At 61.3% G+C, this 57165-nt stretch carries 51 protein-coding genes, 1 tRNA gene and 2 pseudogenes (1 of these 54 only partly in view); 28 read left to right on the top strand and 26 right to left on the bottom strand.

Annotated elements, in window-relative coordinates:
• On the bottom strand, positions 1-1342 hold the 5' portion of the coding sequence (locus BTW07_RS11385) for a BCCT family transporter (protein ID WP_075570299.1). It extends 290 nt beyond the left edge of the window; the window shows 1342 of its 1632 coding nt (coding positions 1-1342); it begins with the start codon at positions 1340-1342; its stop codon lies off the left edge, out of view.
• Between the two features lie 610 nt (positions 1343-1952).
• Here BTW07_RS11385 and BTW07_RS11380 point away from each other — a divergent pair.
• The 15 genes and pseudogenes from BTW07_RS11380 to BTW07_RS11310 all read left to right on the top strand — a co-directional run bounded on the left by BTW07_RS11380 (position 1953) and on the right by BTW07_RS11310 (position 16615).
• The gene (locus BTW07_RS11380) at positions 1953-3764 is read left to right on the top strand and encodes an acyl-CoA dehydrogenase C-terminal domain-containing protein (RefSeq protein ID WP_075570298.1); all 1812 of its coding nucleotides are present in this window, start codon (positions 1953-1955) and stop codon (positions 3762-3764) included.
• Positions 3765-4126: 362 nt separating this feature from the next.
• A complete protein-coding gene (urtA, locus tag BTW07_RS11375) occupies positions 4127-5446 on the top strand; it encodes an urea ABC transporter substrate-binding protein (protein ID WP_075570297.1) in 1320 nt (439 codons plus the stop codon).
• A gap of 91 nt (positions 5447-5537) precedes the next feature.
• Positions 5538-7196, top strand: a complete 1659-nt coding sequence (gene urtB / locus BTW07_RS11370; protein WP_075570296.1) for an urea ABC transporter permease subunit UrtB — start codon at positions 5538-5540, stop codon at positions 7194-7196.
• Positions 7193-8311 (top strand): urea ABC transporter permease subunit UrtC, encoded by a 1119-nt coding sequence (urtC, locus tag BTW07_RS11365; RefSeq protein WP_075570295.1) that lies wholly within the window; start codon positions 7193-7195, stop codon positions 8309-8311. The genes urtB and urtC overlap by 4 nt, the downstream gene beginning before the upstream one ends.
• Positions 8308-9168 (top strand): urea ABC transporter ATP-binding protein UrtD, encoded by an 861-nt coding sequence (urtD, locus tag BTW07_RS11360; protein ID WP_075570294.1) that lies wholly within the window; start codon positions 8308-8310, stop codon positions 9166-9168. Before urtC ends, urtD begins: the two co-directional genes overlap by 4 nt.
• Positions 9168-9878: an urea ABC transporter ATP-binding subunit UrtE gene (gene urtE / locus BTW07_RS11355; RefSeq protein ID WP_075570293.1), complete on the top strand. Its 711-nt coding sequence runs from the start codon at positions 9168-9170 to the stop codon at positions 9876-9878. The genes urtD and urtE overlap by 1 nt, the downstream gene beginning before the upstream one ends.
• Positions 9875-10798, top strand: a complete 924-nt coding sequence (locus BTW07_RS11350; protein ID WP_075570292.1) for an urease accessory protein UreD — start codon at positions 9875-9877, stop codon at positions 10796-10798. Before urtE ends, BTW07_RS11350 begins: the two co-directional genes overlap by 4 nt.
• Before the next feature lie 120 nt (positions 10799-10918).
• On the top strand, positions 10919-11221 hold the full coding sequence (locus tag BTW07_RS11345) for an urease subunit gamma (protein WP_075570291.1): 303 nt from the start codon (positions 10919-10921) through the stop codon (positions 11219-11221).
• A gap of 9 nt (positions 11222-11230) precedes the next feature.
• A pseudogene (locus BTW07_RS11340) lies at positions 11231-11533 on the top strand (urease subunit beta); the annotation flags it as partial.
• Positions 11534-11670: 137 nt separating this feature from the next.
• Positions 11671-13377 (top strand): urease subunit alpha, encoded by a 1707-nt coding sequence (gene ureC / locus BTW07_RS11335; protein WP_075570289.1) that lies wholly within the window; start codon positions 11671-11673, stop codon positions 13375-13377.
• A gap of 91 nt (positions 13378-13468) precedes the next feature.
• Entirely contained in the window at positions 13469-14023 is a 555-nt protein-coding gene (ureE, locus tag BTW07_RS11330) for an urease accessory protein UreE (protein WP_075570288.1), read from the top strand.
• 39 nt (positions 14024-14062) lie between these two features.
• Positions 14063-14713 carry an urease accessory protein UreF gene (locus BTW07_RS11325; protein WP_083941788.1) on the top strand — a complete coding sequence of 217 codons (651 nt, stop codon included), beginning with the start codon at positions 14063-14065 and terminating at the stop codon, positions 14711-14713.
• Between the two features lie 26 nt (positions 14714-14739).
• Positions 14740-15402 (top strand): urease accessory protein UreG, encoded by a 663-nt coding sequence (gene ureG / locus BTW07_RS11320; protein ID WP_075570286.1) that lies wholly within the window; start codon positions 14740-14742, stop codon positions 15400-15402.
• Positions 15403-15433: 31 nt separating this feature from the next.
• A complete protein-coding gene (locus BTW07_RS11315; RefSeq protein ID WP_075570285.1) occupies positions 15434-16039 on the top strand; it encodes a HupE/UreJ family protein in 606 nt (201 codons plus the stop codon).
• A 138-nt stretch (positions 16040-16177) separates the two neighbouring features.
• Entirely contained in the window at positions 16178-16615 is a 438-nt protein-coding gene (locus BTW07_RS11310; RefSeq protein WP_075570284.1) for a hypothetical protein, read from the top strand.
• 111 nt (positions 16616-16726) lie between these two features.
• Here the strand turns inward: BTW07_RS11310 and BTW07_RS11305 are convergent, their stop codons facing one another.
• The gene (locus tag BTW07_RS11305) at positions 16727-17551 is read right to left on the bottom strand and encodes a DUF1206 domain-containing protein (protein WP_075570283.1); all 825 of its coding nucleotides are present in this window, start codon (positions 17549-17551) and stop codon (positions 16727-16729) included.
• 301 nt (positions 17552-17852) lie between these two features.
• Between BTW07_RS11305 and BTW07_RS11300 the strand changes: the two genes are divergently transcribed.
• Both BTW07_RS11300 and BTW07_RS11295 read left to right on the top strand, forming a co-directional pair.
• Complete coding sequence (locus BTW07_RS11300; protein ID WP_075570282.1) at positions 17853-18083, top strand: hypothetical protein; 231 nt, start codon at positions 17853-17855, stop codon at positions 18081-18083.
• Positions 18073-19548, top strand: a complete 1476-nt coding sequence (locus BTW07_RS11295; RefSeq protein ID WP_075570281.1) for a sodium:solute symporter family protein — start codon at positions 18073-18075, stop codon at positions 19546-19548. Before BTW07_RS11300 ends, BTW07_RS11295 begins: the two co-directional genes overlap by 11 nt.
• A 22-nt stretch (positions 19549-19570) precedes the next feature.
• Here the strand turns inward: BTW07_RS11295 and BTW07_RS11290 are convergent, their stop codons facing one another.
• From BTW07_RS11290 to BTW07_RS11280, 3 genes are all read right to left on the bottom strand, one after another.
• The gene (locus tag BTW07_RS11290; protein WP_075570280.1) at positions 19571-20317 is read right to left on the bottom strand and encodes an amino acid ABC transporter ATP-binding protein; all 747 of its coding nucleotides are present in this window, start codon (positions 20315-20317) and stop codon (positions 19571-19573) included.
• A complete protein-coding gene (locus tag BTW07_RS11285) occupies positions 20314-20988 on the bottom strand; it encodes an amino acid ABC transporter permease (RefSeq protein ID WP_075570279.1) in 675 nt (224 codons plus the stop codon). The genes BTW07_RS11290 and BTW07_RS11285 overlap by 4 nt, the downstream gene beginning before the upstream one ends.
• Before the next feature lie 90 nt (positions 20989-21078).
• Positions 21079-21777: an amino acid ABC transporter substrate-binding protein gene (locus tag BTW07_RS11280; protein ID WP_232823784.1), complete on the bottom strand. Its 699-nt coding sequence runs from the start codon at positions 21775-21777 to the stop codon at positions 21079-21081.
• A 1012-nt stretch (positions 21778-22789) separates the two neighbouring features.
• On the opposite strand from BTW07_RS11280, the gene BTW07_RS11275 reads away from it, so the two are divergent.
• Positions 22790-23488 (top strand): hypothetical protein, encoded by a 699-nt coding sequence (locus tag BTW07_RS11275; RefSeq protein ID WP_075570277.1) that lies wholly within the window; start codon positions 22790-22792, stop codon positions 23486-23488.
• A 233-nt stretch (positions 23489-23721) separates the two neighbouring features.
• Here BTW07_RS11275 and BTW07_RS11270 read toward each other — a convergent pair.
• A tRNA-Leu gene (locus BTW07_RS11270) sits at positions 23722-23806 on the bottom strand.
• A 153-nt stretch (positions 23807-23959) separates the two neighbouring features.
• Between BTW07_RS11270 and BTW07_RS20175 the strand changes: the two are divergent.
• The 6 genes and pseudogenes from BTW07_RS20175 to BTW07_RS11245 all read left to right on the top strand — a co-directional run.
• Positions 23960-24196, top strand: a pseudogene (locus BTW07_RS20175) (double zinc ribbon domain-containing protein); the annotation flags it as partial.
• Positions 24197-24262: 66 nt separating this feature from the next.
• Positions 24263-24715, top strand: a complete 453-nt coding sequence (locus tag BTW07_RS11265; RefSeq protein WP_244158363.1) for a ComF family protein — start codon at positions 24263-24265, stop codon at positions 24713-24715.
• 40 nt (positions 24716-24755) lie between these two features.
• Positions 24756-25742: a serine/threonine protein kinase gene (locus BTW07_RS11260; RefSeq protein WP_075570276.1), complete on the top strand. Its 987-nt coding sequence runs from the start codon at positions 24756-24758 to the stop codon at positions 25740-25742.
• A gap of 290 nt (positions 25743-26032) precedes the next feature.
• Entirely contained in the window at positions 26033-26590 is a 558-nt protein-coding gene (gene folE / locus BTW07_RS11255; RefSeq protein WP_075570471.1) for a GTP cyclohydrolase I FolE, read from the top strand.
• 148 nt (positions 26591-26738) lie between these two features.
• Positions 26739-27188: a hypothetical protein gene (locus BTW07_RS11250; protein ID WP_075570275.1), complete on the top strand. Its 450-nt coding sequence runs from the start codon at positions 26739-26741 to the stop codon at positions 27186-27188.
• A gap of 269 nt (positions 27189-27457) precedes the next feature.
• Positions 27458-28957, top strand: coding sequence for an NAD-dependent succinate-semialdehyde dehydrogenase (locus tag BTW07_RS11245; RefSeq protein WP_075570274.1), 1500 nt, complete (start codon positions 27458-27460; stop codon positions 28955-28957).
• Positions 28958-29047: 90 nt separating this feature from the next.
• On the opposite strand, the gene purH is transcribed toward BTW07_RS11245, so the two are convergent.
• The 8 genes from purH to dsbD form a co-directional block, all read right to left on the bottom strand.
• Positions 29048-30664: a bifunctional phosphoribosylaminoimidazolecarboxamide formyltransferase/IMP cyclohydrolase gene (gene purH / locus BTW07_RS11240; protein ID WP_075570273.1), complete on the bottom strand. Its 1617-nt coding sequence runs from the start codon at positions 30662-30664 to the stop codon at positions 29048-29050.
• A gap of 121 nt (positions 30665-30785) precedes the next feature.
• The gene (fis, locus tag BTW07_RS11235) at positions 30786-31094 is read right to left on the bottom strand and encodes a DNA-binding transcriptional regulator Fis (RefSeq protein WP_075570272.1); all 309 of its coding nucleotides are present in this window, start codon (positions 31092-31094) and stop codon (positions 30786-30788) included.
• Positions 31091-32122 (bottom strand): tRNA dihydrouridine synthase DusB, encoded by a 1032-nt coding sequence (gene dusB, locus BTW07_RS11230; RefSeq protein WP_075570271.1) that lies wholly within the window; start codon positions 32120-32122, stop codon positions 31091-31093. Before dusB ends, fis begins: the two co-directional genes overlap by 4 nt.
• Positions 32123-32419: 297 nt before the next feature.
• A complete protein-coding gene (gene prmA, locus BTW07_RS11225; RefSeq protein WP_075570270.1) occupies positions 32420-33319 on the bottom strand; it encodes a 50S ribosomal protein L11 methyltransferase in 900 nt (299 codons plus the stop codon).
• 102 nt (positions 33320-33421) lie between these two features.
• A complete protein-coding gene (accC, locus tag BTW07_RS11220; protein ID WP_075570269.1) occupies positions 33422-34765 on the bottom strand; it encodes an acetyl-CoA carboxylase biotin carboxylase subunit in 1344 nt (447 codons plus the stop codon).
• 21 nt (positions 34766-34786) lie between these two features.
• Positions 34787-35248: an acetyl-CoA carboxylase biotin carboxyl carrier protein gene (gene accB / locus BTW07_RS11215; RefSeq protein WP_075570268.1), complete on the bottom strand. Its 462-nt coding sequence runs from the start codon at positions 35246-35248 to the stop codon at positions 34787-34789.
• Between the two features lie 107 nt (positions 35249-35355).
• Positions 35356-35799: a type II 3-dehydroquinate dehydratase gene (gene aroQ / locus BTW07_RS11210; RefSeq protein ID WP_075570267.1), complete on the bottom strand. Its 444-nt coding sequence runs from the start codon at positions 35797-35799 to the stop codon at positions 35356-35358.
• A 183-nt stretch (positions 35800-35982) separates the two neighbouring features.
• Positions 35983-38079, bottom strand: a complete 2097-nt coding sequence (gene dsbD / locus BTW07_RS11205; protein WP_244158355.1) for a protein-disulfide reductase DsbD — start codon at positions 38077-38079, stop codon at positions 35983-35985.
• Between the two features lie 405 nt (positions 38080-38484).
• Between dsbD and BTW07_RS11200 the strand changes: the two genes are divergently transcribed.
• On the top strand, positions 38485-39516 hold the full coding sequence (locus BTW07_RS11200) for a DUF2333 family protein (protein ID WP_075570265.1): 1032 nt from the start codon (positions 38485-38487) through the stop codon (positions 39514-39516).
• Between the two features lie 154 nt (positions 39517-39670).
• Here BTW07_RS11200 and ppa read toward each other — a convergent pair whose 3' ends face one another.
• Positions 39671-40213, bottom strand: coding sequence for an inorganic diphosphatase (ppa, locus tag BTW07_RS11195; RefSeq protein WP_075570264.1), 543 nt, complete (start codon positions 40211-40213; stop codon positions 39671-39673).
• Positions 40214-40406: 193 nt separating this feature from the next.
• Between ppa and BTW07_RS11190 the strand changes: the two genes are divergently transcribed.
• Positions 40407-42125, top strand: a complete 1719-nt coding sequence (locus tag BTW07_RS11190) for a bifunctional protein-serine/threonine kinase/phosphatase (RefSeq protein WP_075570263.1) — start codon at positions 40407-40409, stop codon at positions 42123-42125.
• 109 nt (positions 42126-42234) lie between these two features.
• Here the strand turns inward: BTW07_RS11190 and BTW07_RS11185 are convergent, their stop codons facing one another.
• From BTW07_RS11185 to BTW07_RS11145, 9 genes are all read right to left on the bottom strand, one after another.
• Complete coding sequence (locus tag BTW07_RS11185) at positions 42235-43518, bottom strand: TRAP transporter large permease (protein ID WP_075570262.1); 1284 nt, start codon at positions 43516-43518, stop codon at positions 42235-42237.
• Entirely contained in the window at positions 43515-44156 is a 642-nt protein-coding gene (locus tag BTW07_RS11180) for a TRAP transporter small permease (RefSeq protein WP_075570261.1), read from the bottom strand. Before BTW07_RS11180 ends, BTW07_RS11185 begins: the two co-directional genes overlap by 4 nt.
• Before the next feature lie 11 nt (positions 44157-44167).
• Complete coding sequence (locus BTW07_RS11175) at positions 44168-45145, bottom strand: TRAP transporter substrate-binding protein (RefSeq protein ID WP_208605404.1); 978 nt, start codon at positions 45143-45145, stop codon at positions 44168-44170.
• Positions 45146-45678: 533 nt separating this feature from the next.
• Complete coding sequence (locus tag BTW07_RS11170) at positions 45679-46503, bottom strand: HpcH/HpaI aldolase/citrate lyase family protein (RefSeq protein ID WP_075570259.1); 825 nt, start codon at positions 46501-46503, stop codon at positions 45679-45681.
• A gap of 58 nt (positions 46504-46561) precedes the next feature.
• Positions 46562-47761, bottom strand: a complete 1200-nt coding sequence (locus BTW07_RS11165) for a CaiB/BaiF CoA transferase family protein (RefSeq protein WP_075570258.1) — start codon at positions 47759-47761, stop codon at positions 46562-46564.
• A gap of 49 nt (positions 47762-47810) precedes the next feature.
• Positions 47811-49187, bottom strand: a complete 1377-nt coding sequence (locus tag BTW07_RS11160; protein ID WP_075570257.1) for an MmgE/PrpD family protein — start codon at positions 49185-49187, stop codon at positions 47811-47813.
• Positions 49184-49579, bottom strand: coding sequence for a VOC family protein (locus BTW07_RS11155; protein WP_075570256.1), 396 nt, complete (start codon positions 49577-49579; stop codon positions 49184-49186). The genes BTW07_RS11160 and BTW07_RS11155 overlap by 4 nt, the downstream gene beginning before the upstream one ends.
• A gap of 8 nt (positions 49580-49587) precedes the next feature.
• The gene (locus tag BTW07_RS11150) at positions 49588-50787 is read right to left on the bottom strand and encodes an acyl-CoA dehydrogenase family protein (RefSeq protein ID WP_075570255.1); all 1200 of its coding nucleotides are present in this window, start codon (positions 50785-50787) and stop codon (positions 49588-49590) included.
• Positions 50784-51650, bottom strand: a complete 867-nt coding sequence (locus tag BTW07_RS11145; RefSeq protein ID WP_244158354.1) for an HTD2 family dehydratase — start codon at positions 51648-51650, stop codon at positions 50784-50786. Before BTW07_RS11145 ends, BTW07_RS11150 begins: the two co-directional genes overlap by 4 nt.
• A 385-nt stretch (positions 51651-52035) precedes the next feature.
• On the opposite strand from BTW07_RS11145, the gene BTW07_RS11140 reads away from it, so the two are divergent.
• Together BTW07_RS11140 and BTW07_RS11135 are read left to right on the top strand one after the other, a co-directional pair.
• On the top strand, positions 52036-52968 hold the full coding sequence (locus BTW07_RS11140; RefSeq protein ID WP_075570254.1) for a formylglycine-generating enzyme family protein: 933 nt from the start codon (positions 52036-52038) through the stop codon (positions 52966-52968).
• A 129-nt stretch (positions 52969-53097) separates the two neighbouring features.
• Entirely contained in the window at positions 53098-54054 is a 957-nt protein-coding gene (locus BTW07_RS11135; RefSeq protein WP_158025877.1) for a formylglycine-generating enzyme family protein, read from the top strand.
• A gap of 161 nt (positions 54055-54215) precedes the next feature.
• Here the strand turns inward: BTW07_RS11135 and BTW07_RS11130 are convergent, their stop codons facing one another.
• Positions 54216-56417, bottom strand: a complete 2202-nt coding sequence (locus BTW07_RS11130) for a hypothetical protein (RefSeq protein WP_075570252.1) — start codon at positions 56415-56417, stop codon at positions 54216-54218.
• Positions 56414-57165, bottom strand: a 752-nt coding sequence (locus BTW07_RS11125; protein ID WP_244158353.1) for a DUF2345 domain-containing protein, incomplete at its 5' end; no start/stop codon positions are given. The genes BTW07_RS11130 and BTW07_RS11125, both read right to left, overlap by 4 nt.

Here is a 57165-nt window from a genome sequence, read left to right as displayed (position 1 = left end):
TCGACGTCAGCGGCAGTTCACCCAGCATGGTGAACAGTTGCAGCGGAAGCGCCGCTTCCTTTACGCCCTCGAAACCGTCGTTGACCAGCTGATTGATCGCGGTGTCGCCGAAGGCGGTCATCCACAGTACGGAAACGACGGTCGGTACCAGCAGTACCGCGATCAGGAATTCGCGCACGGTACGGCCACGGCTGACGCGGGCGATGAACATGCCGACGAACGGGGACCAGGAGATCCACCAGGCCCAGTAGAAGGCAGTCCAGCCATGCACGAAGTCGCTGTCTTCACGTCCGAACGGATTGGACAGTGCCGGGAGATTCTTCAGGTAGGACCCCATGTTCTCGACGAAACCGGTCGCGATCAGCAGCGTGGGACCGACAAAGATCACGAACAGCAGCAGCAGGAAGGCGAGCCCCATGTTGATCTGCGACAGACGCTGCACGCCCTTGTCGACACCCAGCATCACCGACATCAGTGCGACCAGCGTGATGCCGATGATCAGCAGCACCATGGTCACATCGGTATTGGGAATGCCGAACAGGAAGTTGAGACCGGCGGAAGCCTGGGAAGCGCCGAAGCCTAGCGACGTCGCCAGCCCGAACAGCGTGGCCAGTACTGCCAGAATGTCGATGATATGGCCCGGCCAGCCCCAGATGCGCTCACCCAGGATCGGGTAGAAGATCGAGCGCATGGTCAGCGGGAGCCCCTTGTTGAAAGAGAACAGCGCCAGCGACAGCGCGACGACCGCGTAGATACCCCAAGGGTGCAGGCCCCAGTGGAAGATCGTCGCTGCCATGGCCAGGGACTGGGAGGCGGCGGGATCACCCGCGGCACCGCCCAACGGGGCCCATGAGTCGCCAGTGACGGACGTGCCGAAATGCGTGATCGGCTCGGAAACGCCGTAGAACATCAGGCCGATGCCCATGCCTGCCGCGAACAACATGGCAAACCACCCGGCATAGCTGAAATCCGGCTTGGCGTGCAGGCCGCCGATTCTCACCTTGCCCAGCGGGGTGAAGATCAGTACCACGGAAAGCAACACGAAGATATTGGCGGCAAACAGGAACAGCCAGCTCAAGTTATCGGTCAGGAAGCTTTTCGCCCCATTGAAGATCGGCCCCATCTGATCCGGCAACGCCAGCGTGATGATGACGAAGAACAGAATCAGCAGGGAGGAGACCGAAAAGACCTTTCCATGCAGATCGACATTGAGACCAAACTTATTGGTCTGGATATTGTCCTGGCCAATCACATAATCGGTATCGATGAGATTGGCGGGACCTTCTGGTGCCGGTATGCCTTCCTGCGGCGCATCCGGCTCTTTATTGGCGTCTTGAGCCACTAGCCGTCTCCATTCTTTGATGTGTCTCTATATTCAGAGCCGCACTCGCTTAGCGAACGACGACGATTCCCTTGCGCTCCCTTGCGTCATTCGAGCGTCGTGCCAGATAGCGCTCGGCCTGCCAGGGAGAGCACTTAGTCTGGCGTATCCGCGGGAACACGCAAGTTTCCCAATTATCCTGAATCAAGTCGGGCCTTCCAACCGTCTGGGGGAGAAACTCCGGGTTTTCGCAGATTTATCTGGCAAAAGGTGGTGTCGACGTCGACTGTTACCGCTCGAATCGGTGACGGTAACGGCTGATCTGCTAGGTGCTGTCTGCAAAGTCGACGAGCAAAGGCAAGACCGGGGTGATTAGCTAAGGCAAAAACCGATCAAAGAGCGGGGTTTACGCGGTGTCAATGAGCATGTTACCCGCTCTGCTCGCCCTTCGGGCCGTCCTTCGAACGTTCTGAACATTGTTCAGTGAGTCGATTTTTAACGCCGCATGGGCGAGCGCAGGCAGTTTTCAGACAGGGCCTAGACCAAGGTCAGAGTGAAGTGGAGCGCCGTTCTCGCCTATAGTCGCAACCAGTATTGAAACGAATGTTTGAAAGGCATCGGGAGAGTTCGAATGGCCGACTATCGTGCACCGCTCAACGACATGCGCTTCATTCGCGATGAGGTGTTCAACGCCGAGCGGGAGTGGCAAGAGATGCCAGCGACCGCCGAGTTGAACGCAGAACTCGCCGATGCCGTGCTGGAAGAGGCAGGGCGTCTCGTCGAGGCGGAACTGTTCCCGCTCAACCAGAGCGGGGACGCCGAGGGGTGTCGTTTCGAGGGCGGCGAGGTGACGACACCGACCGGGTTTCGCGCGGCATTCCAGGAGCTGGCCGGTGGCGGATGGTGTGGTCTGGGGGGCAATCTCGAGCACGGGGGGCAAGGCTTGCCGAAATTGCTGACCCAAGCCTTCGACGAGATGCTCTATGCCAGCAACGCCGGCTTCGCCCTCTACCTGTCGCTCAACAACGGCGCGGGGCTATTGCTCGATGCCTACGCCGACGAAACGACCAAGGCGCTCTATTTGCCGCGCCTTTACGCCGGGGAGTGGCTGGGCACCATGTGTCTGACCGAGCCGCATTGCGGCACCGACCTGGGACTGATCAGAACGCGCGCCGTGCCCGAGGAGAACGGTCGGTACGCCATCACCGGGAGCAAGATCTGGATCACCGGCGGTGAGCATGATCTGACCGAGAATGTCGCCCATCTGGTGCTGGCCAAACTGCCGGATGCACCGGCGGGCGCCAAGGGTATCTCGCTGTTTCTGGTACCCAAGCGGCAAGTGCTCGAGAACGGCTCGCTGGGGGGAGCAAACGGCGTGGTCTGCGGCGGGCTCGAGCACAAGATGGGCATCAAGGGCAGCGCCACCTGCGTGATGCATTTCGAAGCCGCCGAGGGGATCTTGATCGGCGAGCCCCATCAAGGGCTGGCCACCATGTTCACCATGATGAACTACGAGCGACTCTCGATCGGCATACAGGGCCTGGGATTGGGCGACGTCGCCTACCAGAGCGCGATGGCTTTCGCCAGCGAGCGTCGTCAGAGCCGCGCCCCCGGCGGTGCCGTCGAACCTGACCAGGCCGCGGATCCGATTCTGGTGCATCCCGATGTGCGACGCATGGCGCTCAATGTTCGCGCCTGGAATGAAGGCGGGCGGCTGTTCGCGGCTTTCGTGGCACGTGAGCTCGATCGTGCCAAGCATCATCCCGATGCCGGGATGCGGGAAGTGGCGGCGGATATGGTGGCGCTGCTGACGCCGGTGGCCAAGGCTTTCCTGACCGATCGCGGCTTCGCGGCGACGGTGGAATCGCAGCAGATCTATGGTGGCAGTGGATACTGTGTCGAGTGGGGCGCCGAACAGTTCGTGCGTGATGCCCGAATCGCGATGATCTACGAGGGCACCAACGGCATTCAGGCGATGGATCTGGTCGGGCGCAAGCTGGTACGCAACCAGGGCGCCTACGTGGAGCGTCTGGCCGAGCAGATATGCGCCGATCTCGACGACAGCGATGACGGGCACGAGATCGACGCTTCGGCCTTGCGATCTTTCAGAGAAGCCGTCGAGCGCGAGCTGGCACGATTCGAGCGCGTCAGCGAAGCGCTGATCGAGGCTGCCAAGGCGGATCCGGCCGCCGCGGGCGCCGCGGCTCATGATTACCTGCAGTTGCTGGGCTATACGGTTTACAGCTGGATGTGGTGGAAAGCGGCTCGCGCAGCGCAGCGCGGTCTGGCTCGGCAGGGAGCTGCCGGTGAAGATTTCTATCGGACCAAGTTGATCGTGGGGCAACATTTTCTGACGCGCCAGCTGCCGCAGGCCGAGTCGTTGGAACGTCAAATCGCTGCCGGTCCATCAGGATTGATGGCACTGGAGGCATCGCACTTCTGAAACTTCCGAGGGCATCGACAACGATCGGCTCGATGGAACGGTTTCTGCACTCTTATGGAGCGCCCGCTGACAGCGGGCGCTTTTTTATGTCCATGACGGTGCATCGGGTCAGCGATAGGTGAAGGGCCTGCACCACGAAAGAAAATCGGCGGGCGGCAGCCGACGTCTATTTGCACCAATAAAGGCCGTTTAACCCATATTTCCTACGGTTTCCCGGTTTTTGTATACAGGATTGCCGCAGTCACCAATCAAGGCACGGAAAATGCATTGGGTTTATCCGATCAAGTTCCGCGCCTGAGGCGCGGGTGTCCACGATCGTCAGGCCGATCACCAAAGGTCATGACCAGGACCAGGAGAATCCAATGACAACAATATCCCTTCGCAAGTTGATTGCCGGTTCCAGCATCGCGCTGGGGCTGGCCGGTTTCGGTAGTACCGCCCTTGCCCAGGATGCGGCGCAGGATGAAGGCCCGATCCGGGTCGGCATACTGCACTCGCTGTCGGGCACCATGGCGATCAGCGAGTCGACGCTCAAGGACGAAATGCTGATGCTGATCGACAAGCAGAACGCGGCGGGAGGCCTGCTGGGTCGCCAATTGGAGCCGGTGGTGATGGATCCGGCCTCGGACTGGTCGCTCTATGCCGAACAGGCGCGCGACATGTTGACCGGCGACGATCATGTCGACGTGATCTTCGGCAACTGGACTTCCGCATCCCGCAAGGCCGTCTTGCCGGTCGTCGAAGAGCTCGACGGGCTGCTGTTCTATCCGGTCCAGTACGAAGGCGAAGAGTCCTCCGAGAATATCTTCTACACCGGTGCCGCGCCCAATCAGCAGGCGATTCCGGCGGTCGATTACCTGATGAGCCAGGGTGTCGAACGCTGGGCGCTGCTGGGTACCGACTACGTCTACCCACGCACGACCAACAAGATTCTGGAAGCCTATCTCAAGGCGAATGGCGTCGCGGATGACGACATCATGATCAACTACACACCGTTCGGTTTCAGCGACTGGCAGTCGATCGTCTCGCAGGTCAAGGATTTCGGCAGTCAGGGCAAGAAGACCGCGGTGGTATCGACCATCAACGGCGATGCCAACGTGCCGTTCTACAACGAGCTCGCCAATCAGGGCATTTCGGCAGGCGACATTCCCGTCGTGGCGTTCTCGGTGGGTGAGCAGGAGTTGACCGGTATCGACACTGCACCGTTGGTCGGACACATGGCGGCATGGAACTACTTCATGAGCGTCGACAGCGATGCCAACTATGACTTCATCGATGACTGGGTCGCTTATACCGGCAATGACGAAGCGGTGACCAACGATCCGATGGAAGCGCACTACATCGGCTTCAACATGTGGGTGCAGGCGGTCGAGAAAGCCGGGACCACCGACGTCGACGCGGTCAAGGATTCGATCATCGGTGTGACCGTGCCCAATCTGTCCGGCGGTGCCTCGACGATGATGCCCAACCACCACATCACCAAACCGGTGATGATCGGCGAGATCCAGGACGACGGTCAGTTCAGCGTGGTCTGGCGCACGCCGACGACCGTCGCCGGCGACGCCTGGTCGGACTATCTGCCGGATTCCAGGAACCTGATCAGCGACTGGAGAGCCCCGCTACGCTGCGGCAAGCTCGACGTCGAATCGATGACCTGCGAAGACGGCCCGGGGGCCGAATAACGCCAGGCCGCCGGCATTCGGACGGGCGTCGGCGGCAGTGGGCAGAACCTGGGTCTGGCGCCGCATCGGAAGGCGGTGTCGAGGAACGAACATGATCAAGATTGAACACTCGGCAGGCCGTTCGCCAACGCGCCTGCTGGCGCACTCCCTGCTGCTGTGCCTGTTGATGGCATGGGGCTCGTGCCTCAGTCAGACGGCTGCGGCCGCCCTCGGCGAGCCACAGACGGAAGCGCTGTCGAAGGCCGAACCGCAGGCGCTGCTCGAAGCGCTCGATACGGGCAATTTTCGGGCCAAGGGTGACGCTGCTCAGGCCATCGCGGACAGCGATGCCGAGCAGAAAACGCGCTGGCTGCAGGCGCTGCTCGATGGGCGCCTGGGCAAGGAGCGTCGTGGTGAGCGCTTCTACATCATTACCGACGACAGTGGCCGCGAGTGGCCGATCATCGACGCCATCACGTTCGAGGATGCCGGTAGCGGCACCCGGCGCACGGTCGATGTCTTCAGGATCAACAATGACCTGCGGACCCGGATTCGAGGGCTGCTGGCTTCGCTTTCCCTGAGTGCCGGCGACGAAGCGTCCCGGCTTTCAGCGGCCAAGCGGCTGATCGGCGAGATCTCGGCGGAAAACGCCGCCAGCGTGCGCAAGATGCGCGACGACGAGAAAAGTCCCTCGGTTCGCGATCAGCTCGATATCGGTCTGGCGCTCTTCGAGGTGCAGCAGGGCGACGCCAAGGCGCTCGACACGCTACGCGGCAATCTCGATACCCGGGTGCGCAATACGCTGGCGCCGATCGCCGCCGGCGATTCGGCACTCGCTGCCGAGGCCCAGGCGGTCCTCGGTGGCATCGAGAGCAAACGCGCCTGGTACGACCGCGCGCAGACGCTGTTCTTCGGCCTCAGCGCCGGTTCGATTCTGGTACTGGCGGCGATCGGCCTGGCGATCACGTTCGGTGTCATGGGCGTGATCAACATGGCCCACGGCGAGCTGATCATGATCGGCGCCTATACCACCTGGATGATTCAGCAGGCCTTGCCGGGTCAGCCGGGTCTGGCGCTGGCGCTGGCGATTCCCGGCGGCTTTCTGGTCGCCGGCGCGTTCGGGGTGGCGATCGAGCGCACGGTGATCCGCTTTCTCAAGGGGCGCCCGTTGGAGACACTGCTGGCCACCTTCGGCCTCAGTCTCATTCTGCAGCAGCTGGTACGCAGCGTGTTCTCGCCGCTCAACCGCCGCGTGACATCGCCGGACTGGCTGCAAGGGGCATGGCAGATCAACGAGGCGCTGTCGCTGACGCTCAACCGTCTGGCGGTGCTGCTCTTCTGCCTGGTGGTCTTCGCCGGGCTCTGGGCGCTGATGCGCCATACCCGGCTTGGACTGGAAGTGCGTGCGGTGACCCAGAATCGGGCGATGGCGCGCGCCATGGGCGTGCGCGCCACTCGCGTCGATATGCTGACATTCGGTCTGGGGGCGGGGGTCGCCGGCCTTGCCGGCGTCGCCCTATCCCAGCTCACCAACGTCGGTCCCAATCTGGGACAAGGCTATATCGTCGACTCCTTCCTGGTCGTGGTCTTCGGCGGCGTGGGCAATCTATGGGGGACGCTGGTCGCCGGCATGTCGCTCGGCGTCATCAATCAGGTATTGCAGCCTTGGGTGGGCGCGGTGCTGGCCAAGATCATCGTGCTGGTCGGCGTGATCCTGTTCATTCAGAAGCGTCCACAGGGCATCTTCCCACCCAAGGGGCGGACCTCATGACGATGACCGACAACCTGGAGCGGCGCGATCGGTCGCGTCAGGCGTTTCTCTCCCGCTCGACACTGTTCACCAGCGCGGCGTTGATCGGCGCCATGCTGGTGGTGCTGATATTGAACGCGCTGCCGGCTTCGAGCGCGCTGCACGTCAGCGGGGCGACCGTCTCGCTGCTCGGCAAGTATTTCACCTACATGCTGCTGGCCCTGGCGGTGGATCTGATCTGGGGCTATCTCGGCATTCTGAGTCTCGGGCACGGTGCCTTCTTTGCCCTGGGCGGCTACGCCATGGGGCTTTATCTCAATGCCCAGACGTCGCCGTTGGCCGGCTGGCAATCGCTCATGAGTCATTTTCCGGTGGCGGCGCTGGCGGTCCTGCTGGCACCGGGATTGCTGGCGCTGGTGTTCGGCTGGCTGACATTTCGCTCGCGGGTGACCGGGGTCTATTTCTCGATCATTACCCAGGCGCTGACCTTCGCGCTGATGCTGGCGTTCAATCGCAACGAGATGGGCATGGGCGGCAGCACCGGGCTGACTCGCTTCTACGAGCTGCTGGGCTTTTCGCTGGCGAGCGAGGGCATGACCGTGGCGCTATTCCTGGCATCCGGCATCGCCGTACTGCTGGCGTTCTGGCTATGCCGGGCGATCACCGTCTCGCGGCTCGGGCGGGTCAGCATGGCGACGCGCGATGCCGAAGCCCGGGTCCGTTTCATCGGCTATCGGGTCGATCACGTCAAACTGGCACTGTTCGTGGTGTCGGCGATGATCGCCGGCGTCGCGGGTGCGCTTTACGTGCCGCAGGTCGGCATCATCAATCCCAGTACCTTCGCGCCGCTGTTCTCGATCGAGGTGGTGGTGTGGGTGGCGCTCGGCGGGCGGGCCACGCTCTACGGCGCCTTGCTGGGCGCGCTGGCGGTCAATTACCTGAAAACGGTGCTGACCGGGGCGATGCCGGATGCCTGGCTATTCATCCTTGGCGGCCTGTTCGTGCTGGTGACGATGTTGCTGCCGCAGGGCATCGCCGGGGTGATCTCGAAGTGGCGGGGAGAGGGGCATCGAAGAGGGGAGGGAAAGGGGCGCGGGAGTGGCGAAGTGCCAGCACGACAGGAGGTGAGTGCATGAGCCTCATCGATAGCACGCGCGTCGACAGGTTGCGGGAACTCGCGCGACCGGATCGGGTGTTCGATTTCATGGCCCCGGCGCAGTCACCGGTGGATGTTCGTCACGGGCCGATTCTCTACCTGGAGGACGTCAGCGTCAGCTTCGACGGCTTCCGGGCCATCAATCAGCTCGATCTGACCATCGACGACGGCGAACTGCGCTGCATCATCGGCCCCAACGGGGCAGGCAAGACGACGATGATGGACATCATCACCGGCAAGACCCGGCCGGATCACGGTCAGGTCTGGTTCGGCAGCCGCCACAACCTGCTGACGCTGGACGAACCGCAGATCGCCAACCTGGGGGTCGGCCGCAAGTTTCAGAAACCGACGGTGTTCGAAGCGCTCGACGTGACCGAGAATCTGGAACTGGCGATGGCCGGTGACCGGCGAGTCTGGAAGACCTTGCTGGCGAGGCTCGATCGGGAAGGTCAGGCCCGCATCGACGAAGTGCTCGAGACGATCGGCCTGACCGCGGCGCGATACCGCCTGGCCGGGGTGTTGTCGCACGGTCAGAAACAGTGGCTCGAGATCGGCATGTTGCTGATGCAGCGGCCACGACTGCTGCTGGTCGACGAGCCCGTTGCCGGCATGACCGAACCGGAGATGCATCGCACCGCCGACCTGCTGACACGCCTCGCCGGACAGCAATCGGTGGTCGTGGTCGAACACGACATGGGCTTCGTGCGCGCGATCGCCCGGCGGGTCACGGTTCTGCATCAGGGTAGCGTGCTGGCGGAAGGCACGATGGACGAGGTCGCCAGCGACCCGCGGGTGATCGAGGTCTATCTCGGTGGTGGCGACGAGGAGGCGGCCTGATGCTGCGTGTCGACAAGCTCAATCAGTACTACGGAGAGAGCCACATTCTCCGCGACCTGTCGCTCGAGGTCCCAGCGGGTCGCTGCACCTGCGTCATGGGACGTAACGGCGTCGGCAAGACGACGCTGCTCAAGACCATCATGGGTGAGGTCGCCGCCCGTGATGGCGCCATTCACTACGATGGCGAAGACCTGCTCGAGCGGCGACCCGAGGCGCGCGCCGGGCTGGGGATCGGCTACGTGCCGCAGGGCCGTCAGATTTTTGCCACGCTCTCGGTCGAAGAGAACCTGCGCATCGGCCTGCCGTCGCGGCGCGTTCACGGTCCGGAGAAACGGCGTGGCAGGATTCCCGAGCGCATCTACCAGCTGTTTCCGGTGCTCAGGGAGATGCGCTATCGTCGAGGCGGTGACCTTTCCGGCGGTCAGCAGCAGCAGCTGGCCATCGGCCGGGCGCTGGTGCTCGACCCGAGGCTGTTGATTCTGGACGAACCGGGCGAGGGCATTCAGCCCAATATCGTCGCCCAGATCGGCGAAGTGATCCGGCGTCTCAATCGCGAGGATGGCCTGACCGTGTTGCTGGTCGAACAGAAGCTTCCCTTTGCCCGCCAGTATGCCGACGGTTTCATGATCATGGATCGCGGGCAGACGGCGGCCGAAGGCGACATTGGCGAACTGAGTGACGATTTGATCAAGCGACATCTGACAGTATGACGGCGGAGACTGCACGCCATTGGCAAGCCGCTCCGGTGGATTCGGGCCATCGATTCGACGCGACCCGGCGATGGGACGCATCGCTGTCGCTGGAGTTCGCCGCGCGCGCCACGGACGCGGACTCGAGGATGCGTACCCGGCTGACCCGCGCGCGTCATCACGGACCGCTGCGGGTGCAGCGGCCGTTCTATCCGGAGCCGCGCCTGGCCGGCCAGGCCGATCCCTGTCACGTCTACCTGCTCCACCCGCCGGGCGGGCTGGTCAGCGGCGACGCCTTGAAGATCGACGCGACCGTCGCGCCGATGGCGCATGCCGTCTTGACCACGCCGGCGGCAACCAAGCTCTATCGCGCGGACAGTCGCGGCGTGGTCTGGTCGCAGACCAACCGGTTGGAGGTGGAGGATGGCGGAGTGCTGGAGTGGCTGCCGCAGGAGACGATCGCCTTCGACGGTTCGCGAGGCGAGCAACGCACCGATATCGACTTGCACGGAAGCGCCCGCTGCCTGGGGTGGGAAATCATGGCGCTGGGACGCCCGGCCAGCCATCTGCCGTTCGAGAGCGGCCGCATCGAACAGCGCTTTCAGTTGACCCACGACGGACGACCGCTGTGGATCGAGCGGCAACCGCTGGATCCGATGCATCCGCGTTTTACGGGTCGTTGGGGGCAGGGGGGCGCGACGGTGCAGGCGACGCTGTGGGCGGCCGGGCTGAACGACCTGCGGCAAGCCGTGGACAACCTGCGCGACGCGATACCCGCTGCCGGAAACTGGGCTGTCACCCAGCGTCACGGCGTCCTGCTGCTGCGCTATCTGGGCGATTCGCGCAACGAGGCGTGGGCGCTGTGTCGCGCTGCGTGGCAAGCGATCCGGCCGCTGATGATCGCTCGCGACGCTTGCGAGCCCCGAATCTGGCGAACGTGAACCGAGACGGGGACCGGGCGCGTCATGACGGAGCGGGACAACACGTCTTTTTTATCGCTCCCCGAAGCCGCTTTGCGTGATCCACCAAAGCTGGAGCGGGGATACAATCAGGATATCGATATGGAACTGACACCCCGAGACAAAGACAAACTGCTGCTGTTCAGTGCCGCGCAGCTGGCCGAACGGCGCCGTGCGCGCGGGCTGAAGCTTAACTACCCGGAAGCGATGGCGCTGATCAGCTTCGAGATCCTGGAGGGTGCCCGCGATGGGCGCAGTGTGGCGGACCTGATGAGCTTCGGGCGTGAAATCCTGACTCGTGAAGATGTCATGGACGGTGTCGCCGAGATGATTCAGGAAGTGCAGGTCGAGGCCACCTTTCCCGACGGTACCAAACTGGTCACCGTGCATGGTCCTATCGTTTGAGGTTTGCTGATGATTCCCGGTGAAATGCAGATTCAGGACGGCGAGATCGAGCTCAATGCCGGTCTCGAGACGATCACGCTGGATGTCGCCAATACCGGTGACCGGCCGATTCAGGTCGGCTCCCACTATCACTTCGCCGAGACCAACCCGGCGCTGACCTTCGATCGGGATGCGGCTCGGGGATATCGACTCGACGTGCCGGCGGGCTCGGCAATTCGCTTCGAACCGGGCCAGACCCGTGAGGTGACGCTGGTGCCCTACCTCGGCGAGCGTCGTGTCTATGGCTTCCGCGGTGAGGTCATGGGGCCGCTGCTATCCAGTGCGTCGCTTTCTAATGCGCCCGCGCCCGCAGCCGCGCAAACTAACGCGCCCTCAGCCGCGCATACTAACGCGCCCGCAGCCGCGCGAAGAGTGCGCGATGATAATGGCGACGAAGGGGAAACGAACTGATGGTCAAGATCACCCGGCAGGCGTATGCGGACATGTACGGCCCGACCGTCGGCGATCGAGTGCGCCTCGCCGATACCGAACTGTGGATCGAGGTCGAGCGCGATGCCACGGTCTACGGCGACGAGGTCAAGTTCGGCGGTGGCAAGGTGATCCGTGACGGCATGGGTCAGAGTCAGCGCGTGGATGACAGTGTCATGGACACGGTGATCACCAATGCGCTGATTCTCGACTGGTGGGGCGTGATCAAGGCGGACGTGGGTCTGCAGAAAGGGCGGATCGCGGCGATCGGCAAGGCGGGCAATCCGGACGTGCAGCCCGGCGTCGACATCGTCATCGGTCCTGGCACCGAGATCATCGCCGGCGAAGGCAAGATACTGACCGCCGGGGGGATCGATGCGCATATCCATTTCATCTGCCCGCAGCAGGTCGAAGAGGCGTTGATGAGCGGCGTGACGACGATGCTCGGCGGTGGCACCGGCCCCGCCACCGGCACCAACGCCACGACCTGCACGCCGGGCGAGTGGCATCTCGGCAAGATGCTGCAGGCGATCGACACGCTGCCGATGAACATCGGCTTGCTCGGCAAGGGCAACGCCAGTCTGCCTGAAGCGCTGGAAGCGCAGATCGTCGCCGGCGCGATCGGACTCAAACTGCATGAGGACTGGGGCACGACCCCGGCATCGATCGACAACTGCCTGAGCGTGGCAGAAAGATACGATGTCCAGGTCGCGATCCACACCGATACGCTCAACGAATCCGGTTTCGTCGAAGATACGCTGGCGGCATTCAAGGAGCGTGGCATTCACACTTATCATACCGAGGGGGCAGGGGGGGGCCACGCACCGGACATCATTACCGCCTGCTCGAAAGACTACGTGCTGCCGTCGTCGACCAACCCGACCCGCCCTTACACCGTCAATACCATCGACGAGCACCTCGATATGCTGATGGTGTGTCACCATCTCGATCCGAACATTCCGGAAGACGTGGCTTTCGCCGACTCGCGCATTCGGCGCGAGACCATTGCCGCCGAGGATATCCTCCACGACATGGGCGTGATCTCGATGATTTCGTCCGACTCCCAGGCGATGGGCCGGGTCGGCGAGGTGGTCTGTCGCACCTGGCAAACGGCGCACAAGATGAAAGTCCAGCGCGGCCTGTTGCCGGAAGACGAAGCGATGGGCGCGGACAACTTCCGCGCTCGACGTTATATTGCCAAGTACACCATCAATCCGGCGCTGACCCACGGCATCGGTCATGAGGTGGGCTCCGTCGAGGTGGGCAAACTGGCGGATCTGGTGCTGTGGAATCCCGCGTTCTTCGGAGTCAAACCGGCGCTGATCATCAAGGGCGGGATGATTGCGGCCGCGCCGATGGGTGACGCCAATGCCTCGATCCCGACGCCGCAACCGGTCCATTATCGGCCGATGTTCGGTGCATTCGGCAAGGCCGCCAGTGCCACGCGCTTCAGTTTCGTCAGCCAGGCGGCGCTGGATGCCGGCATCAAGGCCCGACTGGGGCTGGAAAGTGAACTCGTCGCCGTCAGACAGGTGCGCGGTGTGCGCAAGAAAGATATGAAGCTCAACGATGCCTGTCCGCATCTGACCGTCGATCCGCAGACGTATGAAGTTCATGCCGACGGGGAACTTCTGACCTGTGAACCGGCGACAGAGTTACCGCTGGCCCAGCGTTATCACCTTTTTTGATTCGACCATTCATCCGCCGGCCGGGCACTTTTTCGGTTATCTATGGGGTCATCCAGAATGTCCGGTGTCGGCCATCACGAGGCAGACAGATATGTGGGAACTGACTGAAAGACTGGAGGCAACGTCCGACGCCGATGCCGTCGATAGCGTGACGTTGCCGTTCGAACTGCGCATGCGTGGGCGACTGAAGACGACGAGCGATGGCGGCCGCGAGATCGGCCTGTTTCTGGACCGAGGCCCAGTGCTGCGCGACGGAGCGCTTTTACGGGCCGAGACGGGCGAGATCGTCGCGGTCCGTGCGGCTGACGAACCGGTCGTGACGGCATCGATCTCGTCCGGTCTGGCGCTGGCCAGGCTCTGCTACCACCTGGGCAACCGTCACGTCCAGCTGGCGATCGGTCACGACGACGAGGGTGGCTGGGTACGGTTTCCGCCGGATCATGTGCTCGAAGCGCTGGCGGCGAGGCTGGGCGCGACGCTCGAACGCCACCGGGCACCGTTCGATCCCGAGCCCGGCGCCTACGCCGAGGGGCTGGGTCACGGCCATGGTCATGGTCACGATCACGGCCCAGCGGAGAGTCACGCCCAGGTTTACGATTTCCAGCGTCACCTGTCCCATCGTCATGGCCACAAGCATGAGCATTGACACGTGCTAGCCGTGCCGACACAGGATCCACTGGCGCTGATGGGGTTGATGCAACTGGTCAGCCCGGCATTGCCGATCGGCGCTTTCGCCTGGTCTCAGGGACTGGAGAGCGCCTTCGAACTGGAGTGGGTGACCGACGAGGAGACTCTGCAAGCTTGGCTGTCCGGCGTTCTGGCGGATGGCCTGACGGTTTGTGAATTGCCGGTCCTGGGCAGGCTTCATGCGGGCTGGGTGAGAGAGGATCGGGACGCGCTACAGCACTGGAACGACTGGCTCCAGGCCAATCGCGAAACTGCCGAGCTGGCGGAAGAAGACCTGCGGCTGGGCCAGGCGCTGGCCCGTCTGCTGGGCGATCTCGAGCTGTCGCCGGCTTCCGGCTGGTTACCGCAGCGACCTGCCTACGTCACGCTGTTTGCGTGGCTGGCCCGCCAGCGGGGTATTGCCGTCGCCGACGCCCAGCTCGGCTTTGCCTGGGCGTGGCTCGAGAATCAGCTCGCGGCCGCCTGCAAGACGCTGCCGCTGGGGCAGACGGCGGCACAGCGGCTGATCGAGCGGCTGCGTCCCGAATTGGTCAGGGCAGTGGCTGCGGCCAACGCTTTGTCGGATACCGAGCTGGGCCCCGTGCTGCCGGGGCTGGCGCTGGCAAGTGCTCTGCATGAGACACAGTATTCGCGGCTGTTTCGCAGCTGAAGGATGGCAAGGAGGAGGTGAGTACGATGAAACACTGTTTACGCGTCGGTGTCGGTGGCCCGGTAGGGTCCGGGAAGACGGCGTTACTCAAGCAGCTCTGTCTGGCGCTGCGCGAACACTACGATATCGCGGTGGTGACCAACGATATCTACACCCGCGAGGATGCCGACTTTCTATTGCGTCACGATGCGCTGGCGGCGGACCGGATCATCGGTGTGGAGACCGGCGGCTGCCCGCATACCGCGATCCGCGAGGACGCCTCGATGAACCTGGCGGCGATCGACGATCTTCATGCCCGTCATCCGGATCTGGAACTGGTGCTGGTGGAATCCGGCGGTGACAATCTGGCGGCCACTTTCAGCCCGGAGCTGTCGGATTTGACGCTCTACGTGATCGACGTGTCCGCCGGCGACAAGATCCCTCGAAAAGGCGGGCCGGGCATCACCAAGTCGGACCTGCTGATCATCAACAAGATCGACATCGCCGACTATGTTCACGCGTCGCTCGAGGTCATGGAGCGTGATGCCAAGAAGATGCGGGGCGAACGCCCCTTCGTGTTTACCAACCTGCACGATGGTGTCGGTGCCGAAACCATCGTTCGCTTCATTCTCGACCGTGGCATGTTGCCGGAGCGACGCGGCGACGCGTGTCGAGCCATCCAGGATCAAGCGCTGTTGACCGCCAACTGATTGGCACCCGCCCCATTCAAGGAGAACCATCATGACCTCGTCCGCTCTTGTTGCTCGTCGCCTGGCCTGGCTGGCTGCGCCCTTGACGCTGCTGGTCGCTTCGGCGGCCATGGCACATCCCGGACCGCTGCCGCATACCCACGGCGGCAGCTTTTTTGCCGGTTTGATGCATCCGCTATCGGGTCTCGATCACCTGCTGGCGATGCTGGCGATCGGGTTGTGGAGCTGTCGTCAGGCTCCGGCGCTGCGCCGTACCATGCCGCTGCTGATCGCGCTGGGCATGGTGGCCGGTGCCGGGCTCGCCTGGGCCGGGGTGCCGCTGCTTGGCGTCGAATTCGGTATCGCCTCCAGCGTTCTGCTGGCGGGGGTGTTGCTGGCCAGTCTGGTCAAATTGCCCAGTGCGCTGGGAGGATCGCTTGTCTTCGCGTTCATTCTGCTGCACGGCCACGCTCATGGCAGCGAGCTCGCACCGGGTGCGTCGGCGGCGCTCTACGCACTCGGTTTCGTCATGGCCAGCGTGGGTATCACGTTGGTGGGCCGTTTGACCGGTAGCTGGCTGATGCAGCGGGACAGCCGTTGGCTGCGCGGTATCGGTGCCGCGATCGCTGCCGCCGGCGGGGCACTGATGCTGAGCTGAGACTGTCGCATGATGGGGTGCTGCATCCGATATCGATACGCTGGCGTAAACACTGAAAGGCGGCCCCGGTCGTCTTGTTAGGGAAGACCTTGGAACGTGACGCCACGTTCGATCATGGATAACTGCAGGAGCTCCATCATGAAAATTTCCACGACTCGCCGTCTGTGTATCGCTACCGGTCTGGCACTGGCAACACTGAGTGGTGTGGCCATGGCGCAAAATGCCATCGACGACAGCGCGCCCAGTAGCAGCACTGATCAGATGGGCATGGCAAGCAAGGACAGCACCAATCGCGATGCGATGGTGAAGGGCATGCCGTCGCCAGCGCATCACTCCTCCCACAACGCGGCAATGGATGATAGTGCGCCCAATAGCACCAGTGACCAGATGGGCATGGCGAGCAAGGACAGTGCCAATCGCGATGCCATGATCCAAGGCAAGCCCGGGCACGGCGGCGCAGCAGCCGTTCAGCCGACGATGGATAATAGCGCGCCCATGAGTGGCAGCGATCAGGAAGGTGCCGCGGGCAAGGACTCCGTCAACAGTGAGCCGCTCAATACGGGGGCGCCTCAGTAAGGCGCCAGCTTGGCGACACCCGTTACCTTGCCTGGGCGGGCAAGTCGATGATTCGAGACCGCTTTCGCGGTCTCTTTTCTATCCGGACCCGTTGCATTTTTCGCGCTGTTGTCACGATCCATTCTTTGGATTCCTGACGCGGCGGTATCCAGCGTTGATGAAGCAGTACCCCCCATAGGCGATAAGGCCGACGGCCACCGCTCCCAGCAGCCAGTCACCGAAAGGTTGATGGGCTAGCAGATTCAGCGCGGCGCTAAGACCCTGGGCATCGCTGGGCGACAGACGCCACGCGGCCAGAGACAACAGCCCTCCGATCAGCAGGAAGGTAATGCCGCGGGCGGCCAGACCGAGGCGCGCGATACCCTCGAGCAAAGGCAGCGGGGGGTTCGGCCGGCTCTGCAGATGCCAGTTCTTGCGATAGGAGCGTTTCCAGGCGCGAATCAATTGATGAATGCCGACCCCGATGAAGATGAGACCGACGACCAACACCAGCCAGCGTCCACCGGGGACGCCCATCAGCCGTTCGGTGCCTTGGGATGATCCGCCGCTCTGAGATTGGGAGAGGCTCTGAAATATCAACGTGGTACATTGCCAGGCGAGCGTGGCATAGAGGCTCCCGCTGATCGCGAACCCGAGCCGCTGCAGCCAGCCCTTCCAGTCGTTGCCTTTGCGTTCGGTATCCCAGACTGCCTGGGCCAGACGCCATAAGACGTAGGCTGTCAGCCCCACGCCCATCAGCGCCAGCAGCACGCGGCCGAACGGCCATAGCGCAATCTTGCGGATGACATCCGACGCACCACTTTCACTGCCGCCGAGACCGATCGTGGTCAACAGCGCCAGCCAGCCGATCGTCAGATAGATGATCCCCTTGGCGACGTAGCCCGCCGATGCCGTATGTTGCAGCCATTCGCGCAGGCTGACGTGTTTTGTTTTCATGCCGTTCCCTGTCATTGATCGGCTACTAGCCTAGAAGAGAAAAACGCTTTGCGATATGACGGGGAGCCATCGGGTCTTGATGCGGTATGATTCCACGGCGCTGTGAGCAGTCAACGCCAGTACCGTCGGGGTTCAAGACCCTCGGCCGGGTGCCGACGCTTTCGAGTCCGGTGGCTAAATTCTTCGTCGCCAGGCTCTTTATGGCTTGTCCTTCACGGCTGGTTCTTCATGGCTGGTTCTTCACGGCGAAATTCAGAAACCGAGAGTTTCAACAGCTAGATTTCAAGGGCTAGGAACATTGATGAAACATTACGTCGTCCGTCCACGGTCGGGTAAGGGCTGGTTACTGACCCTGGCGTTCGTGGTGCTGATCGCCGCAGGAATATGGCCGGTGATCGGCCTGTTCAATCGAGCGCAGCCATGGCTGGGGCTGCCGCCGATCGCCGTATGGACCTATGTGATTGTGCTGGGGTGCTGGCTGGTCATGCTGATCGCCAATCGCTGTATCAAGGTGGCATCGCATGACGACTAGTCTATTGCCGCTGTGGATGACGCTGGGCTATATCGGTATCGCGCTGTTCATCGGTTTACGCGCTCGCGGTGGGCGTCTGATGGACAGTCTGGAGGAGTGGGGGGTGGCCGGGCGAAGCATGGGGCCGGTGACGCTCTATCTGCTGATCGCCGCCGGCAGCATCAGCGCCTACACCTTCATGGGCGCGCCCGGCTGGGCCTACAGCAAGGGCGTCGCCGTCTTCTACGTGGTGATCTATCTCTCCTATCTGGCGCTGGTGGCGTGGTATTGCGGCCCCAAGGTCTGGGCCTTCGGGCAGCGCTTCGGTCACGTTACCCAAGGCGCGGCGATCGCCGATCGCTATCAGAGCCCGCTGCTTGGCGGGCTGGCGGCACTGGTCATGTCGATTGGCTCGCTGGCCTATGCGGTTCTCCAGACCATCGGCTCGGCCTACATTCTGTCGGTGATGAGCGGTGGGCGAATTCCGGTCTGGGTCGGCGTGATCGTGATTCTGGGCGTCATCGCGATCTATCTCTACGTCAGTGGCCAGCGCGCCATCGGACTGACCAATGCCTTTCAGGGCATCCTGATGCTGGTCGTGGCCTGGACCGTGGGGCTGTGGGCGGCGCATCATGCCACCGGCGAACTGGGCTTCGCGGGCGTCTTCGAGCGGCTGGCCAACGAACGGCCCGACTTTCTGACCCTGCCGGGGGCCGATGGCAAGATGAGCTTCGCGTTCTGGACCACGTCGATCGTCGTGTCGATGCTGTCGTTCATGCCGCCGGTCTGGAGCCAGTGGATGAGCGCGCGCTCGGCCGCGACCATCCGGCGCAGTGCCACTTGGCTACCGACTTATTACATCGTCGTGCTGCCGATGGTGGTGGTGGGATTCATCGGCATCACCGCGTTGCCCAACCTGGGCCGGGCCGACACCGTGGCACTCGAATTTGCGCTGCAGAATCTGCCGAGCTGGCTGGTGGGGCTGCTGGGCGCGGGGACACTGGCCGCGGCCATGTCCTCCTGCGAGCCATTTCTACACTCGGTATCGATGGCTTATGCCAAGGACATCGCCCAGCCGCTGTTACGTCTCGACGACGCTACTACCGGTCGCCTCGCTCGCCGCCTGTTGATTCCGGTCATGGCGTTGATCGTGGCGCCGGTGGCGATCAGCGAGCCGAGCAATCTGGTGATGATCCTGCTGGTGGGTCTGGGATTCGCGACCCAGGTGTTGCCCGCGTTCATCGGCATGTTCCTGTGGACCCGTGCGTCCAGATGGGGCGTGCTGGTCGGGATCGTGAGCGGGTTCGGAGTGACCCTGGCGTTTACCCTGATCTGGCCCAACCCGCTAGGGGTTCACGCCGGGTTCTGGGGGTTGATGATCAACCTGCCGCTGTTCGTGATCGTCTCCTGCCTGACACCGCCGGTGCGGGACGATGTGGTGGAGCGCTTCTTTGCCATCAGCGCACCGCGGCGGCACAACGACTGAGTAGACTGGCTGCGCGCGACGGTCAGACGACGTTTGCCGCCAGAATCTTGCGCAGAAACTGCTGCGTTCGTTCATCCTTGGGCTGGCTGAACAGCTCCGCCGGCGGAGCCTGCTCGATGATCCGGCCCTGATCCATGAACACCACCCGATCGGCGACCTCGCGGGCAAACTGCATCTCGTGGGTGACGACGATCATGGTCTGATGCTCGGCCGCGAGCCGTTTCATCAGCCCCAGTACTTCCTCCACCCATTGCGGATCCAGCGCGGACGTCGGCTCATCGAACAGGATGACGTCGGCGTTGGCCGCCATCGCCCGGCCGATACCCACGCGCTGCTGCTGTCCGCCGGAGAGCGAGGCGGGGTAGGCGTCGGCCTTGTCGGCCAGGCCGATCCGCTCGAGGATCTCGCGCGCCTTGGCGTAGGCCTTGGCCTTGGGCATGCCGTCGACCACGATCATGCCCTCGGCGACGTTCTGAAGCGCGGTCTTGTTGGCGAACAACGCATAGTTCTGGAACACGAACGCCGTTCGCCGCCTCAGCGCGAGAATCTGTTCACGAGTCGCACCTGTGACGTCGAAGCCGAGATCGCCGACGGTCAGGTGGCCGGCATCGGGTGTTTCCAGAAAGTTGATGCAGCGCAGCAGTGTCGACTTGCCGGTTCCCGAAGGACCGACGACCACGATGATCTCTCCGCGGTCGAGACTGAGATCGATACCGTCGAAGACGACGTGATCGCCGAATTGCTTGCGGATGCCCTTGAGTTCGATCATCGCTGATAAGCCCGGTTGAGTCGTTGTTCCAGCCATTTCTGTACCCACGAAAGTGCCTCGACCACGATCCAGTAGATTACCGCGACCACCAGAAAGGCCTCGAAGTAGAGAAAGCTGCCGGCAGCTTCTTTCTGGGTCGCGCCCATCAGTTCGGTGACGCCCAGAGTGAAGGCCAGTGACGTCGATTTGATCATGTCGATGAAGTAGTTCATCAGCGTGGGCGTCGCTATACGGGTCGCCTGCGGCAGCACGATACGCCGCATCAGCTGCGCCCGTGTCATGCCGATGGAGAGCGCCGCTTCGGTCTGACTGCGGTCGATACCTACGATGGCGGCGCGGATCGATTCCGCCATGTAAGCGGAAAAATGGAGCGTCAGGCCGAGAATGGTGGCGGTGATGCCGTTGATCGCCACCAGAAAAGTCAGTACCTGCGGTAGCCCGTAGTAGAACAGGAATAACTGGACGAGCAGCGGCGTGCCGCGGAAGAACGAGATGAACAGCAGGGCGAAGGCGTTGAGACCGGGCACCCGGGTCACGCGGATCACCGCCAGCAGACAGGCCAGTACCAGCGCACAGGCCATGCCGGCCGCCGCCATCTCGAGCGTCAGCGGCAGGTAGCCCAGAAGAATGGGCACCAGGCCCAGCATGTAGTCGAAATCGAGTGCGTGCATAGTGCTTGGCGCTCCGCGCTTGGCGACCTCAGATAACGGAAAAGCCCATGGCGCCGGTCAGCGTCATGGGCCGTTGATGCATGATGTCGATCACGGCTGGGTAATATCGGTCCCGAACCACTGCTCGGAAATGTCGCCCAATTTTCCGCTGTCACGCAACTCGGCGAGCGCTTTGTTGACCCGGTCCCTCAGTGCCTTGCCCGCCTCGTCGTCGCGGAACGGATAGGCGTTCTCGATCTTGGAGAATGGCTGGCCTGCCAGTTGCAGCGGCAGCGGCTTGTCCTTGATCACCTGAGTGGCACTGACACGATCCATGACGAAAGCGTCGGCGCGCCCCAGGGCGACATCCTGCTCGATATTGGAGTCGTATGTCTTGATGTTGATCTCATCCGCATACGGCAACTCGTTCAGCAGTTGCTCGTAGTTGGAGCCAAGATTGACCGCGACGGTCTTGCCCTTGAGATCCTCGACGCCGTGGATAGCGTCGTTGCCCTTGCGGGTCACGACCTGGGCACCGTCGTAGACGTACGGCTGGCTGAAGAGATATTTCGACTGCCGCTCCGGTGTGATCGTGATCTGGTTGGCGATGGTATCGATTCTGTCGGAATCCAGCATGCCGGCCAGCCCGGAAAAGCTGGCGGTCACGAATTCGACATCGTCACCGGTGATGTCGCCGATCGCATTCATCAGATCGACTTCGAATCCCTTGAGCTGGTCCTGTTCGACATAAGTGAAGGGGTAGTAGCCGCCCGACATGCCGACTCGGAGCGTATCGGCCTGTGCCGCCATCGCACCCAATGAGGTAGCAAGGCCCAACGCCACTGCCAGTGTGGTGCGTCGCACCGATGAGGTTGAAATCAAACGCTTTGACATGAGAGCGGATCCCCCTGGAAATGAACTGGTGATGTCAATAGACGTAGGATAGCGCAATTTCCACTTTTGGTAATAAGAGAAATAATTTATATGCCCTTTTGTTTGGCGCTATCGACGCCTCCGGTCTGCAGCCCCGGTTTCTGGATGAGCAGGTCGAGGGTAATTTGTACCACTCTTTACCGGCTGTCATGTATTGATCTAACATTTGCCCGATTCTTTCTGTGAAGGCTGCTGCAGGGACGTGACCAAGGGACTTACGTTAGGCGTTGGTTAGTGGCATGGGCCAGGGAACGGGTCGCAAGACTCAGGAGCTCGGAAAGTATCGGCGCGTGACCGCAGAAGTGTCCTGGGCCTCTTCCGCCATTGGCGCAGGGGCCCGGGGCGCAGCGCGGGTAGGTGTCCCGGAAACCGGCGTCCTTCCGCCGGTTTTCTCCTTGCAGCCGGTGATGAATACCTCTTCCAGCTCTTCTGGCTTTGTCGAAGGCATCACGGTTGCAGCTAAGATGCTCAGACGTGCGGGTCTTGCGAAAAGCTTGACTCGTCGACAACTCTTGTATAACTTTGTCTTCGTTAGCTGACTTACCGCACCCACGGATGGGTTCAAGGATATGGAAGGTAAGTCGGATTCGCAGTCAAGGAAGACTGCCAGCCTGTCGGAATCAGGATGACGACGACGAGGCTCAAGCATTACCGCGAATCACGCCACGTCAGGATGACGCCACGGCGGGACAGGAGGTCCAGGTTCAGGCGGTTTATTATAAAGGCGGGCCGCGAGGCCCGCCTTTCGTGTTTCCGAGACCGACCTCATGTCGTCCGGTTCATCGCGGCACATCCTTTCACCGTAACCAAACTGAGTTATATCGGTCGTCATCGTTCTCGCCTACATTAGCCTTCTTCGTAATCCCGTAGGCAGGAGTCGGTCACGACCATGGAATGGTTGTCAGAACACAGCAAGGCGATAACCGCCATCACGAGCATATTGACGCTTTTCGTGTGGTTCTTTTACGCGCAGATTCTCTACCGGAACTTTGCCAGGACACGGCGACCTCGCATCATCATCAATCGCGGCCATGGCAATGATCTGACGTCACTGTGCCTGATCAGCAACATGAGCTCCGAGCCGATCTTCCTGGAACATATCATCGTGACCTTGCACACCAGCAAAGGCTCGTTGACGAATGACATGATCGACTTCGAGGCGGACCACCGACAGGATAGATCCGATTCCGAGGACTCGAGCTCGGAGCATGGCAAGGATCAGGGCGGGAACTGTCGACACGAACAGGATAGAGAGGGGATGCGATCGAGCCAGGGCCCGATGCTCCCCGGTAGCTTCAGTCACGTGGGCAGTTTCGAGGCCATTCTGCGGCGCCTGTGCAACGTCCATGAGGTCGCCCTCGAGCACGATCGCCCCAAAGACGATACCGTCTTTCAATTTCTCGATATTCGCGTAGTGGCCATCTACGGCAGTGAAGATCATCCGATCGGTGCCGAACGACGCTTTCGCCTTCACATGAACGACGACGAAGCTTGCACGCTGGTGCCGGTATCGCTGGATACCAAGCGCTATGCCAATCGGCTTCAGCGATGGCGAGTGCGGCAGTGGATTCGTCACCTGGATGGTTGAACGCCCGAATACCGAGTGGTCAACCGATGTCCCGCGAGGGTGGGCTGCAGAATGGCAGAATCGAAATCGTGCGGAGCAACGCATCGTTTCGCGACTTGGTGTGCTGCGGGGCCAAGGGTGCTAAGGGGCAAGAGGTGCTAAGAGACCACGCGCACTACGAGACTTGATGCACTGGGAGGGTCGGTCGGAGGGTACTGGCAGGATCCGCTCGGATAATGCGGGTTCAGCCTTGTTGGTGCGGATGGGGAGACTCGAACTCCCACACCTTTCGGCACTAGAACCTAAATCTAGCGTGTCTACCAATTCCACCACATCCGCATTCCGACAGGCGCGCTTATTTTACTGGCCGCGCTATCGATGTCAATCGTTGGCCGTCCGGTCACCGATAATCGGGTAATGGCTTCAGTTTTCGTCGTCGCAGTCGACATCAACATTGAATGATCGATAGCGAAGCGATCGAGAGAAGAGCCGATGCTGCGATGTCTGAAAGCGGTGAAACCAACGACTCGCCGGTTATGTGGCTGGATCCACGCTCAGTTGAAAACGGCGCTGCCAGGCTACTGTGCCTTCTGCCATACGGCCGTGGCCGACGGCGTGCCCTGGTGCGCCGATTGCTTTGCGGACATGCCCTGGAATCATGGTGCGTGTGGGCTTTGCGCCGAACCATTGCCGACGAACGCGCTCGCGCCTTCCACGCCACGTCGGTGCGGACGCTGTCTCCGCCATCCGCCTGCGCAGACGTCGGCATGGGTTCCGCTGCGCTACGAGTCGCGCATGACGCCGCTGATCCAGCGCTACAAGTTCTCGGCGGATCCGCGGGCAGGCGAAGTGTTGATTCAGCTGATGCTGGCTTCCCTGAGTCGTGGCCTCGACCTCGGCGAAGCTGTGATCGGCGTGCCCGGCCAGCGCGAGCGAACTCGTGAACAGGGGTTCGATCATACGGCGTGGCTGACGAAGCGTCTGGCCGAGCGTTTGAAGCTACCAATGGTAGAGGCCGAGCGACTGCGGGAGACGCCGTCCCAGCGGGGGCTGGATCGTGTGTCGCGACGACGCAACGTGAAACGGGCATTCGCGGTGAACCAGCCATTACCGGCGGCGGTGATGATCGTCGACGATGTCATGACCACCGGGGCGACGCTGGAATCACTGGCGCTGGCCTGTCGGGCTGCCGGGGCGCGGCAGATTACGGCGCTGGCGTTCGCGCGTACGCCATCAGTGCGAATCTGATAGCATGCGCACAAGCATGTCGCCGTCAGTCGAGGTCCGTATGAGCGCCGTTTCCCTGCATCCGTTCGAGACGTTGACGCCACAGCGGGTCGTCGAGGCAGTCGAGTCTCTTGGCCTCTGGTTGCCCGGTGAGCCGTTCGCGCTCAACAGCTATGAAAATCGGGTCTACTCGCTGACCGACGACGACCGCCGTCGATGGGTCGTCAAGTTCTACCGCCCGGAGCGTTGGAGCGACGATCAGATCCTCGAAGAGCACGAGTTTCTCCAGGCCCTGGCGGCGGAGTCGATCTCCGTCGGGGCGCCGTGGGAAGACGCCACTGGCGCCACGCTGCATCACTTCGAAGGTTTCCGATTTGCGCTGTTCGCCCACGTCGTCGGTCAGGCGCCGGAACTCGACAATCCCGCACATCTGTTTGCGCTTGGCGAGCTGATCGGCAGAGTCCACGACGTTGGTGCTCGCCAACCCTTCCGTCACCGAATCCGGCTCGATCTCGACACGATGGTCGAGGAGAGCCGTATCCGAGTGCTTCAGGCAAGCTGGCTCGACGCCCGACAGCGCAAGAGCTACGGCCAGGTCATCGATTCGCTGCTACCGCTGCTGGCGGAGCGTGCCTGGCCGGAAAGTTCGCTGCAGCGTGTTCACGGCGACTGCCATCTCGGCAACATGCTGGGGCGGGACGAGCACTTTGCGCTGGTCGACTTCGATGATTGCCTGATGGCGCCGGCGGTGCAGGATCTGTGGATGCTGTTGACCGCCCAGTCCCCCGAGGAGTGGCAGATGCAGCTGTCCGAAGTCATCGAAGGTTACGAGATGACCCGGGAGTTCGACCGTCGTCAGCTCGAGTGGATCGAAGCGCTGCGCACCTTGCGCCTGATTCGCCACAGTGCCTGGGTCACGGCGCGCTGGCAGGATCCCGCGTTCCCTCGCGCTTTCCCCTATGTCGCCGATAGCGGCTACTGGGACCAGCACATCCGACATCTCGAGCAGCAGCGGTTGGCACTCGACTCTCCGCGCTGGCTGGCCTGAACCGCTGCCGATCCGTAGTGGCTCGAGGGCTTGTCGTGATAGTGGTGCCGATGGAGTTTCGCTAGAATTGGCCGACACCGACAATGGGGCCGAGTGCCAACGCGGGCGTAGGCGCTGTCTGAAAAGTCGACGAGCGAAGGCAAGACAAGGCAAAAATCGGCGAAAGGGCGGAGTTTACGGCGTGTAAATGAGCATTTTGAGTCGATTTTTAACGCCGTATGGGCGAGCGCAGGCAGTTTTCAGGCAGTGCCTAGCATTCGATGAATGATACCGATAGACAAGGCAGCAACATGACAGAGCAACTGGCGGGCCACTTCCACGGCATTCTCGAGAAGCTGGGAGAAGATCCCGAGCGTGAAGGTCTGCGCGATACGCCGATGCGTGCCGCCAAGGCGATGCAGTTCCTGACACAGGGCTACGGCCAGTCCCTGGAAGCGCTGATCAATGGCGCGGTCTTCGCGTCCGATACCGATGAAATGGTGCTGATCAAGGACATCGAGATGTACTCGATGTGCGAGCACCATGTGTTGCCTTTCATCGGCAAGTGTCACATCGCCTATCTCCCTCAGGGCAAGGTGCTGGGGCTGTCGAAGTTCGCGCGGATCGTCGACATGTATGCGCGCCGATTGCAGATTCAGGAAAACCTGACTCGCGAGATCGCCGAAGCCGTGATGCAGGTGACCGAGGCTCGCGGGGTGGGCGTGGTGATCGAGGCCCAGCACATGTGCATGATGATGCGAGGTGTCGAGAAGCAGAATTCCAGCATGACGACCTCGGTAATGCTGGGCAGCTTCCGCAAGAATCAGACGACGCGTCAGGAGTTCCTGATGCTGGTCAACGGTCGCTGATCGGGTTCACGGATCGGGTCTTTTGCCGCACGAGTTTTCGCTGATTCGGGCTGGCGGGCCAAAGTTCCCGCCAGGCGGAGGCGGTCGCGAAGACCGCATCGCGGCAGGTCGTCACGAAGGTTTCAAAGAGAGCCGCAAGGATAGTCCCATGGATGGTCGCCTTTCTCATTTCGACGACGAAGCCCAGACCGGTGAGGTCGAGGGTGATGACGGCAAACGCTATTCGTTCCAATTGGCGCAGTGGCGAGGTCGCGGCTTGCCGAGCGCCGGTACCCCGGTTCGCTTCGAGCTGCGCGATGGGCTGGCGATCCAGGTCTTCAATCGTCCCGAAGTTCAGCGTCGAGCCAGCAGTACGCGCGATGTCAACGGCAAGACGCGGCGCAAACAGCTTTCTCACTGGTCGCTGGCAGCATTGGTGATGTCGTTGGTCGGGTTGAGTGCAGGGCGCTACGCACCGGTGGTGGAGGTCGTGGCGATCGCGCTGGCCTGGCTGGGATTGCGCCATATCCATCGCCATTCACAGCGCGTCAACGGCTATTGGCTGAGCGGCGCGGCAATCGCGATTGCCGTGGGCGTGACCCTGTGGTCACAGCTGTGAATCGCTTCGCCGCCGGGCCGCTGTCGCCATTCCTGTGCCGCTCTTTCAGGGGCATGCCCGGCCCGGCGCCGGCTGATACCCAGCCGACGCGGCTTTCGACTGGCAGAGGTGGCGTTAACACGCCATCCTGTCGGGTAGCACAGTGACACTGAATTCGTCGTCGCAGGTTGCCGTCACCAACGATCCCGTTGCACGCTGATCCGTGGCCACGGCCGGTCAGGATGGGCTGATCATCCGCATCCGGCAAGCACATCAAGGAGGAGTGAGTCATGCAATCCGACCAAGCACAGTCCGTCAATGCAGAGTCCGTGAAAGAGGGCGCGCTGTTCAGACCTTTTGCCTATATCGATGGTAACTGGGTTGCCGCCGACAGCGGTGAGCAGATCGACGTCGATAACCCTGCCAATGGCGAGATCCTGGGGCGCATGCCGAGATTGGGGCGTGCCGAGACCGAGCGGGCGATCGATGCGGCCGAAGCCGCGCTTCCGGGCTGGCGCAATCACACCGCGCTGGAGCGCGCTGACATCCTGATGAAGTGGTACGAGCTGATGCTCGAGAACAAGGATGAACTGGCCGCGATCATGACCGCCGAGCAGGGCAAGCCGGTCAAGGAGGCGGCGGGTGAGATCGTCTATGCCGCAAGCTTCATGCGCTGGTTTGCCGAGGAAGCACGGCGTATCTACGGTGACACCATTCCAGCTGCCAACACCCAGCAGCGTATCGTGGTCACCAAGCAGCCGGTGGGCGTCGTCGGCGCCATCACGCCCTGGAATTTCCCGTCCTCGATGATCACGCGCAAGGCGGCTGCCGCACTGGCGGCTGGCTGCACCATCGTCATCAAGCCGGCCAGCCAGACACCGTTCTCCGCCACCGCACTGGCCGCACTGGCAGAGCAGGCCGGTGTTCCGCGCGGCGTGTTCAACGTGGTCCCGGGCAAGGCCAGCGAGATCGCCAAGGCGATGACCGAGTCTCCGGTCGTGCGCAAGGTCACCTTCACCGGCTCGACCGAAGTCGGCAGTTCGTTGATGGCCGGTGCCGCGCAGCACATCCAGAAGATTTCGCTGGAGCTCGGCGGCAACGCCCCGTTTCTGGTGTTCGAGGATGCCGATCTGGATGCGGCGGTCGAAGGGGCGATCGCGTCCAAGTTCCGCAATGCCGGACAGACCTGCGTCTGCACCAACCGCTTCCTGGTTCAATCCAGCGTGATCAACGCCTTCAGCGAAAAGCTGGCCGCTGCCATGAACAGTGAGCTCAAGGTGGGCAACGGCTTCGAGGACGGGGTCAATATCGGTCCGCTGATCGACGACGATGCGGTGGCCAAGGTGACCGACCACATCAAGGATGCTACCGACAAGGGCGCGCAGCTGTTGCTCGGCGGCCACGAGCATTCGCTGGGCGGGCGTTTCTTTTCCCCGACACTGGTCAGCCACGCCACACCGGAGATGAAGGTCGCCAGTGAAGAGACCTTCGGCCCCCTGGCGGCGGTTTTCCCCTTCGAGACGGAAGAGGAAGCCGTTCGCATGGCCAACGATACCCAGTTCGGGCTGGCGTCCTATTTCTACTCGAAGGATCTGGGCCGGGTCTGGCGGGTCGCCGAAGCGCTCGAATACGGCATGGTCGGCATCAACACGGGGCTGATCTCCAACGCCAGCGCACCGTTCGGCGGCGTCAAGGCTTCCGGCCTGGGTCGCGAAGGCTCCAAGTATGGCCTCGAGGAGTATCTGGAAACCAAGTATCTCTGCATCGATCTGGGCAAGGAATCTTCCTGATTCGATCGATGCTGATCGGGTTCTGCGAACCCTGCACGAAAAAGCCCACGAGTCGAAACTCGTGGGCTTTTCGTTGGCAGGAGCGCCGCTCTAGTGCCGAAAGTGGCGCATGCCGGTAAAGACCATCGCGATTCCCGCCTCGTTGGCGGCGGCGATCACTTCGTCGTCGCGCATCGAGCCTCCCGGTTGAATCACTGCCGTGATGCCCGCCGCCGCGGCGTTGTCCAGGCCATCGCGGAAGGGGAAAAAGGCATCCGATGCCATCACCGAGCCGGGAACCTCGAGACCGGCATGTTCCGCCTTGATGCCGGCGATGCGCGCGGAGTTGATCCGGCTCATCTGGCCCGCGCCAACCCCGACCGTCTGACGGTTTCGGGCGTAGACGATGGCGTTGGACTTGACGAACTTGGCGACCTTCCACGCGAACACCAGATCGTTGAGCTCCTGCTCCGTTGGCGCTCGCTGGGTGACCACCTTGAGCTCCTCGGCGGCGATCATGCCGTTATCGCGACTCTGCACCAGCAAGCCGCCGTTGACGCGCTTGTAATCCCAGCCGTCGGCGGTCTTCGCTGGCAGTTCGCCACACTCCAGCAAACGGACATTGGTCTTGCTGGCGACGGCCTCGCGGGCTTCCGCCGAGATGCGCGGTGCGATGATGACCTCGACGAACTGGCGCGCGACGATCGCACTGGCGGTATCGCCGTCCAGCTCGCGGTTGAAGGCGATGATGCCGCCGAAAGCGGATTCGCTGTCGGTCGCGAAGGCCAGATCGTAGGCTTTGCGGATGCCGCCGTCGGCTTCCGGTACCACGGCCACGCCACACGGATTGGCGTGCTTGACGATCACGCAGGCCGGCTTGGTGAAGGATTTGACGCACTCCAGCGCGGCGTCGGTGTCCGCCACGTTGTTGAAGGAGAGCGCCTTGCCCTGGAGCTGCTCGGCCGTCGCGATGCTGGCTTCCGGCTTGTCGGTCTCGACCGCCCTTGACTCAACATAGAACGCCGCCTTCTGGTGCGGGTTCTCGCCGTAGCGCATGCCTTGCTTCTTGGTGAACTGCAGCGACAGGGTGCGCGGAAATTCGGGCTCGCCGTTGCCGACACGCTGACCGAAATAGTTGGCGATGGCCGCGTCGTAGGCGGCGGTATGTTCGAACGCCTTGATCGCCAGGTCGAAGCGGGTCTTGTGACTGACGCCGCCGTCGTGGCTGGCCATGTCCTTCAGGATGCGGGAGTAATCGTTGGCGCTGACCACGATCGTGGTGTGCTCGTGGTTCTTGGCACAGGCGCGGACCATCGTCGGGCCGCCGATATCGATGTTCTCGACGGCGTCTTCCAGCGTGCAGCCCGGTTTGGCCACGGTCTGTTCGAACGGGTAGAGATTGACCACGACCATGTCGATGGGGTCGATGCCGTGCGCCGCCATGACCGCGTCATCCTGGCCGCGCCGCCCGAGAATGCCGCCGTGAATTTTCGGATGCAGCGTCTTGACGCGCCCGTCCATGATCTCCGGGAAGCCGGTGTGCGCCGAGACTTCGGTCACGGCAATGTCGTTTTCCTGGAGCAGGCGGTAGGTGCCGCCGGTCGAGAGTAGCTCGACACCGCGTGAGGCGAGCTCACGGGCGAAATCGACGATGCCGGTCTTGTCCGACACGCTGAGCAGTGCGCGACCGACGGGTCGGGGGGCGGTAGAAGCAGATGTTTGAGACATGCCAGTCCACTCTTTTTTACGGCGAGACGATTGACGATGAAACGGCGGGCGTCCAGAGCATCGCACGTCCAGGTGGGCTTCGCTGAGCGAAGCGAAGAAGGTTTGGATCGGGTCGTGCTGGTCAGATCAGGTCGTACTGTTTGAGCTTCTTGCGCAGCGTACCGCGGTTGAGACCGAGCAGCTCGGCAGCGCGGGTCTGGTTGCCTTCGACGTTGCGCATCACGACTTCGAGCAGCGGCGCTTCGACTTCCGCCAGGACCATGGTGTAGAGGTTCGAGACGGATTCGCCCTCGAGATGCGAGAAGTAGCGCTCCATGACCCGCTCCACGCACTCTCTCAGCGTGGTATGAGACAGCGCATCGGGCATCTTGAGAGACTCGACCTCGGCGGGGGATTCACCCTCGAGGGCTAAAGGCTGCCGGCTATTCATGCTGCGTGGATTCCGTTACCGATCGCGGCATCACCGCGAAAGAGTTCATGGAGAAACTCGAATTGTTGTGTCGCCTGCTCGAGACGATTGAAGCGCGCGCGGTGTTCGCGACTCGGGTCGCTTGCGGCGAGATACCAGCCAACGTGCTTGCGCGCGACTCTGACGCCCAGATACTCGCCGTAATGGTCGTGCAGCGCGCGCAGATGACGCTGCATGGTGGCCGCGATCTCTTCCGCGCAGGGTGATGCATGCTCGTCGCCAGTGCGCAGGTAGTGCTCGATCTCCCGGAATAGCCACGGGTTGCCTTGCGCGCCGCGTCCGATCATCACCGCATCGGCCCCGGTGTAGGCCAGCACTTCGGCGGCGCGCTGCGGCGTGGTGACATCGCCGTTGGCGAAGACCGGGATCGATACCTGCTGCTTGATCGCCGCGATGGTGTCGTATTCGGCCGAGCCAGTGTAACGCTGCTCCCGGGTCCGGCCGTGAACTGCCAGGGCAGCGATGCCGGCGTTCTCGGCAAGTTTCGCCACGCGTTCCGCGTTGCGGCTCTCGGCACACCAGCCGGTGCGAATCTTCAGCGTGACCGGAATGTCGACTGCCGCGACCACGGCGTCGAGAATATCCGCCACCAGGCGTTCGTCCCGCAGTAGCGCCGATCCCGCGGCCTTGTTGCAGACTTTCTTTGCCGGGCAGCCCATGTTGATATCGATGATCTCGGCCCCGGCGTCGGCGTTGAGTCGGGCCGCCTCGGCGAGCATCTGCGGGTCACCACCTGCGATCTGCACCGATCGCGGCCCCGGTTCGCCGCGGTGAATCCTGCGCTGGCGAGATTTGCGGCTATTCCACAGACGACTGTCGGCGGTCACCATTTCCGATACGACCAGCCCGGCGCCCAGTTCGCGGCACAGTTGGCGGAAGGGGCGGTCGGTTACCCCGGCCATGGGGGCCAGAATCACGCGATTGGGTAGCGTGTGATGGCCGATGCGGGGTAACGGGCGATCGGTCTGCGGTGACGGCAAATCACGCATCGTTACAGGGGCTCAGGCGAAACGGGGAGGCTATGATACCGGTCGCTCCGGCTTTGTTGAAGCGCTGTTTGCCAACGCAAGACCTAAGCCGTAATGCCCAGGCCACGCACATGAAGCCAGCTCAGGCTAAGCTCTGTCTGAAAAATCGGCGAGCGATGGCCTTTTTCAGACAGAGCGTAGAGCGCTTCGGCATGAATGCAGTCCTGCCAATCAGGCCGCATGAATCCGACAGCAGCTGCCAAGGCCTGGCGAGGGACTCGGCGACAGCTCCGGTAGGGGGGCTGTCGCGTCAAGGCGTCAGTTCGGTCGGCGTCCGGTGAGCAGGATCCAGCCCTCCTTCTCCTGCGGCTCGTCCATGATCAGACCCTCTGCGCGATAGGCATCCAGCACCGAATCCGCCTGGGCGCTCAGAATGCCTGACAGCGCCAGCTGGCCGCCGACCCGAACCCGTCCGGCAATCGTGGAAGCCATCTCGATCAGCGGTCCGGCCAGAATGTTGGCGACGACGACCTCGAACTCGCCTTGGCCGATCTTTTCCGGATAGTCGAGAATCAGGCTCGCCTCGTCGATCTGGTTGCGCTCGGCGTTGTCGCGGCTCGCCTGCAGCGCCTGGGGATCGATATCGACGCCGACGGCGGTATCTGCCCCCAGCTTGAGCGCGGCGATCGCCAGGATGCCGGACCCACAGCCGTAATCGAGAACCTGACGCTGAGCGAGGTCCTGAGCGTCCAGCCAGCCGAGACAGAGCGCGGTGGTGGGGTGCGTGCCGGTACCGAAGGCCAGGCCTGGGTCGAGCAACAGGTTGACCGCGTCTGGATCCGGTGCCTCGTGCCAACTGGGCACGATCCATAGACGCTTGCCCATCCGCAGCGGCTCGAACCCGTCCATCCATTCGCGCTCCCAGTCGCGATCGGCGAGCAGCTCGTATTCGATCTGTGGCGATGGCTCGTCGGGTGACTGTTCGGCCCAAGCGCGTTGAACCCGCTCGATCATCGCCTCGACGTCGTTGAGGTCGTCGTACAGGCCTGTCAGAACGGTTTCCGTCCATAGCGGCGTCGTGCCGCGATCGGGTTCGAATACCGGCTCGTCATGTGCATCCTGCAGGGTAATTGCGCTGGCACCCTCGGCAAGCAGCAGCTCTTCCAGCCATTCGGCTTGCTCGGGGGCAATGGATGCCTTGAGTTGTAGCCATGCCATGGGTCGCTCTCCCGGAATGAAGTGTCACGCTCGATGTGAAGATCAGGACGAAAACGGGGCGACCATCGAAGGATAGGCCGCCCCGTCGTGAAAGCTCGGCAATCAACTCAGTCCGAGCTTCTTCTCCAGATAGTGGATGTTGACGCCACCACGCTGGAAGGCGCTATCGCGGACCAGATCCTTCTGCAGGTCGATGTTGGTCTTGATGCCTTCGACCAGCAGCTCATCGAGCGCGTTACGCATCCTCACCAGCGCGATCTCGCGATCCGCACCCCAGGTGATCAGCTTGCCGATCAGCGAATCGTAATACGGCGGTACGCTATAGCCCGTATAGATGTGCGAGTCCATGCGCACGCCGAGACCGCCTGGCGGATGATAGAGGTTGATCTTGCCGGGGGAGGGCATGAAGGTGCGGGCGTCTTCCGCATTGATACGGCACTCGAAGGCGTGCCCACGGAGTTCGACGTCGGATTGCTTGATCGACAGTGGCTGGCCGCAGGCGATACGCAGCTGCTCCTTGACGATATCGACGCCGGTGACCATCTCGGTCACGGGATGCTCTACCTGAACGCGGGTGTTCATCTCGATGAAGAAGAACTCGCCGTTCTCGTACAGGAACTCGAAGGTGCCGGCGCCGCGATAGTTGATCTCGATACAGGCATCGATGCACGACTTCAGCACCTTGGCGCGGGCATCCGGGTCGATATGTGGCGCCGGCGCTTCCTCGAGCACCTTCTGGTGGCGACGCTGTAGCGAGCAGTCGCGATCGTAGAGATGGATCGCGTTGCCCTGGCCGTCGGCCAGCACCTGAACCTCCACATGGCGCGGATTCTCGAGAAACTTCTCCATGTAGACGGTGCCATCGCCGAAGGCTGCCGCGGCTTCGGAGCGCGTGACGCTGGCCGCCTTGGCGACTTCGTCGTCGTTGCGGACGACACGCATGCCGCGGCCGCCGCCGCCGGCCGCCGCCTTGATGATCACCGGATAGCCGATACGACCGGCGATGCGGCGAATCTCGGCATCGTCTTCCGGCAGCGGACCGTCGGAACCCGGCACCGTCGGCACGCCGGCTATCTTCATGGCGTTGATCGCGCTGACCTTGTCGCCCATCAGACGGATGGTCTCGGCGCGCGGGCCGACGAAGGTGAAGCCGGAACGCTCTACCTGTTCGGCGAAGTTGGCGTTCTCGGAGAGAAAGCCGTACCCGGGGTGGATGGCGGTGGAGTCCGTCACCTCGGCTGCGCTGATCAGGGCGGGGATGTTCAGATAGGATTGGGCCGAAGAGGCGGGGCCAATGCAGACGGCTTCGTCTGCCAGACGCACGTGCATCAGTTCCCGGTCGGCCTTGGAATGAACCGCCACGGTCTTGATCCCCAGTTCCTTGCAGGCGCGCAGGATGCGAAGGGCGATCTCGCCGCGGTTGGCGATGAGTACCTTGTCCAACATGATGGTTTCGCTCGTGTGGCCTTAGTTGATGATGATCATCGGCTGGTCGAATTCGACCGGCTCGCCATCCTCGACCAGGATCGCTTCGATCACGCCATCCTTGTCGGCTTCGATCTGGTTCATCATCTTCATCGCTTCGACGATACAGACGGTATCGCCTTTCTTGATGCTCTGTCCGACTTCGACGAAGGCCTTGGAGCCTGGCGCCGGAGAACGGTAGAAGGTGCCGACCATGGGCGAGGTCACCGCGTGACCCGCCGGATATGCCGGTGCCGTGTCACCCGAATCGACAGGGGATGCGGCCGGTGTGGGCTGTGCGGTCGGTGCCATGTTCTGCGGCATGTACATCGGCTGCTGCATGGCGCCGAAGCCATTCGGATGGCGGCTGATGCGCACGGACTCTTCGCCTTCCTGGATTTCGATTTCGCTGATGTTCGACTCTTCCAGGAGTTCGATGAGTTTCTTGACCTTGCGTATATCCATGGCGATGTCTCGGCTTGATTAACGGTGAAAATGGGAGGTGAGAATCGAATACGACAGCTGAATGTGATGAGCCGTATCGATGACCGCCCGCTGACGAATGATGCGGATCATCCCTGCTTCAGCTGCGTGAGCGCGGCATCCAGCGCCAGTTCATAGCTGTCGGCGCCGAACCCGGCGATGACGCCCCGCGCGACGTCGGTAAAATAGGAATGAGCGCGAAACGGCTCACGCGCATGCACGTTGGAAAGGTGCAGCTCGATGAACGGGATGGCAACCCCGGTCAGCGCATCGCGCAGGGCGACGCTGGTATGGGTGAATGCGGCCGGGTTGAGCAGGATGAAATCGACGTTCTCCTGCCGCGCCCGATGCACGCGCTCAACCAGCTCATGCTCCGCGTTGGACTGCAGCCATTCCAGCTGATGTCCGGCGCTCAGAGCCCGTTCGGTCAAGCGAATCCGGATGTCCTCGAGGGTGGTCGTACCATAGACCTCAGGTTCTCGCGTGCCGAGCAGATTGAGGTTGGGACCATTGAGAACCAGGAGTCTAGCCATGACCGTCCTTGCGCTGTTAACCCTTGCGTAGATTGTCGAGATCGCGTCACTTTACTGCAAGATGGCGTCTCGACGCCCCGTTTTCGTTGACATCGAAGTTTGCCGAAAAATACTGAGAGTGTCCACCCTGACCATCGAACAATGTTCGGTAACACGCGGCCGGGAACCGCGAGCCGACAACCGCTAACTCGATCCCCGTATCAGCCGCTGCACCTTTTCCAGGTGCTCTATCAGCGCCTGAGAGTCGACCTCACCTTGGATGCGAGCACGTTTCAGCTCTTTGCCGTCATTGAAGAACAACAGTCCCGGTGGTCCGAACAGACCGAAATGCTCGAGCAGCTCTCTGCTGGTGGCGGCATCCTGAGTCACGTCGGCGCGAATCAACGTGAAGTCCGTCAGACGTTCGGCGACGGCCGGTTCGGGAAATACGGTCCGTTCCATGATCTTGCACGAGATGCACCAGTCGGCGCTGACATCGACCATTGCCGGACGTCCGGCTGCACGTGCCGACGCCAGTGCCGCCTCGAGCTGGTCGAGACGGGTAACGGTCTGAAAGGTCAAGCCGGAAGCCTCTGAGGTGACCCCGGCGCTTGGCCTCGCGAGCGGTTGCAACGGGTTGCTGCTGCCTTGCGCGGCGCCCCAGATCATCGCCGCGCCCCATACCAGCAGTACCCACCCGCCGGTCTGGCGCAACAGCTGCCAGCCGCGGGGTTTGCGCTCCAGCGCGGCGGGGGCAGACGTGGATCGAAGCGCGGCATCGGGTGCTGAACTGGACCGAAACGCGGTGTCGGGCGCTGAAACAGACCGCAGCGGTCCCAGCGCCAGCGCGCAACCCAGCGTCAGCGCGCCCCACAATAGCAAGGCGGCCGGCGCTGGCAGCAGACGCTCGATCAGCCAGATCGCGACGCCCAGCAGCATCACGCCGAACACGGCCTTGACGCCATTCATCCAGGCCCCGGTGCGGGGCAGCCACTGCCCACCGAAGGTCCCCACCACGATCAGCGGTATGCCCATGCCCAACCCCAGCGAGAGTAGTGCCAGGGCGCCGCCCAACATGTCACCGGTAGACGAGATGAAGACCAGTGCGCCCGCCAGCGGCGCGGAAACGCAGGGTGAAACGACCAGCACCGACAGCGCCCCGGCAACGGCAAGGCCCGAGGGACCGCTGCGCCGCAGGCGATCTTGCCAGGCATTGACACGCTGGCTGAGCCCGCCGGGCAGGCGCAGATCGAACGCGCCAAACATCGCCATCGCGAAGAGCACGAACAGCAGGGCGAAAGGGACCAGTACCCAGCCGGATTGGAGTCGGGCCTGAAGATTGAGCGAGGCCCCGAAGACGCCCATCAATGTGCCCAGTAGCGTGAACGTCACGGCCATGCCGGCGACGTAGCTCGCCGATAGCACCAGCGCGCGTCCGTGCCGAGCGTTCTGCCCCACGATGATGGAGGTCAGAATCGGCAACATCGGCAGTACGCAGGGCGTGAAGGTCAGTCCCAGTCCAGCGAGAAGGAATAGCCCTAGCGTGCCGAGGCCGATGCCCTCACCGAGCCGAGAGTGAAACCGACGATCGGCATCGGCGGCAAATGGCGGCGCGGCTTCGGCCACCGGGGGCATCGGCTTGCTCGCAGGCGCCAGGGACGTATCGTCAGTGGCGACTGCATTGGAGAGCGGTTTGTCAGCGTCCGAGGCGGAAAAGGGATCGCGGTTGTCTTCGACGCCAGGCACGGACGAGACGATCGGCGACGCCTCGGCGTCATCACTGGCGTCCGTGTACGCAGCGGGCGGCGGGCCGGCCCTGGCGGTCAGCGCCCAGTGTTCGGGAGGGTAGCAGAGCCCCGCAACGGCGCAGCCCTGGAAAGAGAGCGTGACCGGTATCGATGTCTTGGGATCGAAATCGGCACCGTCGGGTAGCGGTGCGCTGATCTCGACCTGATCATGGAAGACGTGGACGTCGCCCAGATACGGGTCTTGCTTGAACTCGCCGGGCGGGATCTGAAGCGCGCCGAATGCGATCCCGGGCTGGCGGCTTTCCAGTCCGAAACGATGACGATAGAGATAGTAGCCGGGCTTACTGCGCATGCCGACGTAGACGCGTTCATCGTCATGCCAGGCATAGGCGTGAAAGGCTCGGTCGACCGGCAGGAACTCGTTGTCAACGCTGGTGGAAAACGCGGAGTCCTGGTTCGAGGAGGAGAAAATGTCCTGAGCCTGAGCCTGGGATAGCACTGCCAGCAGGCAGCAACCGATCGCCAATAGCCATCCAGGGAAGCGTGATTTCAAAACATGAATTCCTGACAACAGTGAATGCGCGGGCCCGACGAGAATGACGCGACGGCGAGGCTGACGATGTCACCCATCTTCATATCTGCACGCACTCGCGTTTGCGTGCCCGCCGGCGGCTGTCTGCCTGACGACGCCACCCCTGTGATCGCATTGATGCTGAAAAGTGCCGCAATGACAATGCAGTAGGCCGGTATACAGCGAAAGGCGGGCTGCGTGTGAAGGGGAGCATGATAGGATAGAGTCAAACCTTTCCCAACTCCGTTTCCGTCAACGTCGACGCTATTGGCGGGTTGTTCACGACCGATTCGCACAATCGATTGGCATGACGGATTATCTCGACTGGCTGTCACACCCGGTTCTCGTCACCGGTTCTCACAATCTGAGCAATCACAAGGATCGTCCATGGCCCTGTTTCGCAAAAAGGCGCCGCTATCGCGGACCGAGGTTCTCGAAACGCCACAATACGGCTGGATCTGGAAGCCGCTGGTGGCGCTGGTCGTCGTCTATCTGCTGGTCTGCATCATTCTGGGTATCTGGTGGAGCTGGACGCCAGCGCCTACCGATCCCAGGCAGGCGGTCGAGATGCAGCGCGGTTTTCCGCAGACGGTGGATACCGGCAGTGAGGCGCAGTCGACGGTCGTACCGGGCGAGGCGATTCTTGCCACCAACATCGCGATTCTCGATACGCTGCTCAACAAGCCGGGCGGCTACCTGCGCAACGATGTGATGCCGCCGGGACTTTGGCTCGACAACATGCCCAACTGGGAGGCCGGCGTCACCCAGCAGGTTCGTGATGCGGTGGCGATGCTGAACGATTCACTGAGCGTGGGAACGGCACCGTTGAATCAGGCCAACGAGTCATTGGGCGGGGATCTCAAGAGCTGGCGTTGGCCGGCTTCCGAAACCGTACTGCTCGCCGCGCGCAACAATCTCGGTGAAGCCTTTAATGCCCTGGAGAACGCCGCCGGGCCGGATGCGCCGAATCAGGATGCCGCGGCCTCGACCGAGCCACCCGCTGCGCCGGATGCCTCGGCGCTGTCCGACTGGCTGGCACAGGTCCAGCAGCGCCTGGAGACGCAGACTCGGCAGCTGGCTGCCAATGTCGGCCAGTCGCCGAATGGCGATCAGCAGACCGACAGTACGCCCTGGCTGCGAATCGACAACGTGTTCTTCGAGGCGCGGGGTACCACCTGGGCGCTGGCGCAGTTGATGCAGGCCGCCCGAATCGATTTCGCCGATGCCATCGACGGCAGTGGCGCCGGTGCCGATTTCGATCAACTGGTCGCGGAACTGACCAGCTCTCAGGCACAGGTCTGGAGCCCGGTGATCCTCAACGGCTCCGGTTTCGGGCTGTTCGCCAATCACTCTCTGATGATGGCAAATTATACGGTGCGGGCATCGCAGCTCGTCGAGAAGATTCGTCATCAGCTATGAGCGTGATCTGATCGCGCTGTCTCGGGTCAGAACGCGAAGACGCCGCCCCGGTCTGGATGCCGGGGCGGCGTCGTACTGTGAAGCCTATGCCTGCCTATGAAGCCCAGACCTTCAAGCCTGGACCCGGGAGATGCAGAAGATATCGGCTCTCTATCTATACCTTCGCTTTTTCGTTTTCGTAGGCATTGACGGACTTCTCGATGGCCTTGCGAGCCGCATCGGCGCCATCCCACGAGTCGATCTTGACCCACTTGCCTTTCTCGAGATCCTTGTAGTTCTCGAAGAAATGCGCGATTTGCTGACGCAGCAGCTCGGGCAGGTCAGTGACTTCATGCACGTCGTCGTAGAGAGAGCTCAGTTTCTGGTGGGGTACGCAAACCAGTTTGGCATCTTCACCGGCTTCGTCGGACATGTTCAGAACGCCCACCGGGCGCGCACGAATCACGCTGCCGGGCTGGACCGGGTAGGGCGTCACGACCAGCGCATCGAGCGGGTCGCCGTCGTCGGCCAGAGTGTTCGGGATGAAACCGTAGTTGGCCGGGTAGAACATCGGGGTGGCCATGAACCGGTCGACGACCAGCGCGTCCATTTCCTTGTCGATTTCATACTTGATCGGTGCGTGGTTGGCGGGAATCTCGATCGCCACGTACACGTCGTTGGGGAGATCCTTTCCGGCGGGAATCTTGTCGAAACTCATCGTTGAGTCCTTGCGGTTTGCAGGTTGAACACCAGCGGGCGAAAATCCGGGGAATTATACGAACAGGCTAGGCCGATTACCAATCCGGGTGGCGATCCGTCGCGTGACCGACGGGACGGCCGACACCGTTTGCGGTCGTGAGTGGGAGACTGCCTGATCACCCGCCGTTCGTCGATCCATGGGGAGAAACTCGTTGTCGAAAAGCTCGCTGTCACTGACCTACGGTCAGGCCTTCGTCGCGCCGGATCTGCATCGCCATCGCAGCTCGATGTCCGTGCAGATCCCGCAGGGCGAGCAATTGGTTTCCAAGGGTGGCTGTGCGTTGATCAGCGACTCTACCTGGCGCAACTCGATCGCCAAGCAGGCCGGCGATCTCAGCGTGCGCGGTTTCCTGGCCGATTACTACTCGACGCCGGAGCACTGGGACGTCAAGACTTCCGCTACTCGGGTGCTGCGCGCCTTGAACAGCTGGTGCCATAGTCAGAGCGGTTACATCGAGGGCGGAAGCTACATCTGCTCGCTATCGGCGATGATCTTCCATCAGCACGAGGCGCACCTCTTCCACATGGGCGATACGCTGGTCTATCGCATCCGAGGCGCCGAATTCGAGCAGCTGACGCGAGATCACGTCACCGATCTCGGTGGCTATCGATATCCCTCGCGGGCGCTGGGGATGGACGGCCATGTCGATATCGACTATTCCAGTTTTGCGCTCAAGCAGGGCGATCTGTTCCTGTTCATGACCCAGGCGGTTCGTGGCACGCTGGTGCCCTCGGAGTACGTGCAACTGATCCGTGCCGATGTCAGCGATCTCGACGCCGCCTGCGAACGGCTGGCCGAGGCGGCCAACCAGCGGGCCATCGAACGGGGATACAACGCCAACCAGTTCTGCTTCCAGCTGGTTCGGGTCGATCGACTGTCGGATGGCGAACCGAACGAGCAGCCGCGGGTCTTTCACCACCTGCCGGTACCGCCGGAGCTGGCGAAAGGCGAACGCCTCGATGGGCTGGAGGTGGTGGAAATACTGTCGCGCACCGCCAAGGCTCGACTCTACCGTGTGCGGGACGTCCGCAGCGGGCGCGACATGGTGATGAAGGCCCCGAGTCCGGAACTTTCGACGCGTAACGTCTATCTCGAACATTTCGGCTTGCAGCAGTGGGTCGTCGAACGGGTCAACTCCCCGTTCGTGGTCAAGGTGATGGAACCGGCGAGACCCCGCCGCTATCTCTATTATCTGATGAGCTACGTCGATGGCGAGACGCTGACCGAGTGGTTGGGAAGACACCCCCAGACCAGTCTGGAACAGCGGCTCGACATCGCGCGTCAGCTGGTCAAGGCAGTGCAGGCGCTGCATCGTCACGACGTCCTGCATCAGCATATCCATCCCGACAATATCCTGATCGACCGCCACGGCAATCTGCTGCTGACCGATTTCGGGGCCTGCCACAAGCGCGAAGGCGACGCCCTGGGCGAGGCACGCCAGCTGGCTCGTCAGGTTGGGCTGACCGAACACAGCGCGCCGGAGTACGCGCTGGATACCGAAGTCGGCCGGCGCAGCGACCAGTATTCGCTGGCCTCCATCGTCTACTGGATGCTCACCGGACACCTGCCTTACACCCTGCTACCCAATCACCTGCGCAGCCACACCGATCTGGAGCAGATGACCTACCGTCGCGCGCAGCTGAGCAATCCCGCGATCAGCGGCGATCTCGACGATGCGCTGCGGCGCTCGCTCGATCCGCTGCGGGCGCTGCGGTTCCGTCGCCTTACCGAGCTTGCCTATCATCTGCGACCGGTGCCAAAGGGAGAAGACGAGCATCGTCGTCCGCCTTGGCGGGAGCCCGCGAACGTCTGGCAGGCCATTGCCACCGTACTGCTGCTGCTGTTGATTCTGTCCTGGTGGTTGAAGTAGCGAAGGTCGAAAGTCCCACGGCTCATCTTTGCCGAGACTTGGGTAAACGAAAGAGGGCGCCATGATGGCGCCCTCGGTAGTGGGTGGTACGGGATCCTCGTCTTGCCGACTAGGGCATGCCTAGCCAGTTGGGCAATCCCAGCGACAGGAAAGGCACATAGGTCACCAGCAGCAGGAAACCGAGCAGCAGGAAGAGCCATGGCGTTGCCGCCCGGATCGTGCGTGTCAGCGGCATGCCGGTGACGGCGGAAGCCACGAACAGGTTCAAGCCTACCGGTGGCGTGACCAGGCCGATCTCCATGTTGACCACCATGATGATGCCGAAATGGATCGGGTCGATGCCGAGCTGTACGGCGACCGGGAACAGGATGGGCGCCAGGATCAGGATGATCGCCGACGGTTCCATGAAAGATCCCGCCACCAGCAACACGATATTTACCACCAGCAGGAAGGTGATTGGCGAGAAGCCCTGTTCGACCACCCACGCCGTGATCGTCTGCGGGATCTGCTCGGTGGTCAGCACGTGGGCGAACAGCATCGCATTGGCGATGATGAACATCAGCACCACCGACAGCTTGGCGGCATCGAGCAACACACCCGGACACTGCTTGAGGGTGATGTCCCGATAGACGAACAGCGCGACGAAGCCGGCGTAGACCGCGGCCACGGCGGCGGCTTCGGTCGGAGTGAAGAACCCGCCGTAGATGCCGCCGAGCACGATCACGATGGTGAGAAGCCCCCAGCTGGCCTTGCGAGCGGTGGCGAAAAACTCACCGACCGTGGGGCGTGGCAGGGCGGGCATCTTCTTGATCCGTGCGACGATGTAGATCGCCACCATCAGGATCAGACCCAGCAGCAATCCTGGCACGATACCGGCAACGAAGATCTTGCCGACGGAGCTTTCCGTCACCGTGGCGTAGACCACCATCACGATCGATGGCGGAATCAGGATGCCAAGGGTGCCCGCGTTACAGACGATGCCGGTACCGAAATCCTTGGTGTAGCCGGATCGCGTCATCCCCGCGATGACCACCGAGCCTACCGCTGCCACGGTTGCCGGAGACGAGCCGGAGAGCGCCGCGAACATCACGCAGGAGAGCACGGAAGCGATCGCCAGGCCGCCGCGGATATGGCCGACACAGGCGTTGGCGAAGTTGATCAGGCGTCTCGCCACGCCGCCGCTGGTCATGAAGGCGCCGGCGAGGATGAAGAACGGAATCGCCAGCAGCGTGTAGTGCTCGGATGTCTCGAACAGCTTGATCGCCAGCGAGCTCAGCGAGTCCTGACTGAACAGCATGATGGTCAGCGAACTGGCGATACCCAGCGAGAAGGCGATCGGCACGTTGAGGAAGAGCAGGCCGAACAGCACCACGAACAGGAAGACGATGGTCATGGCGACTTCTCCTCGTTACCGGCTTCATCCTGGAGTTTCAACGCGTCGGTGGATTCGTTGCTCAACTCCAGCGTGATCTGCTCACCGCGCAGCATGCGTATCAGTACTTCGATCAGTCGTATCAGCACCAGCGTAAAGCCGATCGGCACGATGATCGTGATATGCCACTGCAGAACGCCATACTGGTCGAGGTCCTCGGCACCGATGCGCGCATGCATGAGCGCCTGCACCCAGCTGTAGCTGGAAACCGCGAACAGCGCCGTATAGGCGATACAGATCAGACACGTCAGAATGCCGACGCCCCGCTGCAGGCGTTCGGGCAACAGCCTGACGATAAGATCGACACCGATATTGGCGCCGATGCGCACGATATAGGCGATACCCAGGAAGATCAGCCAGGCGAAGCACGCTTTGGTCAAGGCGATGCTCCAGGTCATTTCCTGGGCGAGATCGATGATGAAATCACCGATCGCGAAGAGCGGCGTTTCCGCGAAGGGAAACAGGTCCGCTGCATCGTAGAAGACGGTATAGAGATTGTTGACCATCACGTAACTGAAGGTCACCAGGGTCATGAGGGCGAGAAGGAAGGCCACCAGGCCCTCCTCCAGATGCGCCCAGGCACGCAGGAAACGTGTCATGTTCGGCTCGGTTACTGGCTAGTTTCGGACTGGGTGGAGTCGGACTGATTGGCGCTTTCGGCAGCCTTGATCAAGTCCTCACCGATGTCACCCTGGAATTTCTCCCATACCGGGCGAACTGCTTCACGCCACTCTTCACGCTGCTCGGGGGTCAGCTGAATGATTTCGCTGGTGCCGGCATCGACGATCGACTGCTTGGCTTCCTGGTTGAGATCGTAGGCCTGCTTGTTCACCTTTTCGGTGACGTCGACGAGGATATCTTCCAGCTGGCTGCGAATGTCATCCGGCAGCCCGTTCCAGAAGTCGGCGTTGGTGATCACCATGTAGTCGATGATGCCGTGGTTGGACTCGGTGATGTACGGCTGCACCTCGTGCATCTTCTGGCTATAGATGTTCGACCAGGTGTTTTCCTGACCGTTGACCACGCCGGTCTGCAGCGCCTGGTACACCTCGCCGAAACTCATCTTGCGGGGAACGGCGCGAAGCTCCTTGAACTGCTCGTCGAGCACGTCGGAAGCCTGCACGCGGAACTTGAGACCGCGGGCATCCTTGGGTTCGCGCAGCGGCTTGTTGGCAGAAAGCTGTTTCATGCCGTTGTGCCAATAGGCCAGACCCTGGATGTTGCGATCCTGCATCGAGTCGAGCAGGCCCTGCCCGTCGTCGGAGTGCTGGAAGCGGTCGACGGCGTTGATATCGTCGAACAGGAACGGCAGATCATAGAGCTGCAGGCTAGGGCTGTACTGTTCGAACTTGGCGAGCGACGGCGCCAGCATCTGCACGTCGCCCAGCAGCAGCGCTTCCATCTCCTTGCCATCGCCATAGAGCGACGAGTTGGGATAGACCTCGACTTTGACTCTGTCGCCCAACTTCTCCTTCACTTCCTCGGCGAACATCTTCGCGCCCTGGCCTTTGGGCGTATTCTCGGCCACGACGTGGGAGAATTTGATGACGATGGGATCCTGCGCCTGAGCGCCAGCAACGCCACCCATCAGGATGGCCACCCCGATAGCGCCAACCACTGTTTTTGGATTGATGAGAGACATGGCATTTCACTCCTGAGTTTGTTCTGTCGTCTTGGCGTCTTTGAAGGCGCCTTATTGGCGATGCCAGGCTGAGTATGCGGAGAATTACGCCAACTCGTATATTCAACCTTCGGTGGGAGTAACACCGTTGAGTCGGGGTAAACTGATGCCTCTAAATGGTTTAAAAAGTTTAAAAAGTCGAAATAAGATTGCTCGATATCCCCCTGTTTGATGGTCGATCGAAAGTATTAAATCCATTAAAAACAACAGGTAAGTTAGGTTTTGGATCGACGGAAAGACGGCAATCGAACGATTGTCGTCGATATAATCATGGAATGGGTCGGCAACGAGAATCGAAAATATTCTGTCAGGTTAAGCCGCTGGAAACACGTATCGTGACAGAAGTTAACTTTTACTCATGCTTTCACGAACGGCATTTCGGCCCTGGGCGCGCGAAAGCTGAGGCGCCATACCCACTCAGCCTTCGGCAATGCCCATCTTCAGCCTCGTTCTGCGCTGGCAACGAGTCGGCGGGCACGCTCCATGACCGGTGCATCGATCATCTGACCATCGATCTGGCCGGCGCCAGCGTCTTGCTCGGCGGCTTCGATCACCCGCGTCGCCCAGGCCAGCTGATCGGCAGTCGGCCGGAAAGCGTCGTTGACGACGGCGACCTGGCGCGGATGAATGCAGAGCATGCCACCGAAGCCCATCTCGACCGCGCGTCTGGCTGCCCGTTCGATGACGCCCATGTCGCGAAATTCGGGATGAACGGTCTCGATAGGGGGCGCGAGCCCAGCCAGGCGCGATTGCAGGATGATCTGATAGCGCGCCTGGTTCAGCATCCAATCCCCGCCTTCGCTACCCGGCTCGATACCCAGGTCCAGGCCGAGATCCAGCGCGCCGAAGCTCAACTGGCGAACACCCGGGAATCGAGCGAGCTCGGGCAGTGCCTGCAATCCACAGGCACTCTCGATCAACGGTATCAGCGCGACTCCACGGGCGCCTGCCTCGGCCAGCGCGTCGGCACTCTCCGCCTTGGGTACCACGAGACCGGCGATGCCCGACCGGCCATGGCACAGCGCCAGATCTTCGGCGAAATCGTTCGTATCGGCAGCGTTGATCCTGACCCAGATCGCGTCATCCGGCGCGCCCTCGAGAAAAGCGCTCAGCGCACGCCGTGCCTCGGGCTTGGCCGCCGGCGCTACCGCATCTTCCAGATCCACGATCACGATATCGGCACCGCTGGCCAGCGCCTTGGGAATGCGCTCGGGCCGATTGGCCGGCACGAACAGCGCCGAGCGGGGCGGAGTGGGGGAAGTCATGGGCGCTTTTCCTCGCATGATCGAATGGGATGAAGGGGCGTCGAATCGAAAGATATGGTCAGATCGTACCGGCTTGGCGCAGCGTGTCCACGTCTTCGACGGCGTACCCCAACTGCTCGAGAATGGCTTCGCTGTGTTCGCCGAGCGCGGGGACGGCATCCATGCGAGGCTCGTACGCCATGTTGCGTCCGGGCGGCAACGCTGCCGGCACCTTCCCGCCGGGCGTCATCACCTCGCGCCAGCGGTCTCGGGCCGCCAACTGCGGATGGTTCCACACGCCGGCCATGTCATTGACGTGAGCGTTGGCAATCTGGGCATGATCGAGTCGCGCGATCACCTGCTCCGCCGTGAGTTCGGCAAAGACCGTATCGATCAGCGCGCGCAGAGAGGCGCGATTCTCCGAACGCTTGAAGTTGGCATCGAAGCGTTCGTCCGTGGCCAGTGCCGGCTGCTTCATGACCTTCTCGCAGAACAGCTGCCATTCGCGTTCGTTCTGCAAGCCGAGCATGACGGTGCCGCCGTCGCCGGTAGGGAAGGGGCCATAGGGATAGATCGTGGAGTGGGAGGCGCCAGCCCGAGGCGGTGGGGTCGCGCCATCGAACGCGTAATACATTGGATAGCCCATCCACTCGACCAGGCTCTCCAGCATCGAGACGTCGATGTGCGAGCCTTCGCCGGTCCGCCCACGCAGCAGCAGCGCCGAGAGAATATTGCTGTAGGCGTACATGCCGGCGGCGATGTCGGCGACCGAACAGCCCGCCTTGGCCATCGCATCCGGTTCGGGTCCACCGGTGACGGAGAGAAAGCCCGCCTCGCTCTGGATCAACAGATCGTAGGCTTTCTTGGTCTCAAAGGGTCCGCCCTCGCCGTAACCGGAGATATCGCAAACGATCAGACGCGGGAATCGCCCATGCAGCGTGTCGAAGCCGAGGCCCATGCGAGCGGCGGCACCGGGGGCCAGATTCTGCACCAGCACATCGGCTTCCGCGAGCAAGTCGTCGAGGATCGGCTCGGCAGCCTCATGTTTCAAATTGAGCGTCAGGCTCTCCTTCGATCGGTTGGTCCAGACGAAATGCGAGGAGAGGCCGTGGACGCGCTTGTCATAGCCGCGGGCAAAGTCGCCGACACCTGGGCGCTCGATCTTGATGACCCGGGCGCCCTGATCGGCAAGTTGTCGCGTACAGAAAGGGGCGGCGATGGCATGCTCGAGGCTGACCACGGTAATGCCATCCAGGGGGCGAGGGGGTTGAGCAGTCATGTCAGATCCTGTTCGAAAAACGGAGATTCGGCGCGGACCGGGAGTCGGCTCACAGTAACGGCTCGAGGCGTGTCACCGCCGCCAGATTCCAGGCATGGGCGATCAGCTTGATAACTTCGTCGTCAGTGGCCGCGCCCGAAAACGTGACCAGACGGCGAAACTTCGCTTCCAGCTCGTCCCGGCTCAGGGTATTGCCCGGGTCGCCCTTGGGTTCGTCGATGGCGGCGCTCAACCGCCGGCCGTCGCGGGTCGTGATATCGACACGGCCCAGCCAGCGCCGGGGATAGGCCGCATCCACCTCCGAGTCCAATTGCATTGTCACGCGTTGAGCAAAGGCAGCGACGGCCGCGTCCTGGAGGGCGTGGTCGCGAAAGCTGGCCAGGCCGGCATCGCCATGTACGGCAATGAGCCCCAGCACGCTACCCATCGAAAACTTGGCCTGATGGATAGTGCGCGGGTGGACGACGGGCCCGAGCACGTCGATCGCGGCCTGGTGGACTTTCGCGGTGACGGTTTCGATGTCGCCGTGGGTCAGCGCCTCTCGCTGCATCAATGCCAGCAGGGCGTCCGCTGCCGGGTGCGTATGCCGGCAGGAGGCGTGAAACTTGAATGAGGTCTCGACCAGCGCCCAGCGTTCGCCGAGTCGGTCCGTCAGCCGGCTCGGGTCGGCATCGGTGGACATTCCCGCAGCCATCCCCTGGGGCCCTTCGAGAATATGCTTGGCCCCCGTCAGGCCGCTCTGGGTCATGTAGGCGGCAACAATACCGTCGGAAGCGGCCTTGGCCGTGTGCAGCTGCTTGGAGTCGGCAGCGTCGCGCAGGAATTCCCACAGCCCGGCAGCCTGGGTGCCGGCGTTGCCGAGCAGATTCACGAAACCGTCGGTGTCGAGTTCCATCAGCTTGCCTGCGGCCACCGCGGCAGCCAGCGTGCCGGCGGTGCCGGTGGTATGAAAGACACGGTAATGAGAGCGGCCCAGAAATTCGCCGATCCGAATCCCCGCCTCGTAACCGGCCACGGCGGCAGTGATCAGATCCCGGCCACTGCTGCCCAGATCCTGGGCGGTCGCCAGCGCGGCGGGGAAGACCACGGTGGCGGGGTGCAGCACTGAGCTGTTGTGCAGATCGTCCTGCTCGACCACGTGCGACGCGGCGGCGTTGACCAGCGCGGCGAAATGCGGCGAGGTCATGCGGCGATCGGTCAGTTGCTGACAGCCGCCGTCGCTGGGCCCCATGAGCTTGCTGTACTGCTCGAACAGCGGGATCGGCGCGTGATTCCTGCCGGCCAGCGCCGAGCCGAGCCAGTCCAGATAATAGGCCTGGCAGCGCTCGACGACGTGTTGCGGTATCCGGGCGTAACTGAGTTCAGCCAGGAAGCTTGCCAGTTCACGTGTTGGATCACGGGTTTGATCATGGACCAGGCCATTCATCGCAAACGCTCCTCGATTCGATTGGCGATCTCGATCAGGTTGTCTTCGGGATCGCGGACATAGACGGAACAAATCGGTCCGGTGGCCCCGGTCCGATCCACCGGGCCTTCGATGATCGTGACGCCAGCGCCAGCCAGATCAATGATCACCTGTTCCAGCGGCGTGTCGCTCAGGAAGCACAGATCCGCCGAGCCCGGCGTGGGGCGGTCGGCCTTGGGTTCGAATTCCCGACCGTGACGATGCAGGTTGATCTTCTGCTCGCCGAAGCCCAGGGCGACACGACCCTCGCCAAAGACGACGCGGCTCATGCCGAGGGCGCGTTCGTAGAAGGTGCAAGTCGTGTCGATATCGGCGACCGTCAACACCAGATGGTCGAGCTGCGTGATCTTCATGGGCGACCTCAGAACGACCGTGGTAGATCGAGCAAGTGCTCGGCCACGTAGGAGAGAATCAGGTTGGTGGAGATCGGGGCGACCTGATAGAGGCGCGTCTCACGGAACTTGCGCTCGACGTCGTACTCAGTGGCGAAACCGAACCCGCCGTGGGTCTGCAGGCAGACATTGGCCGCCTCCCACGAGGCCTTGGCCGCCAGATACTTGGCCATGTTGGCACTGGCCCCGGCCGGCAAGCCGGCGTCGAACGCCTGACACGCGCGCCAGCGCATCAGATCGGCGGCTTCCACCTCGATATGCGCTTCGGCGATGGGGAACTGGACACCCTGGTTCTGGCCGATCGGGCGGTCGAAGACGATCCGCTCGTTGGCATAACGGCTGGCCTTGTCGATGAACCAGCGGCCGTCGCCGATGCACTCGGCCGCGATCAAGGTCCGCTCGGCGTTGAGGCCGTCGAGAATGTAGCGGAACCCCTTGCCTTCCTCGCCGATCAGGCTCTCTGCCGGCAGCTCGAGATTGTCGAAGAACAGCTCGTTGGTCTCGTGGCCGACCATGTTGTCGATCGGCTGGACCGTCATGCCATTGCCGATCGCCTGATGCAGGTCGACCAGGAAAATCGACATCCCCTCGGACTTGCGCTTGACCTCGGCCAACGGCGTGGTGCGGGCGAGCAGGATCATCAGGTCCGAATGCTGGATCCGCGAAATCCACACCTTCTGGCCGTTGATCACGTACTTGTCGCCGCGCTTGACCGCCGTGGTCTTGATCTTGGTGGTGTCGGTGCCGGTAGTGGGCTCGGTGACGCCCATCGACTGCAGGCGCAATTCGCCGCTGGCGAGCTTGGGCAGGATCTCGGCCTTCTGGGCGGCGCTGCCGTGCTTGAGCAGTGTCGCCATGTTGTACATCTGGCCGTGGACGAAGCCGGCGTTGCCGCCGCAACGATTGACCTCCTCGAGAATTACGCTGGCCTCGGTCAGGCCCAGGCCGGAGCCGCCGAACTCCTCGGGGATCATCGCACCGAGCCAGCCGGCTTCGGTCAGCTCGGTCACGAACTTCTCTGGGAAGCCCTCGGTTCTGTCGATGTGGCGCCAGTATTCGCCATCGTACTGCTGGCACAGGCTGCGCACGCCGTCGCGGATCGCTTCCAGCGCCTCATGGTCGACAGGGGCTTGGTTGATAGAGGCTTGGTCGATAAGGTCGAGACTCATGATCGAGACTCCTGATCTTCAGTGTCCTTGAATTCCACCGTGGCACGATGGGCCGGTCCGTCTTCGTTGCCGGCGGTCAGCTCGGCGATGCCGTCATCCACGATGCGCCCCGTCGTCTGAAACGGCTTGTCGGCGATCAGCGGGCGCAGGCCGCGGTAGCGCATGCTGGTGGGGCGCGCCTGGGGATTCGCCTCGCAGAATGCCTGCAGTTGCAGCGTGGCGATCAGCGGCCCATGCACCACCAACCCCGGGTAGCCCTCGGTATCGGTGACATAGGGCCAGTCGTAATGGATACGGTGGCCGTTGAAAGTGACCGCCGAGTAACGGAACAGCAGCACCGGGTCGGGATCGACGGTCTGCGACCACTCCGCCGCCGGCATCGGCTCGTCGAGCGACAGCTTGGGCGGGGAAGGCTGGCGGTAGACGATGTCCTGCGCTTCGCGGATGGCGAGTTCGCCGGCCTGGGAATAGTCGTGCTGCACGGTCACGAACAGCAGCGAGCCGGTACGACCGTGTTTCTCCTGAATATCGGTCACGGTGGAGACGCGTTGGGCCTTGATGCCCACCTTCAGCGATTGGAGAAACTCGACACGTCCGCCGGCCCACATCCGGTTGCGATCCTCCGCTGGCGGTAGAAAACCGCCGCGGGTCGGGTGACCATCGCCGCCAAGCTGTGCACCAGGAAGCGGGTTCTGGAAGAAAGCCCAGTGCCACAATGGCGGCAACGGCTCGCCGGGGGCGGGGCAGGGTTTGCCGAAAGTCGCGGCGACCCGAGCTACCAGGGCGCTATCGATATGATCCGTGCTTTGTTCCCGGTTGCCGATCCAGCGTTCCAGCGCGTTGCTGGGCATGTTGTCGGACATCGAACGATCCACCCGTCTCGGTAAGGTACCGGCAGCATGGCCGGAGTCGATGAGCGGGGAAATCTGTCTTTCCTGGCAGGGGGCTTTGGTTTCGCTGAATACGACTTTGGTCTGCGGTGCCTGGATGACCTGTGGTCACCATGGAATCAGCACAGCGGATTCAGATAGCGCTTGGCACAGGTACACGCCTGAACCGTCGTCTCTTTGACCGGCGATTCTTGAGGGTTTCGTCTACGCCGCTAGTCTGATATGGCACAATAAAGCCTGGAGAGGGCGTGGTAGTGTCCTGGCGGTGGGAAGTCTTTGCAATTTATAGTTTCGCAGTTTCATATGCCGCTTCATGTGACACAACCATCTTTAGCAGATTGCCAGGTGTAAAGTGGTTATGAAACCTTTGTTGACATTAGTGGCCATATCATCGCTTGCGCTAACGGCATACGGGCAGAGCAGTGCCGACCAAGATACAGAAAAAGCGGTTGATGGGCTGATTGAGAAGACCAAAGGAAACTTGTTCTATGTGAACGGTGGTAGCTTTCAGATGGGCGATTTCGGACAAGTCGACTCTAAGACCGGGAAGTTGCCTTATACCTATAGTGACGAAAATAAGTACCTGCATGAAGTGACCCTAAATGGGTATTACATGGCTTCGCGTCAGGTCTCTTATTCTGATTTTGATGTTTACACAAAATCTACGGGGCAGCCAGATGTCAGTATCGAAGGTTTCGGGGCGCGATTCCAGAGCCCCAACGTTCCCGTTGGTGTTAGTTGGAATCAAGCACACGACTATTGTCAGTGGATGGCAGAAAAAACGGGGCGCCCATACGCCTTGCCGACTGAGGCACAGTGGGAATATGCTGCCAGAACTCGTGGTGAGTTTCGGCCTTACGCAACAGATGACGGTACACTTGAACGTGGAAAAAATGCTCCCTCTAAGGCAGAGATCAGGAAGACAACAGTTGATGGGGCAGCGCCAAAGGCATTTGAGATAGCTTCGATTCCAGCTAATCCATTGGGCATCTATCAGATGGGGTTGAATGGATTCGAATGGGTGAATGATTGGTACGGAAAGGATTATTATGAACATTCTCCCGAGAAAAATCCGATGGGCCCTGAAGAAGGAACAGAGAAAGTACTTCGTGGTGGTGGGTTCAGTGCCTCAGATCAAGGGATGCTGACTGTCTACCGTAGCAAGGCAAAACCGGACTTGTCACGAGATACTTCCGATGTGGCCGATAACCCGCGGTTAAAGGAAATGCTCTCTAAACGAGCCCCTTTTGAAACGACTTTTAGGTGTGTGGTCAATGAGTCCGAAAGGTGAAAGTGCATGAAATCAGGCAGTGTCGGTGCGTTTCGCTATGCCGAGCATCTAAGATGGAATATGCTTGAATAAAAGAGATGTTGGTTGTCAGGTTTTTGGTTTTGTTTTTCAATTTGAATGGCACCTCAGGTGCTGTACCATTATATGGTGGGTGAAGATATGAAATTTCCATGTGCTTTGGTATTTTTTTCATCTTTTTTATTGACTGCCTGTGGGCAAAGTAGTGCCGACCAAGATACGGAAAAGGCGGTTGATGCACTGATCAAAAAAACCAAGAAGCATCTAGTTTATGTGGAAGGCGGCAGCTTTGAGATGGGGGATTTTGGGCCAAAAGATCCCAAGGGTGATTATTTGCCATGGAGTGTTGGGGAAGACGACAAACACCTCCATAAGGTCACGCTTGACGGCTATTATATAATGGATCGTCAGGTCTCCTACGCCGATTATGATACTTACACCGAAGCTACCGGCCAACCCAAAATCAACACGAACAACTATAGTAGTCGAACTCGCGCTCCTGACGTGCCGGCGGGCGTGGACTGGTATCAGGCCCGGGATTATTGCCAATGGCTGGCAAATCAAACCGGCCTTCCTTTCGCACTCCCGACCGAAGCCCAATGGGAATACGCTGCTAGAAGTCGAGGAAAAATGATGCCCTATGCTACAGATGATGGCATTTTGCGAGAAGGCAAAAATTATCCTACTCGAGAAGATAGACGGAAGGCTACTGCGGGTAATAGCCCTATGGCACCTTACACTATTGCCAAAAAGTACCCCCCCAACCCTTTGGGTATCTATCAGATGGGGCTTAATGGTTATGAGTGGGTCAGCGACTGGTATGGTAAGGACTATTACGAGCATTCACAGGAACTTAACCCGACTGGCCCTGAATCCGGGACACTCAAAGTACGCCGAGGGGGGGCTACTGGAGAAAGCTTTTTGGGCATGGTCACAGTTATACGAACGCCCTATAATCCGGATCTAACTCAGATTCCACCGAAGGGCAACGACGTAGAGGTTGATCCGGAAAAAAAGCAACCCTACAGCATGAGCACAGTTCGTTGTGTGGTCGACCAGACAAACTAGCCTTTGCTTTGTATGAAAACTGTCTTCGCTAGGTAATATGGCACGGCGCTAAAATCGGCTCAAAGTGCTCGTTTCCACTTCGGAAACTCCGCGCTTCGCCGATTTTTGCCGTGTCTCACACTTGTGCGGTAACTTTTCGTATAAATCCTAAACCCGCTTTTTTAAGCATTTTTCGTGCGTGGAAGTGCTAGACATTTCGTGTGATTAAAGCAGGCCTGATGGAACTGAGGTTCTACGTCATTTTGTGTCAGGTACTCTTTCATGTCATTTCGTACCATGGGGCTCCCTTTGGAAGCGGTTGGTTTGAGTTGCCGATAAAAACGTTGAAGGTTGTCGGGGTAATCACTGGATAGCCAGGGTTGTTCGCCCCGACCAAGAAACGCAAGCAGCTTCGACTCGCCTTCTTCCACAGTGATGTTGTAGCCATTAACTTCCGGCTTGATACGCTGCATGACGTTACGATAATCCTCCTGTGATTGCACCCAAGTGAAGATGTTGATGATGGCCCGCTTACGATCGGTCATAAAACCAAAGCGCCAGAAGTTGATGTCTTCCCAGTCCCAAGTGCGGTTCTCAGGCTCCAGTAGGTCGAAGGCGTTAACCTGTATTAGCCGGTAGAGCAAGGCTCCCTTAGCATCTGGCGTGGTGTACTGGAGCATGTCTGGACTAGTGTTAATGCGTTCAACCAAGTGGCCGCGTGCAGTTGCAGTGGCTCTGTCATCTTGTAAGTCACCCCAAAAACTAATGAAGGCGCTTTGCACTTCTCCTGCTGTGCTGTATAAGTAGGTCTCCAGTTTTTTGCCACTCCCCAACGCCAATGCCAGTATGTTTGATAGTGTTTCAAAGGCAACGTCGTCAATGAAATCCAGTTTCTTGTAATTAATATTTTTAAGCTGATATGCTACCCACTTTGCAAATTCATAGATCAGTGTCGCATCAACTTCTAGTGTTAGCTTGCCTTTGGCGCCAACGCCGTAACAGAGAGCCGCTTTGGCGAGTATTCGGAATTTTCCGCCTTGATAAGATATCTTGAGTGTGGCTTCGCCACCGATGCCGATCTGACCTGCGATAGCCGGGGCGATTTTGGCAAACGGCTCGAATTTCTCGCTCTCAGGGCTTTTCCACTCGACCTGCCCTGCCACGGTAGCTTCGAGCTGACCACCGACAAAGGCGCCAAGTTCGCCGCCCTGGCTATTGTCGGGTAGCGACATATCGACGGTTTGCTTTCCCGGAATGCCTCTGTTCCTGGAGGAGCCCCTGACGCCCTTGGCCTTGGCTCCGCTTCCGGTGAATTCAGCATCGATATTGAGCTCTGCGGCGATACTGGCGCCGATGCCGCCGGCCACGCTCAGAATGGTGTGAGAGCGCAGCATGCCTAGATTCATGCCGGCAAAGGCCATCATGTATCCGCCCGGCGGCTCGTAGCAGTCAATGGACGCCTTGGCCTCCGCCAGCATCAGCTCTGCGTGCCCGCTGGACTTGATCGCGCCTTCCTTCTTGAAAGGATTGGCCTCACCACTAACGCCACTTGCCCCGTAGGACCATCGCATCAATTGTGCTTCCGCACTGAGATCGACTTTGAGGCTGTCCACGTCATGCTCGCCACCACTCTGATAGGAGCGGGCGATCTGAAGGTTTTCGTTGATGTGCTCGCTCCACTGGAAAAGCTCCTTGTGTTGGTCTTCCAGCTTCATCCAGTCATCGAACCAGGGGATATCGACCTTGATGGATGTGCCATCACCGATATCCGTGAGCTGATTTTTTAGCTTCTTCCAGTCCACCTTCCCTTGGGTGACAACGCTGTCGCTCCCACCCGCAGTATCGGCTTTGGACGTCAACCGATACTTTCGCCAGTGGTTCTTGATTTTCTGTGAGCGAACGTAGGTCATCCTAAAACCCACGGCCGAAGCGTGGCCGCCCCGTCGCTGGATGGGGATGAGTTCGCTGATATGATTGGTATTGTCACTGAGCTGCGTCAGCGGCTCCATCTCTTGAATAAGATCTCGATTGGCCTTGTCCAACTCGGACTGTGCCAGGATGACCTCTCGCTCCAAAGACTCGGCGCTATCGGCTTCTGACAGCGCGGCACGCTCTTCGGGTTTGAAATAGCTGCTCTGTTTGACCTGAATATACTTGTCCTGACAGCTCTTGAGATGGCTCGTCGCCTGCTGCTGAGATTCGACGACGCTTTCGAGCAGACGCATTTCAGCGAGCAGATCCGGCATATCCTTGCGGGGCACAGCGAGAATCGTACCTTTGCCGACCATATAGAAAAGCTGATCCGCCGGCTCGTGATAGGCGTCCTGACCTTTGCTCTTGTTTCTGGTTTGGGTGTTGCCGTCGGCATTACCGCCCTGACTCATGACAGCTCTCCTTCGGCGGCGTCGTCGAACCGATCCAGTATCGTCACCTGGATTTCCTCAGGTTTGCTCGTGAAGATTTTCTGGGTTTTTCCTTCGCTATCGCTGCGCCCTGTCATGATCCGCCCTTCGGCAGTCGACACGCGGTAACGTGCATGGGCGAGAGGTTTTCCCGATTGCTTGTCCTTCAGTGTGAAGAACTCCTCGAAAGGCCCTTGGGCATCAGGTAGCTCGGGTTGAGTCCGGGTGAGACTCGTCGGTCCGCCGAAGTTGTGCTGCGCCCCCTTGAGATCCGCGGCACCCGGGCAGTGGACTTCGATGTTGCCGCCTTCGATGCGGATATAGCCGCCGCCGCTCTGCAGCAGGATGCCGTTCTCGGCATTGATTTCGATGCGGCCTTCTGTGGAGGTCACCTTGACACCTTTCTCCGCGGTAAAGGCCATCTCGCCATCCTGCGCTTGCATCTCCACCTTGCCCCGCGCCGCGAACAGCTTGATCCCGGCTTTCTGCACGAACAGCGAGAGCTTCTCGGAGATCGAGGCCACCAGGCTCTTGCCGGTGGCGATGTTGACGTCTTCGCCGCTGGAGACGCTCAGCGATCTGCCCTGGGCCAGATGGGTCGACTCCGGCGTGCTCAGGGTGATGCCCGCCGGGGAGGCCAGGTGCAGCCAGGGCGCTTTCATGCGTGCCGCTTCGCCCCGGCCGCCGCTGTCGGTGGCGCCACGGGCGTTGCTCTGATCAGCATCCGAAA

It is taken from the genome of Salinicola socius (genome assembly GCF_001937195.1).
GTDB classification, from domain to species: Bacteria; Pseudomonadota; Gammaproteobacteria; order Pseudomonadales; family Halomonadaceae; genus Salinicola; species Salinicola socius.
The sequence above is the reverse complement of the archived record's forward strand: the minus strand, read 5'-3'. Positions and strand labels throughout refer to the sequence as shown.

Excerpts from the sequence above, each read along its gene's own strand:
- BTW07_RS11275 (WP_075570277.1), top strand. The coding sequence starts at position 22,790 with ATGGAATGGTTGTCAGAACACAGCAAGGCGATAACCGCCATCACGAGC.
- BTW07_RS11130 (WP_075570252.1), bottom strand. The coding sequence starts at position 56,417 with ATGAGTCAGGGCGGTAATGCCGACGGCAACACCCAAACCAGAAACAAG.
- BTW07_RS11305 (WP_075570283.1), bottom strand. The coding sequence starts at position 17,551 with ATGAAAACAAAACACGTCAGCCTGCGCGAATGGCTGCAACATACGGCA.
- dusB (WP_075570271.1), bottom strand. The coding sequence starts at position 32,122 with ATGCGTGATTTGCCGTCACCGCAGACCGATCGCCCGTTACCCCGCATC.
- BTW07_RS11160 (WP_075570257.1), bottom strand. The coding sequence starts at position 49,187 with ATGAATGGCCTGGTCCATGATCAAACCCGTGATCCAACACGTGAACTG.
- BTW07_RS11185 (WP_075570262.1), bottom strand. The coding sequence starts at position 43,518 with ATGACCATCGTCTTCCTGTTCGTGGTGCTGTTCGGCCTGCTCTTCCTC.
- BTW07_RS11260 (WP_075570276.1), top strand. The coding sequence starts at position 24,756 with ATGAGCGCCGTTTCCCTGCATCCGTTCGAGACGTTGACGCCACAGCGG.
- BTW07_RS11150 (WP_075570255.1), bottom strand. The coding sequence starts at position 50,787 with ATGAGTCTCGACCTTATCGACCAAGCCTCTATCAACCAAGCCCCTGTC.
- BTW07_RS11245 (WP_075570274.1), top strand. The coding sequence starts at position 27,458 with ATGCAATCCGACCAAGCACAGTCCGTCAATGCAGAGTCCGTGAAAGAG.
- urtB (WP_075570296.1), top strand. The coding sequence starts at position 5,538 with ATGATCAAGATTGAACACTCGGCAGGCCGTTCGCCAACGCGCCTGCTG.
- ureG (WP_075570286.1), top strand. The coding sequence starts at position 14,740 with ATGAAACACTGTTTACGCGTCGGTGTCGGTGGCCCGGTAGGGTCCGGG.
- aroQ (WP_075570267.1), bottom strand. The coding sequence starts at position 35,799 with ATGGCTAGACTCCTGGTTCTCAATGGTCCCAACCTCAATCTGCTCGGC.
- ppa (WP_075570264.1), bottom strand. The coding sequence starts at position 40,213 with ATGAGTTTCGACAAGATTCCCGCCGGAAAGGATCTCCCCAACGACGTG.
- ureC (WP_075570289.1), top strand. The coding sequence starts at position 11,671 with ATGGTCAAGATCACCCGGCAGGCGTATGCGGACATGTACGGCCCGACC.
- BTW07_RS11295 (WP_075570281.1), top strand. The coding sequence starts at position 18,073 with ATGACGACTAGTCTATTGCCGCTGTGGATGACGCTGGGCTATATCGGT.
- BTW07_RS11290 (WP_075570280.1), bottom strand. The coding sequence starts at position 20,317 with ATGATCGAACTCAAGGGCATCCGCAAGCAATTCGGCGATCACGTCGTC.
- BTW07_RS11200 (WP_075570265.1), top strand. The coding sequence starts at position 38,485 with ATGGCCCTGTTTCGCAAAAAGGCGCCGCTATCGCGGACCGAGGTTCTC.
- BTW07_RS11280 (WP_232823784.1), bottom strand. The coding sequence starts at position 21,777 with ATGGCGGCACAGGCCGATACGCTCCGAGTCGGCATGTCGGGCGGCTAC.
- BTW07_RS11165 (WP_075570258.1), bottom strand. The coding sequence starts at position 47,761 with ATGACTGCTCAACCCCCTCGCCCCCTGGATGGCATTACCGTGGTCAGC.
- BTW07_RS11380 (WP_075570298.1), top strand. The coding sequence starts at position 1,953 with ATGGCCGACTATCGTGCACCGCTCAACGACATGCGCTTCATTCGCGAT.
- BTW07_RS11325 (WP_083941788.1), top strand. The coding sequence starts at position 14,063 with ATGGGGTTGATGCAACTGGTCAGCCCGGCATTGCCGATCGGCGCTTTC.
- BTW07_RS11350 (WP_075570292.1), top strand. The coding sequence starts at position 9,875 with ATGACGGCGGAGACTGCACGCCATTGGCAAGCCGCTCCGGTGGATTCG.
- BTW07_RS11175 (WP_208605404.1), bottom strand. The coding sequence starts at position 45,145 with ATGGGTGGCGTTGCTGGCGCTCAGGCGCAGGATCCCATCGTCATCAAA.
- urtE (WP_075570293.1), top strand. The coding sequence starts at position 9,168 with ATGCTGCGTGTCGACAAGCTCAATCAGTACTACGGAGAGAGCCACATT.
- BTW07_RS11155 (WP_075570256.1), bottom strand. The coding sequence starts at position 49,579 with ATGAAGATCACGCAGCTCGACCATCTGGTGTTGACGGTCGCCGATATC.
- ureE (WP_075570288.1), top strand. The coding sequence starts at position 13,469 with ATGTGGGAACTGACTGAAAGACTGGAGGCAACGTCCGACGCCGATGCC.
- BTW07_RS11315 (WP_075570285.1), top strand. The coding sequence starts at position 15,434 with ATGACCTCGTCCGCTCTTGTTGCTCGTCGCCTGGCCTGGCTGGCTGCG.
- BTW07_RS11285 (WP_075570279.1), bottom strand. The coding sequence starts at position 20,988 with ATGCACGCACTCGATTTCGACTACATGCTGGGCCTGGTGCCCATTCTT.
- urtC (WP_075570295.1), top strand. The coding sequence starts at position 7,193 with ATGACGATGACCGACAACCTGGAGCGGCGCGATCGGTCGCGTCAGGCG.
- BTW07_RS11170 (WP_075570259.1), bottom strand. The coding sequence starts at position 46,503 with ATGACTTCCCCCACTCCGCCCCGCTCGGCGCTGTTCGTGCCGGCCAAT.
- BTW07_RS11180 (WP_075570261.1), bottom strand. The coding sequence starts at position 44,156 with ATGACACGTTTCCTGCGTGCCTGGGCGCATCTGGAGGAGGGCCTGGTG.
- BTW07_RS11140 (WP_075570254.1), top strand. The coding sequence starts at position 52,036 with ATGAAACCTTTGTTGACATTAGTGGCCATATCATCGCTTGCGCTAACG.
- BTW07_RS11300 (WP_075570282.1), top strand. The coding sequence starts at position 17,853 with ATGAAACATTACGTCGTCCGTCCACGGTCGGGTAAGGGCTGGTTACTG.
- prmA (WP_075570270.1), bottom strand. The coding sequence starts at position 33,319 with ATGGCATGGCTACAACTCAAGGCATCCATTGCCCCCGAGCAAGCCGAA.
- BTW07_RS11310 (WP_075570284.1), top strand. The coding sequence starts at position 16,178 with ATGAAAATTTCCACGACTCGCCGTCTGTGTATCGCTACCGGTCTGGCA.
- BTW07_RS11145 (WP_244158354.1), bottom strand. The coding sequence starts at position 51,650 with ATGTCCGACAACATGCCCAGCAACGCGCTGGAACGCTGGATCGGCAAC.
- purH (WP_075570273.1), bottom strand. The coding sequence starts at position 30,664 with ATGTCTCAAACATCTGCTTCTACCGCCCCCCGACCCGTCGGTCGCGCA.
- accB (WP_075570268.1), bottom strand. The coding sequence starts at position 35,248 with ATGGATATACGCAAGGTCAAGAAACTCATCGAACTCCTGGAAGAGTCG.
- urtD (WP_075570294.1), top strand. The coding sequence starts at position 8,308 with ATGAGCCTCATCGATAGCACGCGCGTCGACAGGTTGCGGGAACTCGCG.
- BTW07_RS11345 (WP_075570291.1), top strand. The coding sequence starts at position 10,919 with ATGGAACTGACACCCCGAGACAAAGACAAACTGCTGCTGTTCAGTGCC.
- folE (WP_075570471.1), top strand. The coding sequence starts at position 26,033 with ATGACAGAGCAACTGGCGGGCCACTTCCACGGCATTCTCGAGAAGCTG.
- urtA (WP_075570297.1), top strand. The coding sequence starts at position 4,127 with ATGACAACAATATCCCTTCGCAAGTTGATTGCCGGTTCCAGCATCGCG.
- accC (WP_075570269.1), bottom strand. The coding sequence starts at position 34,765 with ATGTTGGACAAGGTACTCATCGCCAACCGCGGCGAGATCGCCCTTCGC.
- BTW07_RS11250 (WP_075570275.1), top strand. The coding sequence starts at position 26,739 with ATGGATGGTCGCCTTTCTCATTTCGACGACGAAGCCCAGACCGGTGAG.
- fis (WP_075570272.1), bottom strand. The coding sequence starts at position 31,094 with ATGAATAGCCGGCAGCCTTTAGCCCTCGAGGGTGAATCCCCCGCCGAG.
- BTW07_RS11265 (WP_244158363.1), top strand. The coding sequence starts at position 24,263 with ATGACGCCGCTGATCCAGCGCTACAAGTTCTCGGCGGATCCGCGGGCA.